General features: G+C 38.2%; 52 protein-coding genes and 1 other RNA gene. 52 read left to right on the forward strand and 1 reads right to left on the reverse strand.

Annotation, left to right across the window (positions count from 1 at the left end; translation table 11 throughout):
• Positions 1-440: 440 nt before the first annotated feature.
• The 4 genes from EO120_RS01660 to pyrR all read left to right on the forward strand — a co-directional run bounded on the left by EO120_RS01660 (position 441) and on the right by pyrR (position 2,790).
• The gene (locus tag EO120_RS01660; RefSeq protein WP_005386021.1) at positions 441-605 is read left to right on the forward strand and encodes a DUF362 domain-containing protein; all 165 of its coding nucleotides are present in this window, start codon (positions 441-443) and stop codon (positions 603-605) included.
• 143 nt (positions 606-748) lie between these two features.
• On the forward strand, positions 749-1,186 hold the full coding sequence (gene lspA / locus EO120_RS01665; RefSeq protein WP_127133777.1) for a signal peptidase II: 438 nt from the start codon (positions 749-751) through the stop codon (positions 1,184-1,186).
• Between the two features lie 66 nt (positions 1,187-1,252).
• On the forward strand, positions 1,253-2,170 hold the full coding sequence (locus tag EO120_RS01670) for an RluA family pseudouridine synthase (RefSeq protein ID WP_127133778.1): 918 nt from the start codon (positions 1,253-1,255) through the stop codon (positions 2,168-2,170).
• Between the two features lie 98 nt (positions 2,171-2,268).
• Positions 2,269-2,790 (forward strand): bifunctional pyr operon transcriptional regulator/uracil phosphoribosyltransferase PyrR, encoded by a 522-nt coding sequence (gene pyrR / locus EO120_RS01675; RefSeq protein ID WP_127133779.1) that lies wholly within the window; start codon positions 2,269-2,271, stop codon positions 2,788-2,790.
• Between the two features lie 142 nt (positions 2,791-2,932).
• Here pyrR and EO120_RS01680 read toward each other — a convergent pair whose 3' ends face one another.
• The gene (locus EO120_RS01680) at positions 2,933-4,135 is read right to left on the reverse strand and encodes a tRNA(Met) cytidine acetate ligase (protein ID WP_127133780.1); all 1,203 of its coding nucleotides are present in this window, start codon (positions 4,133-4,135) and stop codon (positions 2,933-2,935) included.
• Positions 4,136-4,345: 210 nt separating this feature from the next.
• Between EO120_RS01680 and EO120_RS01685 the strand changes: the two genes are divergently transcribed.
• From EO120_RS01685 to folE, 48 genes are all read left to right on the forward strand, one after another.
• On the forward strand, positions 4,346-4,909 hold the full coding sequence (locus EO120_RS01685; RefSeq protein WP_127133781.1) for a hypothetical protein: 564 nt from the start codon (positions 4,346-4,348) through the stop codon (positions 4,907-4,909).
• A 3-nt stretch (positions 4,910-4,912) separates the two neighbouring features.
• On the forward strand, positions 4,913-6,118 hold the full coding sequence (locus EO120_RS01690; protein WP_127133782.1) for an acetate/propionate family kinase: 1,206 nt from the start codon (positions 4,913-4,915) through the stop codon (positions 6,116-6,118).
• 266 nt (positions 6,119-6,384) lie between these two features.
• Positions 6,385-6,987 (forward strand): hypothetical protein, encoded by a 603-nt coding sequence (locus EO120_RS01695; RefSeq protein ID WP_127133783.1) that lies wholly within the window; start codon positions 6,385-6,387, stop codon positions 6,985-6,987.
• Positions 6,988-6,989: 2 nt separating this feature from the next.
• On the forward strand, positions 6,990-7,556 hold the full coding sequence (locus tag EO120_RS01700; protein WP_127133784.1) for a Maf family protein: 567 nt from the start codon (positions 6,990-6,992) through the stop codon (positions 7,554-7,556).
• A gap of 153 nt (positions 7,557-7,709) precedes the next feature.
• Positions 7,710-8,408 carry a RadC family protein gene (radC, locus tag EO120_RS01705; protein WP_127133785.1) on the forward strand — a complete coding sequence of 233 codons (699 nt, stop codon included), beginning with the start codon at positions 7,710-7,712 and terminating at the stop codon, positions 8,406-8,408.
• Between the two features lie 81 nt (positions 8,409-8,489).
• A complete protein-coding gene (gene mreB, locus EO120_RS01710) occupies positions 8,490-9,527 on the forward strand; it encodes a rod shape-determining protein (protein ID WP_127133786.1) in 1,038 nt (345 codons plus the stop codon).
• Positions 9,524-10,441, forward strand: a complete 918-nt coding sequence (mreC, locus tag EO120_RS01715; protein ID WP_127133787.1) for a rod shape-determining protein MreC — start codon at positions 9,524-9,526, stop codon at positions 10,439-10,441. Before mreB ends, mreC begins: the two co-directional genes overlap by 4 nt.
• A complete protein-coding gene (mreD, locus tag EO120_RS01720) occupies positions 10,438-10,929 on the forward strand; it encodes a rod shape-determining protein MreD (RefSeq protein ID WP_127133788.1) in 492 nt (163 codons plus the stop codon). The genes mreC and mreD overlap by 4 nt, the downstream gene beginning before the upstream one ends.
• A gap of 24 nt (positions 10,930-10,953) precedes the next feature.
• Complete coding sequence (mrdA, locus tag EO120_RS01725) at positions 10,954-12,858, forward strand: penicillin-binding protein 2 (protein WP_127133789.1); 1,905 nt, start codon at positions 10,954-10,956, stop codon at positions 12,856-12,858.
• Between the two features lie 31 nt (positions 12,859-12,889).
• The gene (locus tag EO120_RS01730; RefSeq protein WP_127133790.1) at positions 12,890-13,798 is read left to right on the forward strand and encodes a P-loop NTPase; all 909 of its coding nucleotides are present in this window, start codon (positions 12,890-12,892) and stop codon (positions 13,796-13,798) included.
• Between the two features lie 7 nt (positions 13,799-13,805).
• Positions 13,806-14,909, forward strand: a complete 1,104-nt coding sequence (gene rodA, locus EO120_RS01735) for a rod shape-determining protein RodA (protein ID WP_127133791.1) — start codon at positions 13,806-13,808, stop codon at positions 14,907-14,909.
• Between the two features lie 123 nt (positions 14,910-15,032).
• Positions 15,033-16,916, forward strand: coding sequence for a TIGR03960 family B12-binding radical SAM protein (locus EO120_RS01740; protein WP_127133792.1), 1,884 nt, complete (start codon positions 15,033-15,035; stop codon positions 16,914-16,916).
• Positions 16,888-17,580, forward strand: coding sequence for a TIGR03936 family radical SAM-associated protein (locus EO120_RS01745; protein ID WP_127133793.1), 693 nt, complete (start codon positions 16,888-16,890; stop codon positions 17,578-17,580). The genes EO120_RS01740 and EO120_RS01745 overlap by 29 nt, the downstream gene beginning before the upstream one ends.
• A gap of 118 nt (positions 17,581-17,698) precedes the next feature.
• Complete coding sequence (locus EO120_RS01750) at positions 17,699-19,126, forward strand: Rne/Rng family ribonuclease (RefSeq protein ID WP_127133794.1); 1,428 nt, start codon at positions 17,699-17,701, stop codon at positions 19,124-19,126.
• Positions 19,127-19,235: 109 nt separating this feature from the next.
• A complete protein-coding gene (locus EO120_RS01755) occupies positions 19,236-19,811 on the forward strand; it encodes a manganese efflux pump MntP (RefSeq protein WP_127133795.1) in 576 nt (191 codons plus the stop codon).
• 241 nt (positions 19,812-20,052) lie between these two features.
• Positions 20,053-20,364 (forward strand): 50S ribosomal protein L21, encoded by a 312-nt coding sequence (gene rplU, locus EO120_RS01760; protein WP_127133796.1) that lies wholly within the window; start codon positions 20,053-20,055, stop codon positions 20,362-20,364.
• Positions 20,365-20,366: 2 nt separating this feature from the next.
• On the forward strand, positions 20,367-20,681 hold the full coding sequence (locus tag EO120_RS01765) for a ribosomal-processing cysteine protease Prp (RefSeq protein WP_127133797.1): 315 nt from the start codon (positions 20,367-20,369) through the stop codon (positions 20,679-20,681).
• Between the two features lie 12 nt (positions 20,682-20,693).
• Positions 20,694-20,978 carry a 50S ribosomal protein L27 gene (gene rpmA / locus EO120_RS01770; protein ID WP_004696430.1) on the forward strand — a complete coding sequence of 95 codons (285 nt, stop codon included), beginning with the start codon at positions 20,694-20,696 and terminating at the stop codon, positions 20,976-20,978.
• 58 nt (positions 20,979-21,036) lie between these two features.
• The gene (locus EO120_RS01775; RefSeq protein ID WP_127133798.1) at positions 21,037-21,684 is read left to right on the forward strand and encodes an ABC transporter ATP-binding protein; all 648 of its coding nucleotides are present in this window, start codon (positions 21,037-21,039) and stop codon (positions 21,682-21,684) included.
• On the forward strand, positions 21,684-22,448 hold the full coding sequence (locus tag EO120_RS01780) for an ABC transporter permease (protein WP_127133799.1): 765 nt from the start codon (positions 21,684-21,686) through the stop codon (positions 22,446-22,448). The genes EO120_RS01775 and EO120_RS01780 overlap by 1 nt, the downstream gene beginning before the upstream one ends.
• 177 nt (positions 22,449-22,625) lie before the next feature.
• The gene (locus tag EO120_RS01785; RefSeq protein WP_127133800.1) at positions 22,626-23,636 is read left to right on the forward strand and encodes a FecCD family ABC transporter permease; all 1,011 of its coding nucleotides are present in this window, start codon (positions 22,626-22,628) and stop codon (positions 23,634-23,636) included.
• 1 nt (position 23,637) lies between these two features.
• Complete coding sequence (locus tag EO120_RS01790; RefSeq protein WP_127133801.1) at positions 23,638-24,636, forward strand: FecCD family ABC transporter permease; 999 nt, start codon at positions 23,638-23,640, stop codon at positions 24,634-24,636.
• Positions 24,637-24,647: 11 nt separating this feature from the next.
• Positions 24,648-25,457 (forward strand): ABC transporter ATP-binding protein, encoded by an 810-nt coding sequence (locus EO120_RS01795; RefSeq protein WP_127133802.1) that lies wholly within the window; start codon positions 24,648-24,650, stop codon positions 25,455-25,457.
• A gap of 1 nt (position 25,458) precedes the next feature.
• On the forward strand, positions 25,459-26,547 hold the full coding sequence (locus EO120_RS01800; protein ID WP_127133803.1) for an ABC transporter substrate-binding protein: 1,089 nt from the start codon (positions 25,459-25,461) through the stop codon (positions 26,545-26,547).
• A 219-nt stretch (positions 26,548-26,766) separates the two neighbouring features.
• Positions 26,767-28,185, forward strand: coding sequence for a [FeFe] hydrogenase H-cluster radical SAM maturase HydG (gene hydG, locus EO120_RS01805; RefSeq protein WP_127133804.1), 1,419 nt, complete (start codon positions 26,767-26,769; stop codon positions 28,183-28,185).
• 230 nt (positions 28,186-28,415) lie between these two features.
• Entirely contained in the window at positions 28,416-30,395 is a 1,980-nt protein-coding gene (gene recJ, locus EO120_RS01810; protein WP_127133805.1) for a single-stranded-DNA-specific exonuclease RecJ, read from the forward strand.
• Positions 30,396-30,506: 111 nt separating this feature from the next.
• Positions 30,507-32,747 (forward strand): RelA/SpoT family protein, encoded by a 2,241-nt coding sequence (locus EO120_RS01815; RefSeq protein WP_127133806.1) that lies wholly within the window; start codon positions 30,507-30,509, stop codon positions 32,745-32,747.
• Positions 32,747-33,388 (forward strand): MBL fold metallo-hydrolase, encoded by a 642-nt coding sequence (locus EO120_RS01820; protein ID WP_127133807.1) that lies wholly within the window; start codon positions 32,747-32,749, stop codon positions 33,386-33,388. Before EO120_RS01815 ends, EO120_RS01820 begins: the two co-directional genes overlap by 1 nt.
• 52 nt (positions 33,389-33,440) lie before the next feature.
• Positions 33,441-33,929 (forward strand): Fur family transcriptional regulator, encoded by a 489-nt coding sequence (locus EO120_RS01825; protein WP_127133808.1) that lies wholly within the window; start codon positions 33,441-33,443, stop codon positions 33,927-33,929.
• Positions 33,922-35,349, forward strand: coding sequence for a coproporphyrinogen dehydrogenase HemZ (hemZ, locus tag EO120_RS01830; protein ID WP_127133809.1), 1,428 nt, complete (start codon positions 33,922-33,924; stop codon positions 35,347-35,349). Before EO120_RS01825 ends, hemZ begins: the two co-directional genes overlap by 8 nt.
• Positions 35,349-36,620: a histidine--tRNA ligase gene (gene hisS / locus EO120_RS01835; protein WP_127133810.1), complete on the forward strand. Its 1,272-nt coding sequence runs from the start codon at positions 35,349-35,351 to the stop codon at positions 36,618-36,620. Before hemZ ends, hisS begins: the two co-directional genes overlap by 1 nt.
• Before the next feature lie 8 nt (positions 36,621-36,628).
• Positions 36,629-38,425, forward strand: a complete 1,797-nt coding sequence (gene aspS, locus EO120_RS01840; protein WP_127133811.1) for an aspartate--tRNA ligase — start codon at positions 36,629-36,631, stop codon at positions 38,423-38,425.
• 101 nt (positions 38,426-38,526) lie between these two features.
• A non-coding RNA gene (gene ssrS, locus EO120_RS01845) (6S RNA) lies at positions 38,527-38,698 on the forward strand.
• Between the two features lie 193 nt (positions 38,699-38,891).
• Positions 38,892-40,196 carry a replication-associated recombination protein A gene (locus tag EO120_RS01850; protein WP_127133880.1) on the forward strand — a complete coding sequence of 435 codons (1,305 nt, stop codon included), beginning with the start codon at positions 38,892-38,894 and terminating at the stop codon, positions 40,194-40,196.
• Positions 40,197-40,273: 77 nt separating this feature from the next.
• On the forward strand, positions 40,274-43,066 hold the full coding sequence (locus EO120_RS01855; protein ID WP_127133812.1) for an FtsK/SpoIIIE family DNA translocase: 2,793 nt from the start codon (positions 40,274-40,276) through the stop codon (positions 43,064-43,066).
• Between the two features lie 12 nt (positions 43,067-43,078).
• The gene (locus EO120_RS01860; RefSeq protein WP_127133813.1) at positions 43,079-43,531 is read left to right on the forward strand and encodes a helix-turn-helix domain-containing protein; all 453 of its coding nucleotides are present in this window, start codon (positions 43,079-43,081) and stop codon (positions 43,529-43,531) included.
• A gap of 135 nt (positions 43,532-43,666) precedes the next feature.
• Entirely contained in the window at positions 43,667-45,514 is a 1,848-nt protein-coding gene (locus tag EO120_RS01865) for a YgiQ family radical SAM protein (protein WP_127133814.1), read from the forward strand.
• Positions 45,514-46,551: an ABC transporter substrate-binding protein gene (locus tag EO120_RS01870; RefSeq protein ID WP_127133815.1), complete on the forward strand. Its 1,038-nt coding sequence runs from the start codon at positions 45,514-45,516 to the stop codon at positions 46,549-46,551. Before EO120_RS01865 ends, EO120_RS01870 begins: the two co-directional genes overlap by 1 nt.
• Positions 46,552-46,681: 130 nt before the next feature.
• Positions 46,682-48,031 carry a 30S ribosomal protein S12 methylthiotransferase RimO gene (gene rimO, locus EO120_RS01875; protein WP_127133816.1) on the forward strand — a complete coding sequence of 450 codons (1,350 nt, stop codon included), beginning with the start codon at positions 46,682-46,684 and terminating at the stop codon, positions 48,029-48,031.
• Between the two features lie 18 nt (positions 48,032-48,049).
• Positions 48,050-49,297, forward strand: a complete 1,248-nt coding sequence (locus tag EO120_RS01880) for a competence/damage-inducible protein A (protein WP_127133817.1) — start codon at positions 48,050-48,052, stop codon at positions 49,295-49,297.
• A 1-nt stretch (position 49,298) separates the two neighbouring features.
• Positions 49,299-50,339 (forward strand): recombinase RecA, encoded by a 1,041-nt coding sequence (recA, locus tag EO120_RS01885; protein WP_127133818.1) that lies wholly within the window; start codon positions 49,299-49,301, stop codon positions 50,337-50,339.
• A gap of 44 nt (positions 50,340-50,383) precedes the next feature.
• Positions 50,384-50,863, forward strand: coding sequence for a regulatory protein RecX (locus EO120_RS01890; protein WP_241234847.1), 480 nt, complete (start codon positions 50,384-50,386; stop codon positions 50,861-50,863).
• A 217-nt stretch (positions 50,864-51,080) separates the two neighbouring features.
• Entirely contained in the window at positions 51,081-52,625 is a 1,545-nt protein-coding gene (gene rny, locus EO120_RS01895) for a ribonuclease Y (protein ID WP_277282045.1), read from the forward strand.
• Positions 52,626-52,968: 343 nt separating this feature from the next.
• A complete protein-coding gene (dnaG, locus tag EO120_RS01900; RefSeq protein ID WP_127133819.1) occupies positions 52,969-54,726 on the forward strand; it encodes a DNA primase in 1,758 nt (585 codons plus the stop codon).
• A 20-nt stretch (positions 54,727-54,746) separates the two neighbouring features.
• Complete coding sequence (gene rpoD, locus EO120_RS01905) at positions 54,747-55,904, forward strand: RNA polymerase sigma factor RpoD (RefSeq protein WP_127133820.1); 1,158 nt, start codon at positions 54,747-54,749, stop codon at positions 55,902-55,904.
• A gap of 187 nt (positions 55,905-56,091) precedes the next feature.
• A complete protein-coding gene (queD, locus tag EO120_RS01910; RefSeq protein ID WP_127133821.1) occupies positions 56,092-56,430 on the forward strand; it encodes a 6-carboxytetrahydropterin synthase QueD in 339 nt (112 codons plus the stop codon).
• Entirely contained in the window at positions 56,417-57,067 is a 651-nt protein-coding gene (locus tag EO120_RS01915) for a radical SAM protein (protein ID WP_241234848.1), read from the forward strand. Before queD ends, EO120_RS01915 begins: the two co-directional genes overlap by 14 nt.
• A 1-nt stretch (position 57,068) precedes the next feature.
• The gene (gene folE, locus EO120_RS01920; RefSeq protein ID WP_127133823.1) at positions 57,069-57,632 is read left to right on the forward strand and encodes a GTP cyclohydrolase I FolE; all 564 of its coding nucleotides are present in this window, start codon (positions 57,069-57,071) and stop codon (positions 57,630-57,632) included.
• The last annotated feature ends 39 nt before the right edge of the window (positions 57,633-57,671 follow it).

Consider the following 57,671-nt stretch of genomic DNA (forward strand, 5'->3'; position numbering starts at 1 on the left):
TGGAATGAGCTACATATGTCTACAAATTTTCCAACTTATTGGGATTAGTCACACACACTTTTTGTCCTATAACCCTTATTTTATTAAAAGTATAAGTAGTAGAGGAGGTCATAGCTTGTTGTAATATGATAACCAATATTGATAATAAAAGCACTAGTGGAATAATGAGAATTGGATATAAATGATAAATTAAGAATTCTCATTTAATATTATATAAATCTAAAATATTAAATGAAAAGAAATATCAAGAAATGCAGATAGAATCGATATATTATACTGATAGTGGAATTGAAATATGCTAAAATAGGATTAGAGTTTCTATCAGTTTCATTTGACATTATTTTTTAGATGTGTGATAATGAGAACAGAAGTTGAGGCGTATGTCTCTTTTAAATGATAATGAAAAGTTTTCTTTTTAATATTTCCTATGGAGGTTTATTATGAGAGTTATTGCTGATGGTTGCATTAAATGTGGTTCTTGCGCATCTGTTTGCCCAGTTTCTGCTATTTCTGAAGGCGAAACTAAATACGAAATCAACGATACTTGCATTGACTGCGGTTCTTGCGAATCCGTTTGCCCAGTGTCTGTAATCTCCGCTGAATAATCTAGCAAACCTTTAAAGCCAGTAAACCTTGTGTTTACTGGCTTTTTTGTGTAGACTATAAAGAGGCTATATTGGCATGGAATCTATATAGCTCATATGTGGATGGAATATAATTTTTATAAATTATAATGGGAGATAGAACTTTGTTTTACGCTATAGTCATTATTTGGTTAGTTTTAGATCAGTGGACTAAATATTATGTGATGAATCATTTTATGCTTGGTGAATCTGTACCAGTTATACAAGATGTGTTTCATCTAACCTATATTATTAATCGAGGTGCTGCATTTGGCATGCTTGCTAATCAGCGATGGGTTTTTCTTGCTGTAGCAGTTTTATTACTCGTTGTGTATGCTATATATAGAAAAAAAGTTAATAATGGACCTTTGTCATTGCGTATGGGGACTGCTTTATTAATTTCTGGTGCTGTTGGTAATGGTATTGATAGGTATGTATTGCATGGCGTAGTAGATTTTTTTGATATTAGAGTGTGGCCTATTTTTAACGTTGCCGATATTGGTATTTGTGTAGGGGTCGCTTGTATTGTGTACTATCTACTAACATCCGATAAAGACTTATAATTGTGCTAAAGGAAAAGTAACAATTGTTTCAGAAAACTTATACGGTGTCATATAAAGGAGACATGTATGAATGAATATATAGTAACTGATGAGCATGAAAATCAGCGTTTAGATGTATTTTTAGCATCTCAAATGAAGGGGTCTCGCAGTTATATACAGAATTTAATCAAATCTGGTCATGTAACAGTAAATGGTAAATTGGGAAAAGCGAATGCAAAGCTTTCACAAGGGAGCGCTATTTTAGTAGAGGTACCAGAACCAGAATCTGTTGAGGTATTGCCAGAGGATATCCCTGTAGAATATTTATATGAGGACCATGATATTATCATCATTAATAAACCTCGTGGTATGGTGGTGCACCCTGCAGTAGGAAATTATTCGGGTACTTTGGTTAATGCACTGTTGTATCATTGTAAGGATTTATCTGGTATTAATGGTGAAATTAGGCCAGGTATTGTACATCGTTTAGATAAAGATACGTCAGGTGTGATGATGGCTGCTAAAAATGATGCTGCTCATGTGGGATTGGCAGAACAGGTGAAAGAGCATTCTGCAAAGCGTAAGTATTTAGCTATTGTGCAAGGGAATATTGTAGAAGAGAAGGGCATTATCAAAGCACCTATCGGTCGTCATCCTAAAGAGCGTATGAAAATGGCTGTAGTGTTTGAAAATAGCAAGGATGCAGTGACTCATTTTAGCGTACTTGAAAGATATGGTTATCATACTCTTGTAGAATGTACATTGGAGACAGGGCGCACTCACCAAATTCGCGTTCATTTTGCTCATATCGGTCATCCTGTTGTGAATGATCCGTTTTATGGATATCGTCGCATGGATTTTCCTATCGAAGGGCAAGCACTTCATTCATATACATTAGATGTAGTGCATCCTATTACAAATGAGCCTATGCATTTTGAGGCGCCAATTCCTAAAGATTTTCAAAATTGTATTACTTTTGCTAAAGAATATCGGCGAGGTAAATAATTTATTCTATTATAGTTGGCTTAAGACATTATACAAGGAATGTGAGCGTATTAATTGGTATAGTCTTATATTATGATGCTATAGGGGAGGGTGATACTATGGAGACGAAGCGTATTTTACTGGATGCAGATGCTATTACACGTGCTATACGTCGTATTAGCCATGAAATATTAGAACGTAATAAGGGTCTTTCTAATGCTGTCATTGTGGGGATTGAGCGCCGCGGTGTTATACTAGCTAAGCGCTTACAACAGGAGATAGAGCGCATTGAGGGGGTCTGTATTGATTGTAAATCATTAAATGTGGCTATGTATCGTGATGATCGAGATACGCGCCCAAAGGAGGGCGAACCCTGTGATATCGATACTACAGAAAAAACTATTATTCTCGTAGACGATGTATTGTATACAGGGCGTACTATACGGGCTGCTTTAAATGCATTGATGACAGCTGGACGACCTAAATCTATACAATTAGCTGTATTAGTCGACCGCGGCCATCGTGAATTACCTATTCGCGCTGACTATGTAGGTAAGAATATTCCTACATCACATTTGGAAAAAGTGCGTGTTCGCGTTACTGAATTGGATGATATAGATAGTGTTACGATTGAACAATAATAACTATTAAAAGGAAGAATAAGACTTAGAATATATCTAAATTTAATAATAGTAATTGTTTTAGTAGCATATTAATGATTAAAACTATTCTAAGACTCGATATATAAAAAGCTAGAAACACTTAGTAGGTGCTTCTAGCTTTTTATATATTAATGTATTGTGGCGAATAAGTGTAATCTATACGCCCTGTACGGTATGATTCGGATTTGAACGTATAAGCTTGTAAATCGGTAGCTAATTCATCTAAGCGTAGTAAATCCTTTCCTAGGGATGAAACTATGGATGGTGCTTTAGCCCATTTTTGTATTAACGGAATCGAAAGTGTTGCAGCTTTTAACCATTGTCGGCCTCTGTTATTAAAGGCGAGGAGTCGTGCATATTGTGGACCTTCTATATGTGCATGGCGCTGTAGTTCTTTCGTAATATGCAATGCACCATAGGCTGCCATACGCTGTATTCTTGCATAGGTGTATCGTTTTGTTTTGATATTTTCTTTCACATCAGACCATGATGGTTCAGCAGTCATAGTATGCCATCTATGCTCGATGCCTTCTGTAAAATCAGCGAGAGTAGATAAATCTTGAATAGATAATAAACGATGAATACCTAATAGTAGATTTTCATATCTTTCGTAGTCTGTATATTTGCCCTGACTTATTATTTCGTTTATGTCAGCGGATATAGCTCTTGGCACATACTCGGAAATACGCTGCCCTTGTTGTAATGCGTGGCGCAAGGCAGTGCCTGATGGGAGTGCTGCTGTTTGTAATAGGGCATCGTGATGATTGGAAGTACGATGGATGGGAATCCATTGAATTTCTGGATAATGACGTGATGCGCTACGTAGATATTCTAAAGCTAAAATAGCGTTAGGTGAATTGGATAAAGTAGAGCCATTTGGTATTACAGAATTTAATATTTGCCGTAAGGCAGAGCCATAGGACGCGCCTTTTTGTAGTTCTTTGCGAATAAGAATTTGACATTCCAAGGAATTCATTAAGGCTGCTGCTTGTTTTAATAAGGGGGAATCATCTACTTCCGTGCCAAAGGAGATGGCATTAATATGTAATGCTTTCATCAAACGAATAGCACCAGTGCTGAAAATTTCTGCACTACCTAATGAGTAGATGATGGGTAACTCGATGACCACGTCAACACCGCTTAATATGGCCCAGCGAGATCGATCGAATTTACTGAAATACGCCGGCTCACCACGTTGTACAAAAGAACCACTCATAATAGCAATGCGAATGGAATCTGGGTGCATAGTATTAAGTTGTTCTAGTTGGTATGCATGCCCTTTGTGAAAGGGGTTGTACTCTGATATAATGCCGATTGTGTTCATATATAGTCCTTTCTCTATGTGTTAATTATATACTAGAATATAAATTTTATGTAATTATAAATTGTTCGTTCGGAATCGTGGGGGATGTAAATTTAGATTATGAATTGAATGAGAATTTATATTTTCTATAAATTATTATGAAAATACTAGAATGGAAGTCTTCAGAATGGTATAATTAACTGTAATTCTGATTTGACAAGAGGTGATTTGATGAAAGTACAAGTAAAACGTAGTCTAATAACAGTCCTCTTAGGTGCCTCATTATTAATGATGGCTGGATGTGGAACGCAAAATGTTATGGATACCTATAGTTTTGGTAATCAAGTCATTCATTCTGGTAAGTCTGAGATTACCATTGCATTACCTTATGAAATGGGGAAATCTCCACAATCTGAAAGTAATGATGGATACCCGATGGATTTATATGGGTCTAACTCGGCTCACATTATGATTCAAGTACAGGCATTACAGGCTTTGCCGAATAAGCCGCTGCCAACTGTAGATGATTATGTGAAAGGTAGAGAATCAGAATTTGCTAGCCTTGCTGCTACTATTACAACAGAGCAGATTGATTTAAATGGTGTGCCAGCTACAAAAATTATGGGCACATTCCCAGGTCAAAACAGACAAAATAGCATTTCTCAATATGTCTTTATTAATGAAGGGGTATTGTGGAATATAACCTACGTGTATCCAACAGATGATCAAGTAGGTGCTGATATCAGCAAAGAGATTCAAAATAAGATTTACGTTACGCAAAAGAAAGAGGGTTAATCGATGAACGTATTAGTAGTTAACTGCGGTAGTTCTTCCTTGAAATATCAATTACTTGATATGACAAATGAAACTGAATTGGCGAAAGGTTTATTTGAAAAGATTGGTGATCAAGATGCTATCTTTACTCATAAACGTCCTAACGCAGACAAATTGGAACGCGTTGAACCAATTTTGAACCACAAAGAAGCATTGCGCATTTTGCTTGACATTTTGGTAGATGCTGAATTTGGTGTAATTTCTTCTATGGATGAAATCGATGCAGTTGGTCACCGTGTAGTACATGGTGGTGAAAAATTTGCTGACTCCGTATTGATTACTCCAGCAGTTATGGAAGCATTGGAAGAATGTGCTTCTCTTGCACCTTTGCATAACCCACCAAATATTCAAGGTATCGAAGCGTGTGAAGCTATTATGCCAAATGTACCGCAAGTTGCTGTGTTTGATACTGCATTCCATCAAACAATGCCTAAAGAAGCTTATATGTATGCGCTTCCATATTCTTACTACGAAGATTATGGTATTCGTCGTTATGGTTTTCATGGTACATCTCACAAATATGTAGCACAACGTTGTGCAGAATTGATGGGCAAACACATGTCCGATCTTCGTATCATTACTTGTCACTTAGGTAATGGTTCTTCTGTGGCAGCTATTAAAGGTGGCCGCTCCATTGATACTACTATGGGTTTCACTCCATTATCCGGTTTGATTATGGGGACTCGTTCTGGTGATATTGACCCTGCTATCGTTCCTTTCTTGATGGACAAAACAGGCATGTCTTATGAAGAAGTTGATAAAATTATGAACAAGGAGTCCGGTGTACTAGGTATTTCTGGTGTATCTAATGACTTCCGCGTAATCGAAGAAGCTGCTTCTAATGGTAATAAACGTGCTCAATTGGCATTGAATATGTTCCATTACAAAGTTCGTCGTGTAATCGGTGCATTTGCAGCCGTTATGGGCGGTGTTGATGCTATCATCTTTACTGCAGGTATCGGTGAAAACGGTATCGGTAATCGCGATGCTATTTGCAATGGTTTAGAATACCTTGGCACTCGTATTGATGCAGAACGTAACAATGTTCGCGGTAAAGAACAAGAAATTAGTGTTGAAGGATCTAAAGTAAAAATCTTCGTAATTCCTACAAACGAAGAAATTATGATTGCTCGTGATACAAAACGTATTACTGGTGCATTGAAAAAATAATACATAGCACTCATTGTGTTGATATATTTAAGGTGTTATCACCTAGATTAATGTATAAAACCCCGTTTATATGAAAATATAAACGGGGTTTTTAATAAGAGCTATAATTAATGCCAAACATCCTAACATTTGACAAAGAGTTTTTTAGAAATAAAAGCATGAGTACATCGAAAACGATGTATAATCGTTTGTAAAACATGTAGTTTTTCAGTTACGAATCTTATATAATAAAAATATGCAGAGTCTTAATTGGAAAGGGGTTTTTTATGAATATCGTGTATAGCGAAACATCAAAGCGTACTCGTAGTGCGGAAATATTGGTCCTTATATTTGTTCTTCTTATTTTGGCTGCGGTAGCTTTCACAAGCTATAGAAGCTATTCTGTAGGACATATATTGGTGGCGGAATACTTTATTGAATTAGTAGCTCTTATAGTGATTGTAAAACAAGCTGTGAGTCGATATACATATATTTTGACGGATTCGGAACTCATCATTGAAGAAAACTCCTTTTTTAGAAAGCGTATTTTCACTGTAACTTATGAGAATATTGATGGTGTGTATAAATTCAATCGAGATATTTTGACAAATTTACGCTATCGCTACAAGTACCGCAAATGTTCTACCTCAGATGATCGCCCTATTTGGTTCCTTGTATTTTCTATTATAAAAGGTACGAAGGTGACTTATGGACGGGTTATGCTGAAAGCAGATGATGCATTTTATGAAACATTAGAGTCATTTGTACCTAATCGTATTCGTGTACCCGAAGCAGATGTAGTATTTTATGCTACTATTCGTGCAGATGCGGTGAAACATGGGAAAGATGTAAATGAATACTACCAAAGCTTGATTGAACCTAAGGAGTAATAATGAGTGGATTATATTTAGCTAGTCAATCACCACGTCGTCATGAATTACTTGAGCAAGTGGGAATTAATCATATTGTAGTGAGCAGTTCTTACGAGGAACACAATGTGGTAGATGTTAATCCTATTGACATGGTAAAAGCTCAAGCTTTAGGTAAAGCGCGACATGCCTGTGGAGTACCTGAAGGAGCCATTGTATTAGGAGCAGATACTATTGTTGTTCTCGATGGGGCGGTGCTAGGCAAGCCGAAAAATCAAGAGGATGCAGTTCGTATGTTGAGACAGTTATCGGGGCGACAGCATTCTGTGATTACTGGTGTGGCCTTATTGATTAAAGGTCAAGAAATTGTATTCCATAGTGAAACAAAGGTGTATTTTAAAGATTTAGCGGATTTTGAAATTCTCTCTTATGTAGAGTCTAAGGAGCCTTTGGATAAAGCTGGAGCTTATGGTATTCAAGGTAAAGGCGCTTTGTGGGTAGATAAAATAGAAGGGTCTTATACGAATGTAGTAGGATTACCGGTAGAACAAGTTTATGAGGAATTGTGCAAAGTATTAGGTGCTAAATAGAGTCATATGCATCATATGATAGAATAATATTCTATACATATTGGTAAGACTTGGTTTATTACATGATAGTTACATGGGTGTTTTGAAGTATAATCTGTAGAACTAGTAGACAAACTGTATATGTAAAATTTCATTGTGTAATGGAGGCTATATATGCAAGTTAGAACTGTTAGTGTTAAAGATATGTTACCATTTCAACGGCCGCGAGAAAAATTTCTTGTCGCTGGTCCAGCGTGCATGGCTGTAGAGGAATTATTAGCTATTTTGCTGCGTACAGGTCTTAAAGGTCAGTCAGCTATTGACTTGGCTAAGACTATTATTGATTCTTTCCCTGATGGAGTATATGGATTAAACCGTATGACCGTGGGAAATTTAATTAAAATTAAAGGTATTGGGCGTGATAAGGCGGTCACTATTTGTGCTGCTATTGAATTAGGTCGTCGATTAGGGGAATTAAAAATTAAATCTACCTATGAAGATTTTTCACAACCTTATGTGATTGCTCAGTATGTTATGGAACGATTGCGTCATGAAACAGAAGAGCATGTATGGGCGGCTATGCTTACATCTCGTAATACCTTGATTCAGATGGAAACCATATCAAAGGGTGGTTTAGCAGCTAGTTTAGTAGAGCAGCGTGCGGTATTCCGCAAAGCCATTGCGTGTAATGCAGCAGCCATTATTTTGATACATAATCATCCGTCTGGGGATAGTCGTCCTAGTGATGAAGATATTAAACTAACAAAATTATTTGTCAGTGCTGGTCAATTTATGGGGATACCTGTGTTGGATCATATTGTTATTGGTGATGGTGAATTTACTAGCTTAAGTGAAATTGGTAAGCTCAATTAGTAAGTTAAGGTGGAAAGATACACATAAATTTAGTGAAATATGGTAAAATGGAATGATGATGTAATGAAGGAGATTAGCAGTATGAAGTCCATTTTACCGTCTTTTGGAAGAGATGTCAGTATTGATATAGGTACATCGATGACTCGTGTTATGGGCGGCACTCGAGAGTCGATGATGAGTGAGCCATCTATTGTGGCTACAGATACAAAATTAGAAAAGATCGTTGCTGTTGGGGATGATGCGGCCCGTATTGTGCGTCGTATGCCTGATATGTGGCGGTCTTTGTCGCCCTTACAAGATGGGTTTATCGTTGATTATCGAGTTATGCACACTATGCTTAATTATTTTTTGCATAAAGTTTCGAATGCATTGCGTAGATCTCGCGTGTTAGTAGGTGTTCCTTGTGGTATGACTGATGTAGCACAACGGGCTATGATGGATGCTGTGATTCAGGCGGGGGCGAGAGAAGTATTTCTTATTGAAAGACCTGTAGCAGCAGCTATCGGATGTGGTCTACCCATTTTTGCTCCCCGAGGATCTATGGTTATTGATATGGGTGCTGGCACGGTAGATATGGGTATTATATCTTTAGGTGGTATTGTACATAGCAAAACAATACGATTTGGTGGTACTGATATCGACAAAGCATTGATGCAATATATTAATGAATGCTTTGGACTTCTTGTATCTGAGCAGACTGTAGAAGATATTAAACATACTGTAGGTACAACGGTTTTACCTGTAGAGGAGCAAGAGTTTTCTTTCACTGGCCGCGATATGACTAGCGGTATTGTTCGTCGTTCTGTGATTCATCAATCCGAAGTATATCAAGTGATTAGTACCGCCATAGAGGGGTTTCTTGATGCGGTGAATCAAATGATTCGTAATACAGAACCTGAATTGGTGGCTGATATTATGCAGCACGGTATTGTATTAACTGGTGGCAGTGCACGCTTGGTGGGGATGGCTGAGCGAATTAGTAGTGAAATTGGCGTTCCTGTAACCATGGCTGATGAACCAGAATTGATGGTAGTGAAAGGTTTATATGGCAGCGCAAAACACATTGTTGAGTTATCTCGATTTATTGTAAATACAAAGGATAGAAAGGGTAGAGCATGATTCATTCAGACCGTAAATTGATTGTTTTTGTGGCCGTTAGTTGTATGATTCTCGCTCTTTTAGGATTTGCATGGAAGCAAAGAACAAGTATTCCTTTCGTTACAGTGACTTTAGAAGAGCTTACAACACCATTTGTTTATGGTTCGGCTCGTGTGCTCAATAATATAACTACTGGAATCGGTGTTATTGATACAGCGGTTATAGGGGCTTTTACAGATAGTGAAAAAGATAACACCATAGCTACATTGGAACAGAAATTAGCCAATCAAGATGAAGTGGTGGCAGAAAACATTCGGTTTCGCCAATTATTAAATTATAAGGAATCCCATCCGGAATTTACTATGACTGTAGCAGGGGTTATAACAAAAGATTATGGTACCTGGACAAATACTTTTACTATCGATAGAGGTGAAGTGGATGGTATTGAGCCTAATATGGCAGTTGTGGTGCCTAGCGGTGTAGTTGGATTCATTACTGATGTATATCCTCATTCAGCACGGGTACAAACCTTTCTTGATCCTCGCAGTGCTATAGGCGTTATTATACAACGTCCAGAATCTAGATTAGCTGGTGTTGTAAAAGGTGATGGCAATAGACCTAATGAGCCTATTATGGTAAATATTGCTCGTGATGGTGATGTATTGGTGGGAGATAAACTCATTACTTCTGGTTATGGTGGTATTTATCCAAAAGGTCTATTGGTAGGAAATGTGACAAATATTGAAAATGACAAAGAGGGTTTTGTAAAAAATGCGACTATAAAACCAACCGTTGATTTTCATCGATTAGAAGAAGTATTTATTATTACTAGTTCTACTGTACAAAGTCCAGAAAAAGCACCATTAGAACCTAGATTAGTGCCGCAAACGCAGCGAGATCAAGTGCAAGGTGTGAAAGGGGCTGTAGCGCCATGAGACGAGTAACCATCTTTTTCATGTGTTGTTTACTATTCTCTATACAAGCTCAAGTATTACCTGCTTTATTCCATACCAATTGGCTGCCAAATGCAATTCTCACTACCATTGTAACTATTACCTTATTTAAAGGTCATCAGACTGGACTTATCAGTGCTGTTATTGGTGGTGGCATACAGGATATTTTAATATCTAATTTTTTTGGACTGCACATCTTTCCTTATGTATTGATTATTTATGCGTTGTCTATAGTGCAACATCGTATGTATGAGGAACGGTGGTATTGGACCTGTATATTGGTGGCCATTGCAACTGTTCTAGATGGTTTGATTCGTATTGTTATGATTTCGGCTAGTGGAGGAGACATATCTTTCTTTGCATATTTATGGTACATGGTATTGCCAACCGTGTTTTGGAATGCCTTCATAGGTGCTGTTATCCATAATATTATGAAATATACACAAGAGCGAGAGGATTATATTTGGTAATCCATTGATGATGGGAGTTATAACGTGCTTGAAAGTTTATATAAGCGAAAAAAAACGAGTCGCTTTGATGTGCTCTTTTATATAGTAACGGGGATTTTCATCATTCTTGGTCTTCGTTTATTTGCCATGCAAGTGTTAGAAGGCGGTTATTATCAATCTAAAGCAGAAGGTAATCGTCTTCGTATGGTACCGATGACTGCTGCTCGTGGTATTATGTATGACCGAAACGGACAAATTTTGGTAGGCTCAAGACCAGCATATACGATTTCTATTATGCCTACTGGTAAGCCTTTAGATGAACAGGAATTGGACAAGTTAGCAGAGCTTATCCATAAAAAGCCAGAAGAAATTCAAAAAAAAGTGAATGATCATAAACATGGCTATGAACCTATTAGAATTGCTACGGATATTTCCATGGATGTGGTCACAAATGTGGAAGAACATCGACATGAGTTGCCTGGTGTATCTATTGATGTAGAGCCACTTAGATTTTATCCTTATGAAACGATGGCTTCCCAGTTATTTGGCTATGTTGGGGAAGTTAGCGAAGAAGAATTAGATGAAATTAAAGATAAAGATCCTAGCTCGCCCATTAACAGTGGTACAATTTTAGGCCGTGCAGGACTAGAAAAATTATACGATGCGGTGTTGCGTGGCACTGATGGGGGAAAACAGTTAGAAGTAGATGCTACAGGTCGGCCTGTAGCAGAGGTGGATCGCAAGAATACTATTCCAGGTTCTAATATTCATTTAACCATTGATGTGAGTATTCAAAAAGCCGCTGAAGAAGCAGTAGACAAACAATTAAATCAGTTACAGGCTCAAGGCACACCGGCTACAGGCGCTGCCGTAGTAGCATTGGACCCTAATACAGGGGCCGTATTGGCCATGGTTAGTGCACCTGAATTTAATCCAAATTGGTTTGCTCGTGGCATTACAACGAAGCAATGGGAACAATTAAATAATGACAAGGCGCACCCTTTTGAAAATAAGGTAATTGCCGGCGAATACCCACCAGGTTCACCTTTTAAAATCGTTACTGGTGCAGCCGCATTAGATTTAAAAAAAGTTACACCAGATGAGATGATTTTCGATAGTGGGAAACATTGGCTCATCGATAAGCGCAATGCAGAAGGAGAAGCATTAGGGTGGCTTAATTTCAATCGTGCTTTGGCTAAATCAGATAATGTATATTTTTATGAACTAGGCAATCGATTAGGCATTGAAAATATCGATACTTATGCACGGTATTTTGGATTAGGTGAAAAAACTGGTATTAACCTTGTAGGAGAGGCAGCGGGCAATGTAGCAAGCCCTGAATATAAGAAAAAGGTATTTGATCAAGAGTGGTACTTAGGGGAAACTTTTGATGCTGCTATTGGGCAATCATTCCATTTGGTAACGCCATTGCAAATGGCGGTTCTCCTTAGCCAGGTCGCTAATGGTGGTATTCGTTATGAACCATATGTAGTGAGTCGCGTGGATCATGCAGACGGGACACCAGCTGAAATTTTTGGACCTAAAAAGTTAGGTGTATTGCCAATTCCCAAAAATGTGATGGATCTTATTCGTGAAGGTTTACGAGATGTTACTAGTGAGGGTGGTACAGCTGGCGAAGTGTTTAAAGGATTTCCTATAGCTGTTGCAGGTAAAACAGGGACTGCTGAAAATGCACATGGCCGAGATCACGGCTGGTTTGTTGCCTATGCTCCATATGATAATCCACGCATTGTGGTAGTAGCCATTGTAGAGCAAGGTGGTTTTGGTGCTGGTTCAGCAGGTCCTATTGTTCGAGATATATTAGCAGCTTATTTTAATGTGCCACAGCGAGATGTATCTAAACAAGATAATACAACTAATACATCGAAAACTGGACAAGGTGGATTTGCCCGTTTACAAAGCAATGATACTACACCTACTAGACGATAAATACATATAATTTTGGAAGGAATGGAATAATATGGGGGATATAATTGGTCTTGTCTCTGGAAAAGGAGGCGTAGGCAAAACAACAATCACTGCATGCCTAGGGGGTGTGCTTAGTGAACAAGGTTACCGAGTACTTCTCTGTGATGGTGATTTTGGCCTTCGTGATTTAGATTTAGTGCTAGGGAAAGAAGACGAAGTCCTTTTTGATGCATTGGATGCCATGGCTGATAAAGACTTAACAGAGGAAGCTATCGTAGAAGTACGTGAATATCTACATCTTTTACCTGCTAATCAACAGATAAGATGGGAAGAGATGGGGCGAAAAAAATACCGTAAATTTGTCAAACAGTTGGCAGAACGCTATGATTATGTTCTTGTTGATTCACCAGCAGGTATAGGTCGTGGTTTAGAGTCTATTATGGAGTTAGTAGAACGGGTGTTAATTATTACCCAGCCATTATGGGTATCCTTGCGGAATGCAGCACGAACTATTCAATTCTGTCGAGATTATGGACATCGAGACTATGCTGTGGTGTTTAATTCCCTGCATCCTGCAGCGGCTGATTTGAATCTCTATGATATGCTCGATGCATTAGGTGCTGAATATGTAGGTGCTATCTTGCCTTATGAAACCTCTATTGTAGAAAGCACACAACAAGGTACGCTTATAAATGCTATGTCCAAACAATATAAAGAACTTTTACAACCTGTGGTAGACTATATTACGACTGGTGATGCATGGGATGAGCAAGATGTGCTAGAACGCTATACAGAGTTAACAACACCTACATCAAAGGAAATTCCTGTTATGTCTACGTTAGCACAGCCTAAAACAACTATAGCAGATGATACAGCACTTACCTTTACAAATCGCTGGTCTACACAACAACGAGTTATAGATGGGAAGCAAAGTATGTGGCGCCGTAAACGGATGAAGTAGGTGTTCTATGGAATTACGAAATTGGCGTCGTTGGGATTGGACTATTATTCTTAGTACACTTTTGTTAGTGTTTTTTGGTATCGTTGCGATAGGTAGTGCAACTCATATTAACCAAACTGGATTTCACTTTTCCACATTGGTGGTAAAGCAATTAATCTTCTTTGTTCTTAATGTACTGGTTGTAATAGGTTTACAATTTTTTGATTATCATAAATTAAAAAATTGGGCAAACGGTATTTACATTATTACAATCTTAATGCTCTTAGCCGTTATTTTTGTTGGTACATCGGCATTGGGGGCACAGCGTTGGATTCAATTGGGCCCTATAACGATACAGCCATCAGAATTTTCGAAACTATTGATGATTATTTGTATGGCTAAAATGTTATCCTCACGGTATGAGCAATTGAATAGCTTCAAGTCTTTATTTATACCTGCTATATATGTAGGCTTTCCTATTCTACTTGTATTTATGCAACCGGATTTGGGGACGTCCTTGGTATACATTGCTATATTTATTGGCATGGTGTTTGTATCTGGTATTCACATGCGCTTAGTTCGAATTATGGGGACTGTAGGGACTTTATTGATGCCTTTTGCATGGTTTATTTTGAAAGATTACCAAAAACAGCGGATTCTTGTATTTATCAATCCTGATATTGATCCCTTTGGTTCTGGTTATCATATTATTCAGTCTAAAATCGCTATTGGCTCTGGCACAATATTGGGGAAAGGTTTATTTAATGGAACACAGAGTCAATTAAATTTCTTGCCAGAAAATCATACAGACTTTATCTTTTCTGTTATCGGTGAAGAGCTAGGATTTATTGGTTGTAGTATCGTTTTGATGCTTTTGTTTTTACTTATTTATCGCAGTATATCGGTGGCTTATACTTGTAATGATAAATTTGGTATGCTCCTCGCTGTGGGCATTGGCAGTATGCTTGCCTTTGAGGTGCTTGTCAACGTTGGCATGACCATGGGGATTATGCCTGTTACAGGAATTCCATTGCCCTTTATTAGTTATGGTGTTAGTGCATTGACAACGAACATGATTAGCATCGGTATTCTACTAAATATATCTAATCAACGTACAAAATATATGTTTTAATGATTTTGTTAGTGAAAGTATCGTGTATTACCCTGTTATGGTGAACTATGATTAGGGGAATATAGTGGTACTTTCACTATATATTTATAAATGAAAGAAGTCTTTCTAAAGGACGGAGGCATTATGATTCAATTGGACACAGCTTGGTTGCAACATGTGCAAAAACCGGCTCGTTATACAGGGGGCGAATGGAACAGTATCGTTAAAGAACACAATACTGTTGATGTGACCATGGCCCTTGGTTTTCCTGATGTATACGAAGTGGCGATGAGCCATTTAGGGATTAAAATTTTATATGGTTTAATGAACCGTCGCGATGATGTAGCAGCGGAACGAGTATTTGCGCCATGGCATGATATGGAAGAAGAAATGCGTAAACGCAATATTCCGCTGTTTTCTCTAGAAACTAAAACGCCTATTAAGGATTTTGATATTTTAGGATTTACCTTGCAATATGAAATGAGCTTTACCAATATTTTAAACATGCTCGACTTAGCAGGTATTCCTATGTATGCAAAAGATAGAAATATGGATTTTCCTCTCCTTGTAGCTGGTGGACCCTGTGCTTTTAACGTAGAGCCTATTGCTGATTTCTTTGATATCGTATCCCTCGGGGAGTCCGAAGAATGGGGCGATGAATTCGTAGATCTTTTTAAAGCAGAAAAAGCAAAAGGCTTCCCTGGTGGCAAAGAGGCATTCCTTCGTAAGGTAGCTCAAATTCCAGGCACTTATTGCCCTGCTTTATATGATGTAGCTTATACTGATACAGGTGATTTTAAATCCATTACACCACGCTTTGATGATGTGCCAGCGACTATAGAAAAACGCATCGTAGAAGACGTAGAAAATGTATACTTTCCTACAAAACCAGTAGTTCCATTTCTTGATATCGTTCATGACCGTGCTGTATTGGAATTGTTTCGCGGTTGTACCAGAGGATGCCGTTTCTGCCAAGCAGGCATGCTATATCGACCTGTGCGAGAGCGAACTCCAGAGCGGTTACTACAAATTGCCAAGGAAACCATTGCTAATACAGGGTATAATGAAATCTCTTTAATGAGTTTAAGTTCTGCAGACTATTCTAAATTACCAGAATTAGTAGATTTGCTCATGGAAGAATTTAAAGATAAACAAGTTAGTGTTAGCTTGCCGTCCTTGCGTATCGATAGCTTTTCTATTGATATTGCTAAAAAGGTGCAACAAGTGCGTAAAAGCGGATTAACCTTTGCGCCAGAAGCCGGGTCACAACGGATGAGGGATGTAATTAATAAAGGCGTTAGTGAAGAAGATTTGTTAGCGGCTTGTACAAATGCATTTAAATCTGGTTGGAATACGGTGAAACTATATTTTATGATGGGTTTGCCTACCGAAACTGATGAGGATTTAGCTGGTATTGCCGATTTAGCATACAAAGTGCTTGATTTACATCGTGATATTACAGGTAAGAGAAATGGTTCTGTAACGGTAAGTGTATCATTCTTTGTGCCTAAAACACACTCTCCTTACCAATGGTATGGACAACAAGATGTGGAAGAAATACATCGTAAACAACGATATTTAAAATCTCTCATCAATAACCGCAATATTTCTTATCATTATCATGATGGTTATACTGGCTATATGGAAGCCGCTTTTGCTCGCGGGGATCGTCGTTTATCAGCAGTTCTTGTAGAAGCTTGGAAATTAGGCTGTAAATTTGATGGTTGGACAGAATATTTCAATTATGAAACATGGCTTACAGCTTTTGAAAATTGCGACTTAGATCCAGCTTATTTTGCACGTCGCACACGCGATTTTGATGAGCCGTTGCCGTGGGATCATTTGGACTCTACAGTGAGCAAAGCGTTCTTAAAACGAGAATGGGAACAAGCAGTAGAAGCTAATCTCACAGGAGATTGTCGCCGTGCACCATGTAAGGGATGTAATGTATGCCCAGAGTTAAATACGGCAATTGTTGATTATAAGGAGGGTGGCAGAGTTGAAAAAGTTACGTTTGGCCTTAAATAAAGGGGAAAAATTACGGTTCTTGTCACACCTTGATTATGCACAAGCGGTAGAACGTATGATTCGCCGCGCTGATATTCGCATGGCCTATTCTGAAGGATTTAATCCACACATGAAAATCAGTTTTTCATCTGCTCTAGCCTTAGGTGTTACGGCAGCTGCAGAATATATTGATATGGATGTATTAGAAGAAGATTCTTTAGAATCCATTATGGAACGACTAAATCGCGTAGCACCACCTGGATTAGAGGTATTAGATGGTAAAGAAATGCCTGACAAAGTAAAGAAAATGATGGCTATTTGTAATTATGCTATCTATGAAGTAACTGGGCCTACGACCGCTGATGTAGAATGGTCGGAATTGTTGAAAACTTTTAACGAAGCTTCGGAAATTTCTTATGAAAAGATAACACCTAAGAAAACTCGTATTATCGATGTTAAAGAATTTGTGAAAGAGTCGATTACTGCTCATGTAGATGATGGCAAAGTAACATTGGTGATGGGCATTGGTATTTACCCACAAGGTACTATTAAGCCTAGTGAAGTGTGGAATCTAGGTAAAGATTCCTATAATTGGCCCATCACTAGCGATTATGAAATTCACCGCCGCGCTATTATGGTTGAAAATGAAGAAGGTCGTTTTACACCATTAGAGATTAATTACTAATATTCACCTTTATCAATTACTAGTATCCACGTAGTATATTGATAGTAGTGAAGTGAGCGATATAGATTGAAATAGATAGTAATATTATGTTTCTATGTACATGTTGAAAGGAGGGCCCGTGAATAAGATCTTAGTAAATGTGATGCGGGAAGAAATCCGCATGGCTGTCTTGGACGAACAAGATCGATTAGTGGACTTCGTTCTAGAGCGAACAGATGATACACATATTGCAAACCATATGTTTAAGGGGACTGTTAAAAATGTGGTACCTGGTATGCAAGCCGTATTCGTTGACATTGGGGGCGCACAAAACGCTTATTTAAATCTACAACAAGGAAAACAGTTAAAAATACTTCGCAATGTGTCGGTAGGACAACAAATTCTAGTACAAGTCATCAAAGAAGAGATGCTTGGCAAAGGTGCTCGCGTGACCGCCGATGTGAGTTTAGCTGGACGATTTATGGTGTTATTGCCATATTCTGAGGGAATGCATATTTCTAAGAAAATTACTGATGATGCCATTCGTCAACGTTTACAAGAACAAGCGGCTCCTTATGTGCGGGAAGGAGCAGGATTTATTATCCGCACTGCTGCTGCAAAGGCTACAGAAGAAGAAATCAGCAAGGATATGGAATATTTATGGCGCACTTGGCAACATGTGACAAAGCGTTTTAAAGTGGCAAAAAGTGGTACAGATTTGTATAGTGATGCGGATTTTTGGTTCCGTCTCGTTAGGGATTATGCACATCGCAATGTGAACGAAATTATTGTTGACTCTAAACATGGTATGGCTCGATTAGAAGATTTATTAGGTTCTGGACAAGCAGCGTCAAATATACAACTAACCTTACATGATAAGAGCACACCAATTTTTAAAGCGAACCATATTGAACCTCAATTAGAAGAGCTCATTTCCAGAGATGTAAATTTGCCATCAGGCGGATCTATTCGCATAGACCATACAGAGGCACTTACCGTATTCGATGTTAATTCAGCGCACTATACGGGGCATTCTGATAAGGCGGAGGACCTTGCTTTCACAGTGAATAAAGAAGCAGCCTATGAAATTTGTCGTCAATTACGATTGCGAGATATTGGTGGAATTATCATTGTTGATTTTATCGACATGAAGGTAAAAGAACATCAACAAGAATTATTGGCTTTACTCGCTCAATTGGCTAAGCAAGACAAAATGAAAACGGTTGTGTGTGGTATCAGCTCATTAGGTCTTGTGGAAATGACTAGAAAACGAGCTCGTCAAGGATTGCAAACATTGATGTTTGATACATGTCCTCAGTGTGGCGGTACAGGATATATGTTGTCTGGTCGCACTGTATATATGCAAATTGTACGACGCATTCGAGAGCTATTTAAATCTGGTCGCATTAAATCGAATTTAGAAATCGAAGTGCATCCAGAGGTGGCGCATTATTTAACAAAATCCGTTTTAGATGATTTAGGGCAGTCCATAGGGCGAACTATTTCCATTTCTGTTAATGAACAAATGAGTCGAGAGGGATACTCATTGATAGCTATGTCGGAGTAAGCCTGCTGCATAAGGCTTACTCTGTTTTCTTGATGGGAATCCTAGTATAGTATGATAAAATTTATTCCAATATAGTATAAGTACATAGTTTGTTATATAGGTGAGTATCGTGTCGATTATAGAAATTATATTAATTAGTATAGGTCTTGCTATGGATGCATTTGGTGTATCTATCGGTAAAGGGTTAACCATGCCGAACGGTAGTAATGGTAAAAAAATTGTATTAGCTGCCTTGTTTGGGGTGTTTCAGTTTGTTATGCCGCTTATTGGTTGGGCCATAGGTCGACAATTTATCGATATTATTGCAGAATTTGATCACTGGATTATTTTTGTCCTCTTAGGATACCTTGGTATTTCCATGATTCGTGAAAGTTACAATGATGAAAGCGATGAAGAAGTAGAGAATAATAATTTAGGTTTTGGGGAAATGATGCTTCTGTCTGTAGCAACAAGCCTCGATGCAATGGCGGTAGGATTAACTTTTGCTTTTATGGATATCAATGTATGGTTTGCATCTGGTATGATTGGTATCATTACATTTCTTATATCCCTTATCGGTATTTATATGGGGCGTTTTATGGGCCAATTTGTTGGGCGTTATGCCGAACTCATCGGTGGTGCTGTGTTAATTCTAATCGGCACGAAAATACTAATGCAACACCTAGGTATCATGGGGGAATTGTAATTCTTATGAAAATAATATTTGTTTCTATATATAGGCGGGCTGATGTTTGATCCACCTAGATGTGCTAAATCAAGACGTTTTTGTGGAATCTCGTTGACATCGCAGGTAAAACAAGGTATACTATATCAGTATTAGTTCGGTTTGCTGAACTTTGCAATCCGCATGAATCAGGTTTAAACGCCCCGCCAGTATGGGGTGGGGATACCGTATTCAGCGAGTTCGATAACAAGGAGGTGTTCTCATGTACGCAATTATTAAAACTGGTGGTAAACAATATCGCGTTGCTGAAGGCGATGTAATTACTATCGAAAAATTGGAAGCAGCTGCTAACGAAGCCGTTACATTCGAAGAAGTTTTGACTGTAGTGAATGATGGTGATGTTAAAGTTGGCGCTCCTCTTGTAAACGGTGCAAAAGTTACAGGTACTGTTCTTGAACATGGTAAAGGTAAAAAGATTTTAGTTTTCAAATACAAAGCTAAATCTAACTACCGCCGTCGTCAAGGTCATCGTCAACCGTTCACAAAAGTTCGTATTGAATCTATCCAAGCATAATTATGGTTTCCATTGAAATCCAGAGAAATGGTACAAACCAAATTGTGGGGGTTCATTTTTCTGGTCATGCAGGATATGATGAACATGGCTATGATATAGTATGTGCTGCAGTATCTGTACTGTCTGCTACAACTATATTAGGACTTACTCAAATTGCGCAGCAAGAAGGTGAGTTTTCTAACGCAGAAGGCCGATGTGATATGGTCCTCTCTGGTACTATTACTCAGAGTAGTCAGGATTTGTTAAAGACTATGCTTCTTGGACTAGAAGAGATTAGCAAACAATATCCCAAGTTTGTCCAAATACACGAAATATAGGAGGTGAACTTCATGTTTACTTTTGATTTGCAATTGTTCGCACATAAAAAAGGTGTGTCCAGTACTCGTAATGGTCGTGATAGTGAATCTAAACGTCTTGGTGTTAAATGCCATGATGGTTCCATCGTAAAAAGCGGTAATATTATCGTTCGTCAACGTGGTACTCACTTCCACCCTGGTACTAACGTAGGTATCGGTAAAGATGATACTTTATTTGCACTTGTACCTGGTAAAGTAGCATTTGAACGTGCTGGTCGTTATAACCGTAAAGTTAGCGTTTACCCTGTAGAGGCGTAACTTTTCTTATTAATCCCTAGTGGTTTCCACTAGGGATTTTTGTGTATAGGAGGTAGAAATGTTAACACTGAGTAATATATCCTATCAAGTGGGGAGTAAATCTATCCTTCATGATATATCACTTACAGTTAATGCAGGTGATTATATCACTATAGTGGGCCCTTCAGGGAGTGGCAAGAGTACATTGCTGAAATTGTGCAGTGATTTGATTAGCCCTACAGAAGGGTGTATTTTATTTAATGGTCAATTCGTAACAGATATTGCACCAGAAATATATAGACAAGCGGTAGGGTATTGCTTTCAACGACCTTATTTATTTGCTAAAACGGTGCGTCGCAATATTTATTTTCCTTATGATATTCGTAATTTGCAGCCTAATGAAATGCGAATTAAAGAACTGTTTGATTTGTTAGAAATGCCGTTATCCTATATGGATAGAAGAAATGATGAATTGTCAGGTGGCGAAATGCAACGTATTTGTTTGATACGTAGTTTATTGTTTCCACCGAAACTACTCTTACTTGATGAAGTAACATCTGCCTTAGATCCTCGTAATACTGAAATTGTTGAATCTGTTATTGAACGATTACATACATCTGGGATTACTATTTTGTCCATTACTCATAATGAAGCGCAAAGCTTACGATGCGCGAACCGACGCATTACTATGGTGAATGGTAGTATTGATAAAGAGGAGATTTTATAATGCAAACATTTCATGCTATTTCCTTTGAATCACTTTTGCTTGCATCAGCTCTAGTACTCATTAGTATTTTCGTATCGTATCGACAAGAATTAAAACTAGAAAAAGAAATATTTATCAGTGCTCTTCGCGCCACCATTCAATTATTTGTAGTAGGTTATATTTTAGAGTATATTTTTGGCAGTGAAAGTGTTGTTTTCACATTAGGTTTATTAGGTGTTATGGCTTATAATGCATCCTATAATGCGGCAAAACGTGGTAAAGGGGTACCTAATGGGTTGTGGATTTCTTGCTTCGCTATTACTGTAGGTGCTTTCATTACCTTGAGCATTCTTATAGCTTCTGGCATTTTAGAGTTTACTGCATATCAAATGATTCCTGTTGGCGGTATGGTCATTAGTGGTGCCATGGTAGCACTTGGTTTATGTTATCGTCAAATGTTGTCGAATTTTGATTTACGTCGTCAAGAAATAGAAATTAAATTAGCTCTTGGGGCCACCCCTAAACAGGCATCTAAAGCTATTATTCGAGATGTGGTGAAAACAGGTTTACAGCCAACTATAGATTCTGCCAAAACTTTGGGAATTGTGTCATTACCGGGTATGATGACGGGACTTATATTGGCAGGTATGCCACCAGTAGAAGCTGTAAAATACCAAGTTATGGTTACCTTCATGTCTTTATCTACCATATCTATTTCCTGTTTTATTGGCTGTTATTTAGCATATAAAGAATTTTATAATAAACGAAATCAACTCATTAAATAAGCGATGGAATCCTATCAAGGGCATGATTATAAGACTTTTATTATAATCATGCCTTTTGCGTTTGCTGTTGTAGAGGTAATACGAATAGAATGCAACTCATTGTCAGAAAACATTGCCAATAATGATATTCATTGTTATTATAAGAAAGGTAAATTGTTATTTGATAAAGGAGTTGCTATGAGAAACAATTCTCGATTGTCATACCTGACTAAAACTGGTATGGGCGTATTAGCGCTTATTGTATTAGGGGTAGCTGCACTGGCGTCACTCTATATTGGGGTACGATATATTAGTGTGCATGAAATAATGTATTCCATTATTAATTATAATCCATCTAATGTAAATGAAATGGTTGTCCAATCACTTCGTGTGCCGCGTATGTTGGCAGCAATTATCGTAGGGGTTAGTTTTGCTATATCTGGTGCATTAATGCAAGGTGTTACTAATAATCCTATGGCTAGTCCGTCTGTTTTAGGAATTACCTCTGGGGCTAGCTTTGGTCTTGCTATAGGTATGATTTTATTTCCACAATTATCATTAAATGGTAGCATTATTTTTTCCTTTTTAGGTTCTGCATTAGCAACTATTTGTATTTTAGCATTGGCTAAACGCGTTGGTGGCAAGGCGACTCCTGTATATCTTGCCTTGGCAGGGACGGCTATTAGTGCAGTATTTACAGCAGTCACTCATATGTTGGTCGTATTTTTCCAAGTAGCTCAAGAATTAAGTTTTTGGACTGCTGGAGGTATTAGTGGTGTACGGATGGAGCAAATTATTCTAGCACTACCTTGGACTATTGTAGGGGTACTCATTGCTATGTATATATCTAAATCTGTTACACTACTTAGTTTTGGTGAAGAGGTGGCCATTGGTCTTGGTAGTAACTTAGGTCGTGTACGTGCGTTAGCTGGGGTGACTGTGTTAATCTTGAGTGGCTCTGCCGTAGCCTTGGCGGGTCCTATAGGATTTATTGGACTTGTCATTCCTCATATTACGAGAAAATTAGTGGGCGTTGACTATCGATTTGTCATTCCTTTCTCTGGCTTGTTTGGTGCTGTTCTCGTTATGCTAGCAGATATATTAGCTCGTGTTGTAAATCCTCCTTTTGAAACACCATTAGGGGCTATTACGGCAATCGTAGGTGTTCCGTTCTTTATCTATTTAGCAAATAGAAAGGGAGGTAAATAATATGAAACAACGCTTTTACACATACCTCCTAATACTAAGTATTATTTTACTTATATGTATGTATGGACATTTACACACCGGTTTTAGTGATATGTCTACAGCTGATTTGCTCCGCATCCTCTTAGGTGGTGGTTCAGATGTAGAGAATTTAACAGTATTTGATTTCCGTTTAGTAAGAACTATTTTAGCTGTATTTATCGGTATTGGGCTTGCTTTGTCTGGGGCTATATTCCAAACTATTTCTCGCAATGAATTAGCCAGTCCCAGTTTGCTTGGTGTCAATGCTGGTGCAGGGCTCGGCGTAGTGTTGCTCGTTTTCTATACTGGGTCTACCACGTCTTTGGGAATTTGGACATTGCCATTGGTGGCTGTTATTGGTGCTACTGTTGCAGCATTGCTTATTTATTTTTTGTCTTATAGAGGTTCTGCTACGATATCTCCATATCGATTGATTTTAACAGGTATTTCCATGAGTGCTGGTTTTCATGCCATTCAGATAGTATTAGTAACTCGTTTAGATCCCAATAAATTTTACCTTGTTAATACATGGACTATCGGAACTATTTCCGGTAATAGCTGGTCTCATGTATGGTTATTGGTGCCAATCGTTATTGTATTAGGTTTATTCCTATATGCTAGGTATATGGAATTAAACTTATTAGCATTGGCGGATGAAACGGCTATTGGCTTAGGTGTAAAAATTAATCGCACTCGTTTTCTCTATCTTATCGTAGCCGTATTATTAGCTGCTTTTTGTGTTGCTGTTGGTGGTAGCATTGGCTTTGTAGGGTTGATTTCGCCTCATATTGCACGTCGATTAATTGGTGCGGATCATTCTTATTTCTTGCCATTAACGGCTCTTATTGGTGCTATTTTAGTAGTTGGATCTGACTGGATTGGTCGCGCTATTATTGCTCCAGATGAAATCTTATTAGGTATTATCATCTCTCTTATTGGGGCACCATATTTTTTATACATATTGGCTAAAACGAAATTGTAGAGGTAATATAGATGCAATTAGAAGTTAAAAATTTAACTGCCGGTTACGGTGATACAAAAATTATAGAAAATTTGAATCTTACCATTCCAGAAGGTAAGGTGACGGCTCTTATTGGTGCTAATGGTTGTGGTAAATCAACATTGCTAAAGACTATATGTCGTATCATTCCATTTATGGGCGGAGAAGTGTTGCTTGATGGTAAACGTATTGATTCTTATGATACGCGTCAGTTAGCGAAACAGATGGCTATTTTGCCACAAAATCCAACAGCACCGGGTGAATTGACAGTTCGTGAACTCGTCATGTATGGTCGTGCTCCGCATCAAGGCAAATTATTTGCTCGCTCTACAAAAGAAGATAAAGAGATAGTTGAGTGGGCATTGAAAGAAACGGACTTGTTAGAATTTGCTGATCGTGGTATTAATAATATGTCTGGTGGTCAACGTCAACGTGCTTGGATTGCTATGGCGATTGCACAAAATACAGATATTTTATTCCTCGATGAACCGACTAGCTTTCTCGATGTATCTCATCAAATGGATGTGCTTCATTTAGTAGAACATTTAAATAAAAAATATAATAAAACTATTATTATGGTTATTCATGAATTAAATGAAGCGGCTCGTTTTGCTGATTATCTTGTGGCCATGAAAAAGGGATGCATCATGTATGAAGGTACGCCACATGAAATTTTTCACAATGATATGTTAATGGATGTATTTGGTATTGATTCTCATATTATGAATGACCCGAGAACCAATCGCCCGTTTTGTATTCCCTATTCTGTGAAAGCTATAAACCATGATGTGGGTGAGGTGTAATATGAATCGTACACTAATAGCGTTAGCTTTGGGCATCATTACTGCACTAGGCCTAACAGGGTGCGGCGTACAGCAACAGGCTGTGACACATGATGAAATTATGAGCCAATTGCCAGATAAAACAAAAGCTTCACTAGAACGTTCTAATGACCCTAAAGAGATTGATAAAGAGTTTAGGAAACGTTTTGAAGCTACTCAAAAAACAGCGCATAACATCGTTCAACAAGACGGTGATACCATTATGGTAAAACATCAGTTGGGTACTACGGTGATGCCAAAAGAACATAAACGTATCGTTGTTATTCGCGCTGAGGATCCTATGATTGCCTTAGATGAGCCATTTATTGCGGCTAGTTATAATGATAAAAGTTATCTTTATAAAGACTTGGTAGCACGTAATGTACAACATATCAGTATTAATGATGAAACAAAAGCCATTAATTATGAACAAGTACAAGCGTTGAAACCAGATTTAATTATCATGCGTGATTCTTATGGTCAAGGTGCTTATGATGCATTGAGCAAAATTGCACCGACCATTACGGTCAATGTCAATAAAGAAGAAGTGGCTCTCCTTAGCATCGCCTATGCCTTGGGAGTACCTGAAAAAGGGGAAATGCGTTTAAAAGCTTATTATGACCATGCTAAGCAAATAAGAATAGCGTTAGCGGATCGTATGAATAGTGAAACAACAGCAGTATTGCGTATATTAAATAAAGAAATTCGTCTTTACTCTTATTTGCGCAGCGATATGACATCATTTATGGCAGAATTATTGAATATTAAACCGGCAGATATGGTATTGGAAAGTGAATTAAATGCTTCTAATCATGCTATATCCTTAGAACGATTACCTGACCTCGATGCAGGGTATCTCGTAGTTACTGCTGGTTATGGTTCTACATCATCTAATAACTCTAATATTGCCATGGAACGCTTAACGAATATGGAAAAGGATGATTTGTGGAAAAATCTTACTGCCGTAAAAGAAAAACATGTACTTCTTGTAGATAGCTCCTTGTGGTTAGCTCATGGCATTATAGCTAAAGAGTTAGCTATGGACGATTTATATAATGCGTGGGGAAAATAGAATTAACAATCTCTCTGTAGACCTGTTCTATAGGGAGATTGTTTTTTGTGCAAATATAAAATGTTAAAATAGCAAATGACTTCCCATAACTGCAGGGGAATTCCCATGACTTTTAGTAGGAATAGTGGTATACTAAATTTTATAAAACATATTACCATCTATTGGTATTACATATATTCACCGCCAAAGGGCGGTGGTTAAAGAATTGAGGTAAGTACTATGTATGATGTAACATCTTCTAAGGCAGAGGAATTTATTTCTCATAATGAGATTTTAGAAACTCTTGCCTATGCAGAGGCAAACAAAGAAAATAGAGAGTTGCTAGATGAAATTTTAGCAAAAGCGGCTACTTTCAAAGGACTAAATCATAGAGAAGCAGCGGTATTGCTAGAATGTCCATTGCCAGAATATAAGGAAAAACTATTTGCCTTAGCGAAAGAAATTAAAAAAGCTATTTATGGAGATCGTATTGTATTATTCGCTCCATTATATTTGTCTAATTACTGTATTAATGGATGTGTCTATTGTCCGTACCACTCTAAGAATCGCGACATTAAACGCAAAAAATTGACACAGGACCAAATTCGTGAAGAAGTTATTGCATTAGAAGCAATGGGACATAAACGTATCGTTATCGAATCTGGTGAAGATCCGTTGAATAATCCTTTGGAGTACATTCTTGAATCTATTAAAACCATTTATAGCATTAAAAACAAGAATGGCGAGATTCGTCGTGTTAATGTTAATATTGCGGCATGTTCCGTAGAGGATTACAAAAAATTACACGAAGCGGGAATTGGAACCTATACATTATTTCAAGAAACATACAATAAAGAGAACTATGAAGCGCTCCATCCAACAGGTCCTAAGAGCGATTATGCGTACCATACAGAAGCGATGGATCGTGCTATGCAAGGTGGTATCGATGACGTAGGCATCGGTGTATTGTATGGGCTGGAGCATTATAAATATGATTTTGTAGGGCTATTGATGCATGCAGAACATTTAGAAGCCGTATATGGCGTAGGTCCTCATACTATTAGCGTACCTCGTATTTGTCCTGCTGATGATATAGATGTAGACGATTTCAGTAATGCTGTGCCTGATGATGTGTTTGAAAAAATTGTGGCGCTCATTCGCGTATCTGCGCCCTATGCAGGTATGATTATGTCTACTCGTGAAACTCAGGAAATGCGTGAACGTGGTTTGGCATTGGGTATCTCTCAAATTAGTGGTGGTTCTCGTACAAGCGTAGGTGGATATAAAGAAGAGGAAAAGCCAGAGGACAATTCAGCACAATTTGATCGTAGTGATACACGTACATTAGATGAAATTGTAGATTGGTTATTAGATTTAGGCTATGTACCGAGTTTCTGTACTGCATGTTACCGTGCAGGTCGAACAGGTGATAGATTTATGGCATTAGCTAAATCAGGGCAAATTCATAACTGCTGTCAACCAAATGCGTTAATGACATTGAATGAGTATATTATGGATTACGGCAATGAAAAGACAAAAGCTCATGGTGCAAAGGTCATTGAAAATCAATTAGAAAACATTAAAAATGATCTCGTTAAAGAGCGGGCTCGCAAATATATTTCTCAAATGGAAAATGGGGAACGGGACTTCCGATTTTAATTTAAAAGCATCTCTTATATGATAATGATAATAAGAGATGCTTTTTTGTTGAGAAAAATATATTGAAAGATTATAAATTAAATAGAACAAGTGCTTTATTAATAAGGTTGTGTAGTGTATAATAAAGTGAATTGATAATGATAATGATTAGGAAGAGTTAGATGATATTGATTATAAACTAACTCATAGAAAATTTAGAAGTATAGATAAATATAATAACTGAGGTTTTCATGATTAAGAAAAAAAGATGGCGTATTGAGCCATCCCATAGCGAACAAGAAAGTGTCTTAATCCGTGAGCTCGGCGTAAATCCCATTGTAGCTAAATTGATGGTTAATCGTCATATCGATATAGAAGAGGGGCGACGTTTTCTTGAAGGTTCTTTACAGGATTTGTTAGACCCCTTTACATTAAAAGATATGGACAAAGCAGTGAATCTTGTACAAAATGCTGTAGGAGAACAACAACCTATCGTAGTCTACGGTGATTATGATGTGGATGGCATTACGGCTACATCGTTAATGTATCGCTTCCTAACAAAAATAGGTGCTAATGTATCATATTATATACCTGAACGTCAGAGTGAAGGGTATGGTCTCAATTTAGAAGCCTTAGAGCATCTTATTGAACAAGGAACATCATTAATCATTACGGTTGACTGTGGTATTAGCTCATATGATATCGTGAATGCTGTAAAAGAGCGTGTAGACATAATTATTACAGATCATCATACTGCACCTGAATATATTCCGCCAGCAAAGGCCGTAATCAATCACAAGCAAAAAGATTGCCCATATAAAGATAAAAATTTGTCCGGTGTAGGGGTTGCTTTTAAATTGTGTCAAGCTATATATCTTCGACAATGTGGTGAATGGTACTTAGATGATTTAGATATTGTCGCCTTAGGTACCGTGGCGGATGTAGTGCCACTAGTAGGGGAAAACCGAATCATCGTACAAGCAGGTTTAAAAAAGATGAATGAGCAACCTAATTTAGGAATTCACAAGCTTATCGATGTATCTGGACTTAGGGACAAGACCATTACTGCAGGTCATATTGGATTTACATTGGCTCCCCGATTAAATGCAGCCGGTCGCGTCACACACGCTACGCGTGCTGTAGAGTTACTTATTAGTAGAGATAGTGATGAGGCTGAGGCGATTGCAGCAGAATTACAAGAAACGAATATGGAACGTCAGGAAATCGAACGGACTATTCATGAACAAGCTCGACAACAGGTGGCTAGCCAAGGACATTTGGCGGACTATGTGACCATAGTAGCCGACGAAGCTTGGCATCCAGGTGTTATCGGTATCGTAGCATCTCGTTTAGTGGAAGAGTTTTATAAACCTACGTTAGTGATTAGTATTCGTGATGGTATAGGCAAAGGTTCGTGTCGTAGTATTGATGGGGTTAATATCTATGATGCATTGAAATCTTGCGAAGATATGCTAATTCAATTCGGAGGACATTCGGCTGCTGCTGGATTTAGCATCGATGCTAATCGTATAGATGAACTACGTAGAAGAATGACAGACTATTGTAAAGCAACTGTATCCGACGATGAATATACGCCGGTTGTCTCCGTAGATGCTGCATTGTTGGCAGATGACATTGATATAGATATTATTGACCGCATATCTGCGCTAGAACCGTATGGTATGGGAAATAGTACACCAATCTTTGCCATTATGGATGTAACAGTTCAAGATATCATGCTTATGGGGCAATTGAAAAATCACTGCAAGATTGTATTGGAAACGGCTAGTGGGACTCTAGATGCTATCGCGTGGAATCGACCAGAATTATTCCGAAATATATTTCAAGGAATGAATGTGAAAGTTGCTTTCACATTACAAAAAAATGAATGGCAAGGATTTGTATCACCACAATTGATGATTCAAGATATAGAGCCTATTGTAGATGAGCAAATTCGTCTTACTACGGAGGGGCTGCGCGCTATTTATAGTATTGTTCGTCAATCGTTGCGTGGTGGATTACGGTCCATGTATTATGTAGAACAAGATATATTGCGTCATAAACCAATTGATCAAAATGGCAGCTCTGCATTAATGGCTATCGACGTATTTAAAGAGCTAGGTATTATTAGTGAAGAAGTTAATGATATTGGTCAAAATATGTTACGGTGGAATGTTATCGATGGTCAATTAGATTTGACTACATCAGTTACATTTTTAACATATAGCTAATAAATGTGTGTTATTCGTCTTGCATATTAGCTTGCTATGAACCGAATTATATCTTTTGATATAGAATCAAAATAGAAGCACATTATACAAATATAATAGGGAGGTGATACCATGACGACTGTAAACGAAGTAGGCAAAGCTTTAGTTGAACAATCAGGGTTTAACCGAGATAAAGCGCTAAAGGAATTTATGGATTATATTCATACTTATTTGCATGATGAAGAATGCGACCTTGTTATGAAGGCTTTCAACATTGCTGAAAAAGCCCATGAAGGGCAGTTTAGAGCCTCTGGTGAACCGTATATTATGCATCCTTTAGCGGTGGCAGAAATTCTTGCACATTTGCAAATTGACCATATTACATTGATGGCAGCATTGCTTCATGATGTGGTGGAAGATACGGAATATACAAAAGAAGATATTGAGGAATTATTTGGTTCTGAAGTGGCGTTTCTTGTGGATGGCGTTACGAAATTAAATCAATTTCAATATGAAACTAAAGAAGATCGGCAGATGGAAAATTATCGCAAGATGATTTTAGCTATGGCCAAAGATGTACGCGTAGTGGTTATCAAATTAGGTGATCGTTTACACAATATGAGAACCTTGAAACATATGCGTAGTGATAAACAAAAACGCATTGCTAAAGAAACGCTAGAAATCTTTGCACCATTGGCTCATCGACTTGGTATTTTCAATGTGAAATGGGAGCTAGAGGATTTATCGTTTCGTTATTTAGAGCCAGACAAGTACTACGATTTAGTAGACCAAATGAAGCAAAAACGACAGGCCCGTGAGGATATCATCAATGATACGATGAAGCAATTGACGAAGGCCCTTGAGGAGGCTCATGTTAAGGCTGATATCAAAGGACGACCGAAGCATTTTTATAGCATTTATAAAAAAATGAAAAAAGATAATCGAGATTTGTCTCAAATTTATGATTTGCTTGCTGTTCGAGTTATCGTTGATTCTGTGCCTGATTGTTATGCGGTCCTCGGTATTGCTCATAGTTTATGGAAACCGTTACCATATCGCTTTAAAGATTATATTTCTATGCCGAAATCAAATATGTATCAATCTTTGCATACAACCGTTATTGGTACTATGGGGCAGCCTGTAGAAATCCAAATCCGTACATGGGAAATGCATCGCATTTCAGAATATGGTGTAGCTGCTCACTGGCGTTATAAAGAAGGTAACAAGCATGGGGACAAAGATTTTGACCAAAAGGTAGCATGGCTTCGACAAGTTCTTGAATGGCAGGATACGAGCAATCCTACAGAACTAGTAAATGCATTGAAGTTAGATGTGTTTTCAGGGGAAGTTTTCGTATTTACGCCTAAAGGAGATGTCGTAAAATTACCGATTGGTTCGGTACCGCTTGATTTTGCATACCGCGTACATACTGATGTAGGTCATCGTTGTGTAGGTGCTAAAGTAAATGGCAAAATCGTACCGCTTGATTACACCTTACAAAATGGAGATATTGTTGATATTATTACGTCTAAAAATGGAAAACCATCTTTAGACTGGCTAAATATCGTAGGTTCTTCTGAATCGAAGAGCAAAATCCGCAATTGGTTTAAACGAGAAAATAAAGAAGAAAATATTGAAAAAGGCTTGGAAGCCCTCGAAAAAGAAGCGAAGCGTCTCAATTATAATTGGAAAGAATTGTGTGCAGATGATCGCATTTCGCAAGTTACCAAAATGCTTAATAGTGGCACTAATGAGGAATTATTTGCTGCCTGTGGCTATGGGGGGATTCCTGTTAGCACCGTACTGCTTCGATTAGTAGAGCTATATAAAAAATCGAAAGATTTGGATGATTCTAAAAAGACTACAGAACAAATCATAGAAAAGCTAAAAGTGCAAGGTGCTAAAAAATCTAAAAATGGCACAGGCGTTCTTGTAAAAGGTGAAGCTGGCGTAATGGTGCGGATGGCTAAATGTTGTAATCCTGTACCTGGTGATGATATTATCGGCTATATTACGAGAGGCCGTGGCGTTTCTATACATCGTAGCGATTGTTCTAGTATGGGGCATAGTCCAGAGGATTTGGAACGTATGATAGAAGTATCCTGGGATGAATCTTCTGGCGAATCATTCCATGTAGGTATTGATATTCAAGCTTATGATCGATCGGGCATTCTCATGGAAGTAATGGCGGTGTTGTCAGAATTGAAAATCACCATTACCAATATGAATGCTAAGGTTATTGAAGATACAAAAAATGTAAATATAAATGTTGTGGTGGAAATCAGAGATATATCGCAGCTAGATTTTGTTATGACGAAATTGCGCCGTATTAGAGAAGTTTATACTGTGCAACGCAGTAAAGGAGGTGCGTAGTGGAAACATCAAAATTAGTACTTATGCGTATGCCATTAGGCCCATTAGGAACGAATTGCTATGTCATAGGTGATAAAGTCGTGGGCGAAGCACTCATTATAGACCCTGCTACAGCCGAAGTATTAAAAGCCTTGAAAAAACATGATTTACAACCAAAGGCTATATTGCTTACTCACGGTCATGGAGATCATATTGGCGGGGTCCAAGATATTGTGAATCAATATGATGTGCCTATTTATATTCATCGCAATGACGTGCCTTATTTATCAGACCCTGAACTAAATCTTAGTGCCTATAGTAATCCTACACAGATTACGGTGACGGGTACCATTAAAGAGGTGGTGTCTGGTGATCATATTATATGTGGTACTATTGACTTGACAGTGTATGAAACACCGGGTCATACGCCAGGCGGTGTATGTTATTACACGCCAGGTTTAGTGTTTGCAGGTGATACATTATTTAATCAATCCATTGGCCGTACCGATTTTATAAATGGTGATTATGATACATTATTGGAATCCATAAAAAACCAATTATATACATTACCAGACGAGACCATGGTGTATCCTGGACATGGTCCAGAAACACAAATTGGATTTGAAAAAGAATATAATCCATTTGTGGTAGGTAATTTATAGGATTTGTGATAGAACGAAATCCTTAGATGTATTTAGTAAGAAAGGGAATACTATGAATACAACATTAGAAACATTAAAAGAGCGTATTAAAGATAAAAAATATAAATTAACTACACAACGTCAAACTATTTTACAAGCTTTTATTACTGCAGAAGAAAACCATTTAAGTGCAGAAGATGTGTATATACTCGTTAAAGAAGTAGCACCTGATATCGGTTTGGCTACCATTTACCGCACATTAGATTTGTTCACTGAATTAGATTTGTTAAAACGCCTTGATTTTGGTGACGGTCGGAATCGTTATGAGTTAAATGATGAAGAATTTGCTCATTTCCATCATCATTTGATTTGTGTAAAATGTGGAAAAGTATCTGAATTTGAAGATGATATGTTGGAAACATTGGAATCTATTATTGCGAAAAAATTAAATTTCCGCACTGTGGATCACCAATTAAAAGTGTATGGTTACTGTAGCGATTGCCAGCAACATATGACGCCAGCAGAACTTGAGAAATTGGATAAAATGACTCATCATGCTTAATGGATATCATTATAAAGGGCCATTGCCACTCGGTTCGGTAGTGGCCCATAATTGTGGCGCAGCGGGGCTTTTTTCCGATGCAGTAAATCCTGATGTAGTGCTAGATGCCGTAGAGAATGGCGATTCTTATGTACTTTCAGTTCGCGTTGATGGCATAGAACGTACATTTACAGGGGCTATTACGTCCTTAGGACGTCGTCATATAGGGCAAGCATTGCTCGTATTCCTCAGAGAACTACAAGGATTACCATCCTATAATGAATGGGGGACTATGGTGGGCGTGCGGCCTACGAAATTGTTACACAAATACATAGATACATATGGATCTGTAGAGGAAGCAACTCGTCACATTAGGGACGAGTTTTCTGTATCTATGGAAAAACTTGATACCTTGGCTGCAATCGGTGTTTATCAACGACCTTTTGTTGAGGTTGGTGATGATCGTGATGTGAGTATTTATTGTGGAATCCCTTTTTGTGAAACCCGCTGTGTGTATTGTTCTTTTCCTTATGGACTGTATCAACAATACCCCCAGCAAGACTTATTTATTAATACATTGATGATGGATATAGATGATATGGTTAGCTTGTGTGAAAGCTACGGTCTTAATGTAAAAACATTATATATGGGTGGTGGTACGCCTACCATCTTAGATAATGATAGTTTTGACACAGTGTTACGTGGATTATCTCGCATAGTTCCAAAAGGTCGTGAGTTTACTGTAGAAGCAGGCCGACCCGATTCAGTGACAAAAGAAAAAATTAAATCCATGGAGTCTTGTCATGTGAATCGAATCAGTATTAATCCTCAAACTATGGATGATATTATTTTGCGCGCCATTGGTAGGGGCCATACGGTACAAGATATTGATGATATGTATCGCTATGTCAGAAAATATACAAAATTAGCGGTTAATATGGATTTTATTGCTGGATTGCCTCATCAACAGATGATTCATATGGTAGATAATATGGATTACATTTGTCAGAATTTACCTGAAAATGTTACAATTCATACGTTAGCAATTAAACGGGGGAGTCCTTTATATGATTTACAGATGCAAGAACATGTACCGAATGAGTCTCTTGTAAGAGACATGGTACAATATGCAAAGGAGCGATTAGAAGTAGCTGGGTATGTACCATATTACTTATATCGCCAACAGTATATGAAAGGTCAATTAGAAAATATAGGATACACCTTACCCGGTAAAGCCTGCGAATATAATATTAATATAATGGAAGAGCGCCAAACGATTATGTCTATCGGGCCAGGTAGTTCATCAAAATGGATGCGTGCACCATTATTTAGACAGAAGAAACAACACATGCCGAAAGATGTAGACGTGTATAATGCAACGATACAGTCTTTACTAAACAAACGGCATGCATTATGTGACTCATTTTGGGAGGTTCAGTGATGGCGATTAGAAAACCAAGAGGTACACAAGATTTTTTGCCAGAACAAATCGTAAACTGGCATTTTATTGAAGGTCGTATGCGTGATATTTGTAAAGCCTATGGCTTTAATGAAATCCGTACACCTGTATTTGAAGATACTAAATTATTTCTTCGTGGTATTGGTGAAACTACGGATGTAGTATCAAAAGAAATGTATACATTCTCCACCGGCGATGATAAGGAGCAAAGTTATACATTGCGACCAGAAAATACAGCATCTGCAGTACGCGCTTATTTAGAAAATAAAGTATATGGCAAAGAAGCGTTAACGAAATGGTATTACATGGGCTCCATGTTCCGCCACGATAAACCACAAGCCGGTCGCTATCGTGAATTCCATCAATTTGGAGCGGAAGTATTAGGTTCTCAATCGCCTGTAGTAGATAGTGAAGTTGTTTGTATGGTAGTGCAATTATTAAAAGATTTCGGTCTTACAGAGCTTAACGTAGAGGTGAACTCTGTAGGATGTCCTACATGCCGCCCTGCATATCGACAAAAACTAATCGAGTTCTTTGAGCCTAAAAAAGAACAGTTGTGCTCTGATTGCCAAGAGCGTTTATACAAAAATCCATTGCGCATTTTAGATTGCAAAAATGAAACATGTAAAGCATTGTCCGTAGGGGCTCCTGAAATTCATGAACATCTTTGCGAAGAATGTCACGATCATTTTGAAGAATTAAAATCATTGCTCAATGCAGCGAATATTCAATATAATTTGAACCCTCGTTTGGTACGCGGCTTAGATTACTATACAAAGACTGCCTTTGAAGTACAATATACACCATTAGGTGCTCAAAGTGCTGTAGCCGGTGGTGGTCGTTATGATGGTCTCGTAGAGGAACTCGATGGTCCACACACACCTGCTATTGGCTTTGCTATGGGGATGGAACGTTTGTTGTTGGCTTTAGAAAAACAAAATCTTTTGCCTGAATCTGTTATTGAACCATCTGTATTTGTGGTGGCCCTCGGCGATGCGGCGAAGGTGGAAGCTTTCAAAATTTGTCAAACCCTTAGAAATGACTACGTTACCGTAGAAATGGATGGACAAGGGAAAAGCATGAAGGCACAATTAAAATATGCTAACAAAATTAATGCGAAATATGTTATCATATTGGGTGATGATGAATTAGCAAATAAACAAGCTATTATTCGTTTTATGGAAACAAGTGAACAAGAAACAGTAGCGTTAGAATCTGTTTCTGAACGTATAACTTCGTTGGTGAAAGGATGACAATTAGAATGGAAACAATGCAAGGCTTGCACCGTACACACGGTTGTGGCACTATTTCTGAAGCAGAAATAGGTAAAGAGGTAGTATTATGTGGTTGGGTAGAACGTCGTCGTGACCATGGTGGTTTGATTTTCTTGGATTTACGCGATCGTTCTGGCGTAGTTCAAGTTGTAGCGTCCCCAGATCACAATGTGGAATCGTTCCACAAAGCAGAAGATGTACGTAATGAATACGTTCTTTGCGTGCGCGGTAAAATTACAAAACGCGATGAATCTGCTGTAAATCCTAACTTGCCTACAGGGGCTTATGAAATGTATTGTGAAGAACTTCGCGTGTTAAATACGGCGAAAACCCCTCCATTCTACATTCAAGATGATATCGATGTAGATGAAAATATTCGTTTAAAATATCGTTATCTCGATTTACGTCGCCCAGAAATGCAACGCAATTTGATTTTGCGTCACAAAGTGACAAAAGCAATGCGCGATTTCTTTGATAGTCGCGATTTCTTGGAAATTGAAACTCCAATGCTTACTAAATCTACACCAGAAGGGGCTCGCGATTACCTCGTTCCATCTCGTGTAAATGCTGGTACATTCTATGCACTGCCACAATCTCCACAAATTTTTAAACAAATTTTGATGGTTGCAGGCTATGAAAAATATTTCCAAATTGTCCGTTGCTTCCGAGATGAAGATTTGCGCGCCGATCGTCAACCTGAGTTCACTCAATTGGACTTGGAAATGAGCTTTGTAGACGAAGAAGATATGTACGCATTATTGGAGCAAATGATTGCTGATGTATTCAAAGCTGCATTAGGTAAAGATATCCCTTTGCCAATGCCTCGCATTACTTGGGACGAAGCAATGGATAAATATGGTTCTGATAAACCAGATCTTCGTTTCGGTATGGAATTTACCGATGTTACAGATCTTGTAAAAGATACTGAATTTAAAGTATTCCGATCTGTTATTGACAATGGTGGCGTTGTCAAAGGCATCGTTGTGCCTGGCGATGCAGGCATTCCTCGTCGTGAATTAGACGATTTAGTAGAATATGTAAATCGTTATGGTGCAAAAGGTTTGGCTTGGGCTTGCTTCAATGAAGATGGATCCATCAAATCTCAAATTATGAAATTCTTAGGCGAAGATACGATTAAAAATATAGGCGCTAAAATGGATGCAAAACCTGGTGATCTTGTATTGATGATTGCTGATAAACCTGCTGTTGTGGCACGTGCTCTCGGTGAATTGCGCCTTGAAATGGCTCGTCGTATGAACATGATTGACCAAGATAAATTAGCTTTTACATGGGTTACTGATTTCCCTATGTTCGAATACAATGAAGATGAAAAACGCTATGTTGCGATGCACCATCCGTTCACTATGCCACGTCGTGAAGACCTTGATAAATTACAATCCGACCCTGGTAGCGTAAAAGCTATCGCTTATGATATGGTATTGAATGGTGTCGAAATTGGTGGCGGTTCTTTGCGGATTTATCAATCTGACGTACAAGAAAAAGTATTTGCTGCTATTGGTTTATCAGAGGAAGAGGCAAAATCTAAGTTTGGTTTTATGCTTGATGCATTCCAATACGGTGCACCACCTCATGCAGGCTGTGCATTTGGTTTGGATCGTCTTGTTATGTTGATGGCAAAACGCCAATCTATTCGCGACGTAATTGCATTCCCTAAAACACAATCTGCATCTGATGTTATGAGCCAAGCTCCATCAGAAGTAGAACCTAAACAATTAAAAGAATTACATATTAAAACAGATGTAGAAAAAGAAAAACTCGTTTAATCTAAAGTGGTGTATACCACAAATAGTCCGCAAGAATTTGCATTTTCATAAATGTCAAGTCTTGAAAATAACGAATCTTTTTGATACTATTTATGTATAAGATATCCCTGCCATGTGCGTGTGATATCGCAGTTTTGAGCCAACACTTTTACTTCGGGAGTCCGGTCTCTCGTCTGAACGTTACGCCCTTTGGGGACAACTGCAGGATGAGGAGGACACCCACCTGCCAACGCAGGATCAAAACGCGGTACATTACGGCATGGTGGGGCTTTTTATATAGAAAAACCTGAAGCTTTGGTATGTGTATACCAAGGTTTTCTTTTGTTTGAAATAGTTATTTATCATTATGTATCTATTAAATCGATATTATTGGGAGATAGGTCGTTGATTTCATGTGCTAATAGTAGTCTAATGGTTTAGTGGATAGTAATATCTATTGGTAGCATAGCGTTTTGGAGGTGATATGATGGATAGTTTATTTGATGCTTTACCTACAAATCGATACGAACCTCTACCGGTCCGTATGCGGCCGACTCAACTAGATCATTTTTTTGGTCAAGAAAAAGCAGTAGGAAAGGGAACCTTTTTGCGTGCCATGGTAGAGAAGGATACTGTACCATCTATGTTATTCTATGGTCCTTGTGGCATCGGAAAAACCACATTAGCTGGCATTATTGCAAAGGTTAGTAATAGTTATTTTGTCAATCTCAATGCTACCAATGCAGGCATCGGTGAATTGCGCAATATTATAGAAGATGCACGTAAACGCGTTCGGTCTTTACAACAACGAACTATTTTATTCCTCGATGAAATTCATCGTTTTAACAAAAGTCAACAAGATGTACTGCTACCTTGTGTAGAAGATGGCACCATTATTTTGATTGGGGCTACTACAGAAAACCCATTTTTTGAAGTAAATCGCCCATTGTTATCACGGCTTCGATTGATTACATTAGAAGCGTTAACGCCAAAGGCAATTGGACAAATCTTAACTCGCGCTTTAACAGATTGTGAAATCGGCTTGGGTGATAGGGAACTCACTATGTCTGATGAGGTAAAAGAAGATATAGGGATCTTTGTAAATGGTGATGGGCGAATGGCTCTCAATATTTTAGAGCAAGCAGCCGCTATGGTGCCTGATAAAGGGACTATCACACTAGAGGTTATGGAAAAAGTAGTAGGTCGTCGCATTTACACATACGATAAAAAAGGCGATAGTCATTATGACACTATATCTGCTTTTATTAAAAGCATGCGCGGTTCTGATGTACAAGCTACTCTTCATTATTTAGCGCGTATGATTGAGGCTGGTGAAGATCCTAACTTTATTGCGCGCCGTATCGTCATTTGTGCCGCCGAAGATGTAGGTTTAGCCGATCCGCAAGCGCTCATATTAGCCAATGCAGCAGCACAGGCAGCCCATATGGTTGGTTTCCCTGAAGCTCGTATTATTTTGTCGGAAGCTGCTTGTTATGTAGCTTTAGCCCCTAAAAGTAATTCTGCTTATGTCGGCATTGACGCTGCTATATCTGATGTGCGTCACAAAGAGTGCGGTGCGATACCGGAGCATTTACGAGATAGCCATTATAGTGGAGCTACTAAGCTTGGGTATGGGCTGACTTATAAATACGTCCATAACTATCCTAATGGATATGTAGAGCAACAATATTTGCCAGACTCATTAAGAGGGGTTACCTATTACGAAGGAATTCGTAGAGGTCGAGAAGCGACCTTGTTAGAGAATTGGGAACAACATAGAAATGGTAAATAGACCCCCTCTTTATGGTATAATATAATGATAAGTTAATTGCAGTATTTAGTTTTTATAGTAAGGGGTATTATTGAGTTATGGCAGAAGAAAAAAAGACTTCTTCCCGAGGTCGCAAACCGCGTAAAAAGCGTGCCACACCGGTTCCTCAAAAAGAGGGGTTCTCCCTTCGCAATGAGGTAAAAGGTCTTATTATTATCGGCTTTGCCATTTTAGCATTATTAGGGTATTTTGGTTTAGACCTAGGTATCGTCGGGGATATTTTAACGGGCATATTCCGCTATGGATTTGGCTTTGGGGGCTTTATTCCATGCTTAGCGTTATTATGGTTAGGATGGCGCTTATTATATAGCGGTTTATTTATGTCTGTTACAAAACGTGGTGTTGTTGTTACAATCTTCTATGCTTTGTTGATAACATTGGTGCCCTTGTGGCGTGTACCTGTAGGAGCCGAATTAGATACTACACGATTAGCTGGCGAAGGTGGTGTAGTTGGCGGTATGTTAGCCACCTTTTTTCGGTCCTTATTTGGTGAAATTGGTGCTATTTTAGTAGTTGTTGTATTAATGCTCTGCTGTGGTATTATCATTACTCGTCTATCGTTACGCAGTGGGTTACGTAAGGCAGCAGACAAAACACAAGTAGGCTTCGATATGGCTAGAGAAGTGGCTGCCGAAAAGGTAGCTGTAGCAAAAGAGGTTATCGAAGATTGGGCGGAACAGCGCAAAGAAGCAGCGCAACGTAAAGCTTACGACCGTGAAAAAGATATGCGTTTTTCTAATGCTGCAGAAGAAGCTGTGGAAACTTTAGTGGACCGTGGCATCATCGATGATAGTGATGAATTTAAAGTTACCCCTATAGATACAAGAAGGCCATCATCATTTAAAGAGTTAGCTGAAATCGAAGGGCGTAATCGTGCAGCGGAACAATTAGCCAATCGCTCCATGACATCAGGTGATGCTGATATAACCGATGAGAAATTTAATGTTGGTGATAATACTAACGCTAATGCTAAATCTCGTTGGATATTAGACGATTCTGATGATATATATGAAGAAGATGATTCTAATTCTTTCGATAATTCTTCAAGTGATGTAAATAAAGATTTTGATGAACACCTTGTTGATATAGAAAGCGTGGAATCTGATAACTCTGTGTCACTATCTGGAGATATAAATCATTCAAATATTAGCAGTACAGATCATACAATGGACAATTCTAAATCTTATTCCTATCGTCCACTAGCTATGGAAAATATCGAAACAGATCATGTGGCTCGTCTTAATGCTGTACCTGGTACTGGATCCGCAGCTAGTAATGAAAGCTCCGGTACAGGTTTAACAGGTATGGGAATTAATGTTCCATCCTTGGCTAGTACTGCAGAAGATACGGCGCAAGTAGCGGTATCTAAAGAGGGACAAATTCATCGAACTTATGATAGACCATATCACTTCCCAAGCTTAGACCTTTTAGCGAAAGGGGAGGAGGGAAGCAATAATAACGAAGAAGTGGCGTATAATGCGATGCGCCTTGAAGAAGTATTAGCTAGTTTTGGTATTTCTGCAAAGGTTGTGAATGCTACACAAGGTCCTACAGTAACGCGTTATGAAATTGAACCAGCTCAAGGTGTTAAGGTAAGCCGCATCGTTAATTTAACAGATGATATCGCTCTTAACTTAGCAGCCCAACATATTCGTATGGAAGCACCGATACCAGGTAAATCTGCTATCGGTATCGAAGTGCCAAATACAAAAACATCGGCGGTACATCTTAGGGATGTCCTTGATTGTAATGATTTTAAAGAGGCTCGTGGCGGTATTCCCGTTGGTCTTGGCAAAGATATTGCAGGTAAACCTGTCATCACAGATCTTGCTAAAATGCCTCATTTATTAGTGGCTGGTACAACTGGGTCTGGGAAATCTGTATGTGTGAATACATTGATTTCCAGTATTCTTTTTAGTCGGAAACCAGAAGAGGTAAAACTATTACTTATTGACCCTAAAATGGTTGAATTATCTATTTACAATGGTATCCCACATTTGATGGCACCTGTTGTGACAGATATGAAAAAAGCCGCTGCCGTATTGCGTTGGGCGGTGCGTGAAATGGAAGCTCGTTACAAAGCCTTTGCTGCATCGGGCAAGCGAGATATTAAAAGCTATAATGAAGCTCATCCTAAAGAGGCTATGCCTCTTATCGTCCTCATTATCGACGAATTGGCAGACCTTATGATGACGGCACCAGATGATATTGAGGAATCCATTAGTCGTTTAGCACAGATGGCACGGGCAGCTGGTATCCACATGGTATTGGCTACACAACGTCCGTCTGTTAACGTTATTACTGGTTCTATTAAAGCGAACGTACCGAGCCGTATTTCTTTTGCGGTAGGTTCTCAAATTGATTCCCGTACTATTCTTGATATGGCAGGTGCTGAAAAACTTCTCGGTAAAGGTGATATGCTATTTGCTCCAATTGGAGCCAATAAGCCGATTCGTGTGCAAGGTGCTTTTATCTCTGATGATGAAGTAGAACATCTCGTTGAATTTGTAAAAAAACAACGAGAACCTGAATATGATGATACGGTAACTGCAGAAGCTGATAAAGATACAGAGAAAGAGGAAACTGGCGAAGATAATGGTGAATGGGATGAACTCTTAGAAAGAGCTGTTAATCTTGTTATGGAATCGAATCAAGCTTCTGTATCAATGTTACAACGTCGTTTCCGTATTGGGTATACTCGGGCAGGACGCTTGATTGATACTATGGAGGATTTAAAAATCGTCGGTCCTAATGTGGGCAGTAAAGCACGAGAAATTTTAATGACTCCAGAACAGGTGAAATTGCGCTATTTCCCTGATTCAGAGGAGTAGAAGGGAGGACCTGTGGCTGCACTAGGCGAAGAATTGCGAAGGGAACGGGTCCGTAGGAACCTTACCTTCAAAGATGTAGAACAAGTACTACATATTAAAACGACTTATTTAGAAGCTATCGAAGATGGCAATTTTTCCGTTATTCCTGGTCGCGTATATGCTAAGGGGTTTATTCGTAATTATGGCAACTATTTAGGTCTTGATGGGGATAGATTGGTCAAAGAATATCAATGTGTTGTGGGGGAAGTCGATACTTTCACAGTACGACCTATTATGAGACAAAAAAAAGAATCCATCATTGGTGACGTGCAATCGGAATATTTAGAACATCGTACGGCTAAACCGCGTATGTCTTTAGAAACTCGGCAAGTAAAGAGGCAGCGTTCCATTGAACAAGAACGCATTATCTTAGCAGTCATTGCCGTATGTATGAGTATATTTTTAATTTGGTTATTTCTATTTTAATTAGTTTATTAGTTAATTTTATTTATGAGAACAGTATTAGACAATTGTTCGTTAATCCTTCATTGTAGCCATGTGTGCGTTATTTGATGAGGGATCTGTTATATCTTGATTTACATCTACAAGGACGGTTTGTTAATGAATACATTTTTAGTGACTGAACGGTCAGATATGGAGAAACGGGGCTGGACCGAGCTTGACTTTGTCCTTATCAGTGGTGATGCTTATGTGGATCATCCATCCTTTGCAGCTGCTGTTATTGGCCGATATTTAGAGTCTAAGGGGTATCGTGTAGGCATTATTGACCAACCGGATTGGAATGATGTAAATGCATTTAAAAAGCTAGGCAAACCTCGATTAGCATCTTTAGTAACTGCTGGTAATCTAGATTCTATGCTTAATAAATTTACAGCAGCCAAAAAAGTTCGGCGGGAAGATGACTACTCTCCTGGAGGTGAGTCTGGTCATCGGCCAGATCGTGCTACTCTTGTATATGCCAATCGAATGAAGGAAGCGTATCGTGATGTACCTCTTATTATTGGTGGTATTGAAGCATCGTTGAGAAGATTTGGACATTACGATTACTGGTCGGATACGGTACGTCGATCGATTTTGGTGGATTCAAAGGCAGATGTGCTCATTTACGGAATGGGAGAATTACAAATTATAGAATTAGCTGACGCTCTTGATGCAGGTCGATTTGAAAGTGCCTTGCCAGATATCCGAGGTATTTGCTACATGTCTAAGGATTTACCTGATGCTCCTCATGTTGTCTGTCCTTCTTATGAAAAAATCAAGGTCGATAAGCTCGCATTTGCCGATGCATTTCGTATTCAATATGATGAGCAAGACCCACATTATGGGAAAATCGTTGTACAGCAACATGGGGACCGATACATGGTGCAAAATACACCAGCATTACCACTTACACAAGAGGAAATGGATGGTGTGTATAATTTGCCTTATACTCGCACGTGGCATCCTAAATATGATGTTAAGGGTGGAGTTCCTGCCCTTAGTGAAGTGCAATTTAGTCTTGTTAGTCAGCGTGGGTGTTTTGGTAGTTGTTCATTCTGTGCTATTACAAATCATCAAGGGCGTATTATTCAAAATCGTAGTCATGAATCATTGATTAGAGAAGCTGAAGTGATGATTAAAATGGATAATTTTAAAGGGTATATCCATGATGTGGGAGGTCCAACGGCAAACTTTCGCCATTTAGCTTGCGACAAACAAGCAAAATATGGCGCATGTAAAGGTAAAACTTGTGCGGCCCCTGTGCCATGTGAAAATCTAAATACCGATCATAGCGATTATGTATCCTTGCTGCGTAAATTACGCAAGTTGAAAGGTGTTAAAAAGGTTTTTGTTCGCTCTGGTTTACGGTACGACTATGTATTAGCTGATAATAATAAAGCCTTTGTGAAGGAATTATGTGAGCATCATGTGAGCGGTCAGTTAAAGATAGCACCAGAACACATTTCTAATCGTGTTACAACTATGATGGGAAAAGCTGGTAAAGAAGCATTTCTCACTTTTAAAAAATGGTTTGAAGACGCTAATCACCAATTAGGTAAAAAGCAATACTTAGTACCATATTTTATGAGTTCTCATCCAGGGTGTACTTTAGATGATGCTATCGAATTAGCGGAGTTTTTACGAGATCAACATATGTATCCTGAACAGGTGCAGGATTTTATTCCTACACCGGGCAGCTTATCAACATGTATGTATTATACAGGTATTAATCCATTAGATGGTACATCGGTGTACGTTGCTAAAAAAGGGCGAGATAAAGCTAAGCAGCGTGCCCTTATGCAGTATAAAAATATTGAGAATTATGACCTTGTAAAAGAAGCTCTCATTGAAGGTAATCGTCGAGATTTAATTGGTTTTGGTCCGAAATGTTTAATTCCACCGCGCCCTATTGGAAGGGCAAAAGTAGGTAGACGAGCTGTATCGAGTCCTAAAAGGAGATATAGATAATGAAACGCTGGATGGCATTTAGTGTATTATCGCTTTTTATTATCGCTATGCTAAGCTATGGCATTTTTTATTATCACGAAGAGCAAGTAGAGCGAGCAAAAGTGCCTATTAAAGGGGAAATTACGGTTTATACCGATTTGCCTAATAATTTGACAACTCTCTTAGCGGATAAGTATTTAGAAGAGCGTAATGTAAAAGTTACTATATTGCCTCTTACAGAGGAACAGATGACACAACGTGTTAACTCTAGTTTAGCTGATACATCAGGTGATATAGTACTTACATCGGAAGATAATCTCGTTATGGGGGCACAAAAAGATAAATTTTTGCCCGTTGTAAATGAGCGTATTGATGAAGTATTAGATACGTTAAAAGACGTTAACGGATATTGGGTAGGCTTATGGTATGATCCAGTGGTATTCGTACAGCATGACAGTTTTTATAATGAAATGGGCCGTTATATTACCACTTGGAACTCCTTACAAAAACCAGGTGATTGGCGAGTTGTAATGACAGATTTTGTAGCGTCTCAAAATGCAGCTAATTTGCTTTACAATATGGTGGAATATAAAGGTGAGCCAGAGGCATTATCTTATTTGCTCGCATTAAAACCACATATAATGCAACATGCTAAATTTTTATCTACACCGATTCGTTTGACAGCACTAGGTGAATCAGATATTGGAATTGGAAATTTATCTGATGCACAGCAATATGTGCGTCATTCGTACCCTGTTAAAATTATTTACCCTGGTGATGGTACGTCATATTATGTAACGGGTGCGGCTGTTCAAAAAAATTCTAAACATAAAACTGAAAGCATCGAATTTATTACATGGTTATTATCCGCAGATACGGCTAAATATATGAAGGATAATAATTTTGCCTATATATTCACGAATCCAGAGGTGGTAGAACCATTAGATTCTCTTGGTCGCAGCCTCGTGCTATGGCCTATTAATGGCGGTTATACATTAGAGGGTAAACAATTGCTATTAAATCATTGGGTGAGCCAAGTTCGTTTTCGCCGAGAATAATAGGTTTCTACCGAGATAGATATATTGTAAAATTTAGATATCATATATGCGCGCCCTGTAAGCAGAGGAATTACATGATAATTAATGAATATGATTTTAGTTATAGAGGTAAAAATAGAAAGGAAATAGAATGTCCAAATTGCTAGGATATATTAGCCTAGGTTGTGCTAAAAATTTGGTAGACACAGAGGTTATGCTCGGTCTATTAAAGGATAATGGATATGCCATTACCGAAAATTTAAGTGAAGCTGATTTAATCGTTATTAATACATGTACTTTTATAGAAAAGGCGAAAGTTGAGTCTATTAATACGATTCTAGAGGCTGCTCAATACAAAGACATTGGTCGTTGCAAAGGTCTTATCGTAGCAGGATGCTTGAGCCAACAATATCAAGATGAGTTATTTACAGAAATTCCAGAAATTGATGCCCTCATCGGTACTGGTGCATGGGATCAAATTATGGTCGCTGTAGATGCTATCGAACATGGTAATCGCAGCTGTATCATGGAAAACATTACGAATATCTATGATGAAAGAATGCCTCGTATTCAAACGACACCTCGTTATAGTGCATATGTAAAAATTGCAGAAGGATGTAATAATGGATGTACATTTTGCATCATTCCTAAGGTGCGCGGCGCTTTTAGAAGTCGTACCATTGAATCTATTAAAACAGAAGTAGAGCGCTTAGCTACATCTGGTGTTAAAGAAATCGTTCTTATTGCCCAAGATACAACGAGTTATGGCATCGACTTAAATGATGGTAAGCCATTACTCACTACATTGCTCAAGGAATTGACTACTGTGGAGGGCATCGAATGGATTCGCATGCTCTACTTATATCCAACTTTCTTTAGCGGTGAGTTATTAGATATCATCGTTAATGAACCGAAATTATGTAAATATGTAGATATTCCATTGCAACATGTGAATAATGATATTTTAAAACAAATGAATCGTCGTGATTCTCGTGAAGATATCGAACGCTTGCTGAAAACAATTAGAAATGCGCCAACCCATGTTACATTGCGCACATCTATTATCGTAGGATTTCCTGGGGAAACAGATGAACAATTTGCGGAACTTTGTGAATTTGTAAAAGATATAAAATTTGATAATATGGGGGTATTTACATACTCTCAAGAAGAGGGGACTGTCGCAGGGGCTCGTGAGGATCAAGTGCCAGAAGAGGTAAAAGAAGAGCGCTACCATACATTGATGTCTATTCAGGCGGCTATTTCAGAAGAAAATAATCGTGAATTAGAAGGGTCTATTGACTATGCTATGGTAGAAGAACTAGAAGAAGGGGATCACAATACTGTGCTTGCTAAAGGTCGATTAAAATCCCAAGCCCCAGATGTAGATGGTAGTATGTATATCGAAGACTGTGGCAATCGGTTAAAACCTGGTGATATCATTAAGGTTCAAGTAAATCAAGGATTTGCTTATGATGTAGTGGCTACCATTGTAGAGGACTAATGGTACAGGAGGTATACGATGATTGTAGAATTAATCTCTACGGGTTCTGAATTACTTCTAGGTGATACGATAAATACAAATGTATCTTGGCTTGCCAAGGAATTAAATAAACTAGGATATACTGTTGCTTATCAGACTGTGGTGGGTGATAATTACGAGCGCATGGCGGAGGTATTTTCCAAGGCTGCATCGCGGGCTGATATTGTTATTTCTACTGGTGGACTAGGACCTACACAAGGTGATATTACACGACAAGTGCTAGCTAATGCTATTGATAAAGATATTGTCTTTAATGAGTTGGCTATGGAGGAAGTAAAACGTTTTTTTAAACGTGTTAATCGCCCTATGCCTGATGCTAGTCGCCGTGAAGCACTGTTGCCAGAAGGATCAGAGGTATTGCACAATCCTGTAGGTGTTGCTCCAGGTGTGGTGACTGTAGCCGATGATATTACATTCGTTTTATTACCAGGGCCTCCTGGTGAAATGAAAGGTATGTTTACTGAAAGTTTAGTGCCTTATTTACAAAATCGATTTGGAGTGCAAGGAGTTGTAACCTCCTATCGATATGGTGTGTATGATATTCGAGAAATCGATTTAGAAGAACGATTAATGGATCTTATCAAATCCCAATCGAATCCAACTATTGCATTACTTATTAAAAAAGGGTATATCGAAGTACGCATTACTGCAAAAGCCAATACTCGAGAAGAAGCTGATATTTTGTTGCAACCATGGGATACTATAATTCGTAAACGATTAGGTGCGCAGATAGGTCGAGATTTGACTATATCTATGGAGGATACATTAGGGGCTACTTTAAAAGAGGTAAAAGGGTCCATTAGTACTGCTGAATCTTGTACAGCTGGTTTAGTGGGCAAATTGTTAACTAATGTGAGTGGTAGTAGTGATTATTATAGGGGTGGCATTATATCTTATAGTGATGATATAAAACATCGAATGTTAGGTATATCTCAGGATATGCTTGATACCTACGGCGCTGTTAGTGAGCAGGTAGCAAAAGCTATGGCAGAAGGCGCTCGTAAGGTTATTAATACTACCTATGCTGTATCTACTACAGGTATTGCTGGCCCTGGTGGTGGTAGTGTAGAAAAACCTGTAGGCCTTGTATGGTTTGGTATTGCAGGACCAAAAGGCACGGTGGCACATAAAGCTAATTTAATTGGCAATCGAGAAGGTATTAGACAGAGTGCAGCAGAGTTGGCACTATATTATATGAATCTATATATTCAAGAAACGAGGATGTAAAATGGCTCAAGATGGTAGACAAACAGCGTTAGATAACGCGTTAAAACAAATTGAAAAAGATTTTGGTAAAGGTGCCATCATGCGCCTTGGTGAAGCCGCAGATCGTATGAATGTGGCTGTAATTTCTTCTGGGTCCCTTGCTATAGACTTGGCTGTTGGTGTAGGGGGATTCCCTCGTGGCCGTGTAATTGAAATTTACGGACCAGAATCTTCTGGTAAAACTACCGTAGCATTACATGCTGTAGCGGAAGCACAAAAACAAGGCGGCATTGCTGCTTTCATCGATGCAGAACACGCTATGGATCCTGTATATGCCCGTAATTTAGGTGTAGATATTAATAATCTATTAATTTCTCAACCAGATAATGGTGAACAAGCATTAGAAATCACTGAAGCTCTTGTTCGCAGTGGTGCTGTAGATATTGTCGTCGTTGATTCCGTTGCAGCATTGGTACCAAAAGCGGAAATTGAAGGTGAAATGGGCGATGCTCAAGTAGGCCTTCATGCTCGTTTGATGAGTAAAGCTTTGCGTAAATTGACAGGGACTATTAATAAAACCAATACAGTAGTTATTTTTATTAATCAATTACGTGAAAAAGTGGGCGTCATGTTTGGTAATCCTGAAACGACAACTGGTGGTCGTGCGCTTAAATTCTATTCCTCCGTACGTCTTGATGTACGTAAAGGAGAATTGATTAAATTGAATAATGAAAATGTAGGTGCTCGCACTAAAGTAAAAATTGTTAAAAATAAAGTGGCTCCACCATTTAAAACGGCTGAATTCGATTTGATGTATGGCAAGGGGATTTCCAAAGAAGGCACCCTCATTGATATCGGTACTAATATGGAAATTATCAAGAAATCTGGTGCATGGTATTCCTATAATGGGGATCGTATGGGTCAAGGTAAAGAAGCAGCTAAACAGTTTTTACACGATAACCCACAAGTATCTGAAGAAATTGAACGCATCATTCGCGACACATTGGCAGCTGAGCCAGAAGCATTAGATGTAGTAGGCGAAGAAGTATTTGAAGAAGAATAAGAAAAGGGCTACATGGTAGCCCTTTTTTGTCAGTTGAGGTTAGTATGAGTAATAATTTAGTGCGTGAATCTAGTAGCACTATGTTTTCTGAAGAGGAAAAACATAAGGCCTTAGAGCAAGCGTATCGATTTTTGGCACAACGCTTCTTGAGCGCTTTTGAACTGCGACAAAAGATGAAACGTAAACAAATCGATAATGATCTTATTGATTATGTGGAGGAGCGACTTATCTACTATGATTACATTAACGATGAGCGTTTATCGCATCAAGTGTTACGATATTTAATGGAGGAACAGAAGTACGGCACTTTTATGATTAAACAAAAAATGAAGTTGCGCGGCTTAGATGTGCCATTAGATATTAATAGTTACGATGAACTAAGTGCTGGATTTCGTGTAACTGAGAAGAAATATGGTGCTACATTAGGAAAGATTTCTAAACTGAAGGTTATGAATTTTTTGAAGAATAGAGGCTTTTCTATGAGTACTATATCGCAAATTTGCCGCGAATTTTATAGTGACTAAAACTTCGTAAATATATATTCAAATAGAATAGAAATACATTTATGTATCTCGTTTTAGCTAGTTTTAAAGGTCTATACAAACCCCGCCCGTTCTTGACAGAACGGGCGTTCAAGTCTAAAATTAATATAGCCAAACTAAACATTTTTTTAGTAGGTCTTTTCATTTGGTATATAAATCAGGAACAATGGGTGTGGTACCCGTACTAGAATCTTAGGAGGTGAGAGTGATTTTAGAATATAGTCTAATTGCAGTGGTAATGGTACTGATTGGACTAGGGGTAGGCTATTTTTTACGAAAAAATATTGCTGAAGGAAAACTGAATCAAGCTGAGCAAGAAGCTGCACGTATCGTCGCAAATGGTGAACGTATGGCTGAGTCTAAAAAGAAAGAAGCTTTATTAGAAGCAAAAGAAGAAATTCATAAGCTTCGTTCCGATGTGGATCGAGAAAATAAAGAACGTCGTTCTGAATTACAACGTTTAGAGCGCCGTATTCTTCAAAAAGAAGAATCTTTAGATAAAAAATTAGACAATATTGAGCACAAAGAGGAAGCTTTACATCGCAAAGAAGCTGACTTAGTCCAAAACCAAGCAAAGGTTGAGGCTTTGTATGATAAGCAAATGGCAGAATTGGAACGTATTTCTGGGATGACTTTTGATGAGGCTCGGAATATTTTGCTTACAAATGTGGAACAAGAGATTCGTCATGAAACAGCTATTATGGTTAAAGAAATGGAACAGCAAGCGAAAGACGATGCAGAGAAAAAAGCAAAGGAGATTATTTCCAGTGCTATTCAACGTTGTGCTGCTGACCATGTGGCAGAAACAACTGTTTCTGTTGTGGCTTTACCTAATGACGAAATGAAAGGTCGTATTATCGGTCGTGAGGGTCGAAATATTCGTGCTCTTGAAACATTGACTGGTATTGATCTTATTATTGATGATACACCAGAAGCAGTTATTTTATCTGGTTTTGATCCTATTCGACGTGAAGTAGCGCGTATCGCTTTGGAAAAATTAATCGTCGATGGGCGTATCCATCCAGCTCGAATTGAAGAGATGGTGGCAAAAGCGCGTAAAGAGGTAGACCAAACGATTAAAGAAGCTGGCGAACAAGCAACTTTTGAAGCTGATGTTCATGGCTTACATCCTGAAATTGTAAAAATTTTAGGTCGTTTGAAATACCGTACTAGTTATGGTCAAAATGTGTTAAAACATTCTATTGAAGTATCCCACTTGGCAGGCTTAATGGCAGCGGAACTTGGTTGTGACGTAACATTGGCTAAACGAGGTGGTTTAATCCATGATATTGGTAAGGCGTTAGATCGTGAAATCGAAGGGTCTCACGTTGAAATCGGCGTTGATGTAGCACGTAAATATCGTGAAAGTGCGGCTGTAATCAATTGTATTGGTGCTCATCATGGTGATGAAGAATTCCAAACTGTTGAAGCTGTTCTTGTCGCCGCCGCTGATGCCATTTCGGCAGCTCGTCCAGGAGCCCGCAGAGAAACGTTAGAAAATTATTTGAAACGTTTAGCAAAATTAGAAGAAATTGCTGAATCTTTTGACGGCGTTGAAAAATGTTTTGCTATTCAAGCAGGTCGCGAAATTCGAGTTGTTGTAAAACCGGATAAGATTGATGAAGCTGAATCTACATTGCTTGTTCGAGATATTGTAAAACGCATTGAATCTGAATTAGAATACCCAGGTCAAATCAAGGTTGTTATCATTCGTGAAACACGCGTTGTAGATTACGCAAAATAAGCGTATTGTATAATATAAATAATAGGCTGCAATTTATTGCAGCCTATTATTATCGTTAGTTAATAGTATGTTCTAGTAAACACATGTAACTATTAGTGGACTATTCATATGCATATAGTTATATATAAATTTATTTGCAATTAATGGAAAATCATTATTTATATATTGATTATCCACAAAAAGGATTTTACAGAGTTTTATCGAATATAGAATTATAGAAGAGCGTTTATTAGCATTTTATTGTTGGAATATGAATATCTTTAATATTAGAAATGCTATAGGTTGTACTCGTTAATTCATCTATAGTTGTATAGTCGATAAAAACGTAAGGAGGTGTTATGATATGAGCCGATATTTTGATAATGAGTTAATCGAACGAATAAAGGATGCCAATGATATCGTATCTATCGTATCAGAACACGTAGCGTTAAAGAAAAAGGGCAAAAATTATTGGGGTTGCTGTCCTTTTCATAATGAAAAAACACCGTCCTTTAGCGTAGCTCCAGAAAAAGGTTTTTATTACTGCTTTGGTTGTCATGCATCAGGGAATTCAATTAAATTCCTCATGGAAATAGAAGGTATTAGCTTTGTAGAGGCCTTAGAAAAACTTGCCAATCGCGCTAATATTCCCTTGCCAGAGGCGAAATTGTCTCCAGCGGTGCGAGCTCGTGAAGAACATCGTAAAAAATTATATGAAGCATCCGAACTGGCAGCTAAATTTTTCCACAATTGTTTGCTCCAAACATCTATGGGCAAGGTAGGCCTTGAATATTTGAAAAAACGAGGTCTCACGGATGAAACCATTAATAATTTTAGATTAGGATTTGCCCCTGATGGGTGGGATCGATTATACAAGGCATTCAAAGAACGTGGTATAGAAGAATCAATCCTTATAGAATTGAATTTGGTTCGGAAAAATGATAAAGGTGGAGTGTATGATTTTTTCCGCAATCGAATTATGTTTCCTATTATGGATGGAAAGGGGCGGGTCGTTGGTTTTGGCGGTCGCGTCATGGATGACAGTACACCGAAATATTTAAATTCGCCGGAATCGCAAATTTTTGAAAAAGGTAAAATTCTATTTGCTTTTGACAAGGCGTACAAGTCCATACGAGAGTCGAAACAAGCTATCCTTGTAGAAGGTTATATGGATGTCATTTCTGCCCATAATAAAGGGATTACCAATGTAGTGGCATCTTTGGGAACTGCTTATACGCAAGACCATGGACATATTTTAATGCGTCAAGCAGAGGAAATCATCCTTGCTTATGATATGGATGGTGCCGGACGTCAAGCTGCAACTAGGGCTATTGAGCTATTGCAAAATACGGACTTTAAGGTCCGTGTTTTAGCTATGCCAGATGGAAAAGACCCTGATGATTATATTAGGAATCATGGGCCAGAAGCATTTAGAAAACTCGTTGATAGTGCGGTGAAGCCTTTTGACTATTTGCTTAGTGAATCATTAATTAAATATGATATCAATGAATCGGAAGGCAAACAGGCGGTTATGGAAGCAGTATTTCCATTTATCGCCAATATTCATAATCAAACAGTTCGCGATGATGCATTAAAAGCGTTAGCATTGCCATTATGGCTCGACAACAGTACTATCTACAGATATTTTAGAAGTTACATCAGAAAAGGGAATATAGAATTAGTTAGCGAATCACAATCTGTTCCGAAAACAATTGTATCAGGCGATGAAGATCATTTAATGGCCCTTGCCATTAATGATAACAAGGTATTACAAGATATTGTTAATTATTTGCCTTTAGAGGACTTTCAAAATATTCAATATCGGGGTATAATAGAAAAGATATACACCTTATTTATCACATCAGGTCAAATGCAAGGCGAGTCTATTGGCGAGGTGCTAACACCTGAAGAATATGAAATTTATACGAGACTTATGATGCTTGATGTGAAAGAGGCAGTGCCTGTACTTATCCGCAAGATACGACTTCATTCGTTGCGAGAACAATATAAAATGCATTCAATTATGGCGGATCAGTTAAAACGTGCAGGAGATTCGACATTTATTAGCGAATTACATAAGTGTCAGGAAATACAAAGTCTAATTAGAGAATGGTCTAAGTAGTAGTAATAAAGGAGAGCGTTGTGGCTAAGAAAGTACAAAAAAGTCAAATAGAGGAGATTGTGGAACAACTTCTTGAAAAAGGCCGAAAAAACGGTGTGTTGACACAATCGGAAATTTCAGATGCTCTTCATGAGCAAGCTGAACTAACTGCAGAGCAATTAGACGATATTTATACGACCTTTGGTAAACTCAATATCGATGTAGTGGCTGATTTAGATGTAACTGTTGAGGATGATCTTGATTCAGACGATACAGATGATGAGGATGAGTCTTCAGAAAAAAATATATCCATCGATCTTAGCATTGACGCTGGTGTCAATATTGATGATCCAGTTCGTATGTATTTGAAAGAAATCGGTCGTGTACCATTACTTTCAGCAGATGAGGAAATCGTATTAGCAAAACAAATTGAAGCTGGTGCTAAAGAGGATGCTACATATAAAGAAATTCAGCTTAGTAAAAAGGCTAAGAAGAAATTGGTAGATGCGAATTTGCGCCTTGTTGTAAGTATTGCTAAACGCTATGTTGGTAGAGGCATGCTTTTCTTGGATTTGATTCAAGAAGGTAATTTAGGTCTTATTAAAGCAGTAGATAAATTTGATTATACAAAAGGTTATAAATTTTCTACTTATGCAACATGGTGGATTCGCCAAGCTATTACGCGTGCTATTGCGGACCAAGCGAGAACTATTCGTATCCCTGTTCATATGGTGGAAACAATCAATAAATTGATTCGTATTTCTCGTCAATTGTTACAAGATAAAGGGCGAGAACCATTGCCAGAAGAAATTGCGGAAGGCATGGGGATTACTGTAGAACGTGTTCGGGAAATTCAAAAAATTGCACAAGAGCCTGTATCTTTGGAAACGCCAATCGGTGAAGAGGAAGATTCCCATTTGGGGGACTTCATCGAAGATCAAGATGCGATTGCTCCAGATGATGCGGCAAGCTACATCTTGTTGCAAGAACAAATCGAGGACGTATTTACATGTTTGACAGATCGAGAACAGCAAGTTCTCATTTTGCGTTTCGGTTTAAAAGACGGTAAACCTCGTACATTGGAAGAGGTAGGTCAATATTTCAATGTAACACGGGAACGTATCCGCCAAATCGAAGGTAAAGCGTTAACGAAATTACGCAATCGTGGGAAACGCGATAAAATTAAAGATTTCTTATAAGATATTTAATCCAGTCCTCTATACCTGTTGTGGAGATACTCCATAGTTTGCTGTAGAGAACTGGATTTTTTGTTCGTCTTAGATGTATCATAGATGATACAGTACTTTCATAGAAAACTGATAAAATATTAGCTAATATAATAGTACAATATATGATGATATAGTATTAAAGGATATGGGAGATTATATGTATACAGTAACAAAGCGCCTAGAAATTAGTGCATCTCATCAATTAACATTAGATTACCCTAGCAAATGTCAACATTTACACGGACATAATTGGATTGTCACTGTTCACGCGCGTAGTGAAACATTAGATCATAATGGGATGGTTATTGATTTCACTATCATTAAAGAAAAAATTCACGGTCGCCTTGATCACCAACATATCAATGATGTAATGGGTGATATCAATCCTACGGCAGAAAATATGGCAAAATGGATTGCAGACCAACTAGGGCCTAAATGTTTCAAGGTGGAAGTGCAAGAATCGGAAGGAAATGTGGCTATCTATGAACGTAGTTGAACTATTCAGCTCTATTGATGGAGAAGGTCGCCGACAAGGTTTATTAACTACATTTTTACGACTTCATGATTGCAATATTCGTTGCTCCTATTGTGATACTTTGTACAGTTATGGACCTAATAGTACTTTTGAAAATATCAATGTACAAGATGTTGCAAACCGAATTGAAGAATTAGGCAATTATCGTATTACCATTACTGGAGGCGAACCACTGTTGCAAGAAGTAGAAGTAATTGAGCTCATTGATGAATTGGCAAAGCGCAATGAAAACTACGATATAAATATTGAAACGAATGGGACTATTGTGCCTAGCTTTCATAGGCCTAATACATGGTTTACTTATGACTATAAAACGCCGTCATCATTGGCAGAGGAATATGTTGATGTAGATATATTTAAAGTGGCTACTGAACGAGATATTATAAAGTTTGTAGTTGGCTCTTTAGAGGATTTAGATGCTATGCGTCGCGTTATCGTTACATATCCTACGAAGGGGCAAATTTATGTATCTCCAGTATGGGGGCGTATAGAAGGCTCTACTATTATTGATTATATGCAAGCATACAATTTACAAGACGTTCGGTTCCAATTGCAAATTCATAAATTTATTTGGGACCCTAATGCGAAAGGAGTGTAATATGGATACCGAAAAAATTGAAAGTTTAGTATACCAATTGCTAGAAGCATTAGGTGAAGACCCTAATCGTGAAGGTCTGGTAGAAACGCCGAAACGGGTAGCTCAAATGATGTCTGAAATATACGAAGGTATCCAATATACAAATCAAGATATTGCGAATATGTTTGGAAAAACCTTTGCGGTAGATACGAACCAAATGGTAGTAGTGAAAGATATTACTTGTTTTTCACATTGTGAGCATCATATGGCCTTAATGTATGATATGAGTGTTTCTGTTGGGTATATTCCAAAAGGGCAAGTGATTGGCTTGTCCAAAATTCCTCGCATTGCTGAAATGTGTTGTAAACGACTGCAATTACAAGAGAAAATTGGTGAAGATATTGCTGAGGTTATTTCCTTGGCTACTGGGTCTAATGATGTTATCGTACATATTACAGCTTCTCATAGTTGTATGAGTGCGCGAGGCATTAAATCTACGGACAGTAAGACTACAACTTTAGCCACTAAAGGTGTATTTAATGATGATGCTATGATTCAACGATTTATATTAATGATGCAATCGTAATTGACGAAACCCATCGATATACAGTATAATAATTGAGCA

Origin of the sequence: Veillonella caviae (assembly GCF_003992125.1) — a bacterium.
Classification (GTDB): domain Bacteria; phylum Bacillota; class Negativicutes; order Veillonellales; family Veillonellaceae; genus Veillonella; species Veillonella caviae.

What these genes read in the sequence shown, in the direction of transcription:
- EO120_RS01660 (WP_005386021.1), top strand. Translation starts at nt 441, where the DNA reads ATGAGAGTTATTGCTGATGGTTGCATTAAATGTGGTTCTTGCGCATCT.
- EO120_RS01670 (WP_127133778.1), top strand. Translation starts at nt 1,253, where the DNA reads ATGAATGAATATATAGTAACTGATGAGCATGAAAATCAGCGTTTAGAT.
- pyrR (WP_127133779.1), top strand. Translation starts at nt 2,269, where the DNA reads ATGGAGACGAAGCGTATTTTACTGGATGCAGATGCTATTACACGTGCT.
- EO120_RS01680 (WP_127133780.1), bottom strand. Translation starts at nt 4,135, where the DNA reads ATGAACACAATCGGCATTATATCAGAGTACAACCCCTTTCACAAAGGG.
- EO120_RS01685 (WP_127133781.1), top strand. Translation starts at nt 4,346, where the DNA reads ATGAAAGTACAAGTAAAACGTAGTCTAATAACAGTCCTCTTAGGTGCC.
- EO120_RS01690 (WP_127133782.1), top strand. Translation starts at nt 4,913, where the DNA reads ATGAACGTATTAGTAGTTAACTGCGGTAGTTCTTCCTTGAAATATCAA.
- EO120_RS01695 (WP_127133783.1), top strand. Translation starts at nt 6,385, where the DNA reads ATGAATATCGTGTATAGCGAAACATCAAAGCGTACTCGTAGTGCGGAA.
- EO120_RS01700 (WP_127133784.1), top strand. Translation starts at nt 6,990, where the DNA reads ATGAGTGGATTATATTTAGCTAGTCAATCACCACGTCGTCATGAATTA.
- radC (WP_127133785.1), top strand. Translation starts at nt 7,710, where the DNA reads ATGCAAGTTAGAACTGTTAGTGTTAAAGATATGTTACCATTTCAACGG.
- mreB (WP_127133786.1), top strand. Translation starts at nt 8,490, where the DNA reads ATGAAGTCCATTTTACCGTCTTTTGGAAGAGATGTCAGTATTGATATA.
- mreC (WP_127133787.1), top strand. Translation starts at nt 9,524, where the DNA reads ATGATTCATTCAGACCGTAAATTGATTGTTTTTGTGGCCGTTAGTTGT.
- mreD (WP_127133788.1), top strand. Translation starts at nt 10,438, where the DNA reads ATGAGACGAGTAACCATCTTTTTCATGTGTTGTTTACTATTCTCTATA.
- EO120_RS01730 (WP_127133790.1), top strand. Translation starts at nt 12,890, where the DNA reads ATGGGGGATATAATTGGTCTTGTCTCTGGAAAAGGAGGCGTAGGCAAA.
- rodA (WP_127133791.1), top strand. Translation starts at nt 13,806, where the DNA reads ATGGAATTACGAAATTGGCGTCGTTGGGATTGGACTATTATTCTTAGT.
- EO120_RS01740 (WP_127133792.1), top strand. Translation starts at nt 15,033, where the DNA reads ATGATTCAATTGGACACAGCTTGGTTGCAACATGTGCAAAAACCGGCT.
- rplU (WP_127133796.1), top strand. Translation starts at nt 20,053, where the DNA reads ATGTACGCAATTATTAAAACTGGTGGTAAACAATATCGCGTTGCTGAA.
- EO120_RS01765 (WP_127133797.1), top strand. Translation starts at nt 20,367, where the DNA reads ATGGTTTCCATTGAAATCCAGAGAAATGGTACAAACCAAATTGTGGGG.
- rpmA (WP_004696430.1), top strand. Translation starts at nt 20,694, where the DNA reads ATGTTTACTTTTGATTTGCAATTGTTCGCACATAAAAAAGGTGTGTCC.
- EO120_RS01775 (WP_127133798.1), top strand. Translation starts at nt 21,037, where the DNA reads ATGTTAACACTGAGTAATATATCCTATCAAGTGGGGAGTAAATCTATC.
- EO120_RS01780 (WP_127133799.1), top strand. Translation starts at nt 21,684, where the DNA reads ATGCAAACATTTCATGCTATTTCCTTTGAATCACTTTTGCTTGCATCA.
- EO120_RS01785 (WP_127133800.1), top strand. Translation starts at nt 22,626, where the DNA reads ATGAGAAACAATTCTCGATTGTCATACCTGACTAAAACTGGTATGGGC.
- EO120_RS01790 (WP_127133801.1), top strand. Translation starts at nt 23,638, where the DNA reads ATGAAACAACGCTTTTACACATACCTCCTAATACTAAGTATTATTTTA.
- EO120_RS01795 (WP_127133802.1), top strand. Translation starts at nt 24,648, where the DNA reads ATGCAATTAGAAGTTAAAAATTTAACTGCCGGTTACGGTGATACAAAA.
- EO120_RS01800 (WP_127133803.1), top strand. Translation starts at nt 25,459, where the DNA reads ATGAATCGTACACTAATAGCGTTAGCTTTGGGCATCATTACTGCACTA.
- hydG (WP_127133804.1), top strand. Translation starts at nt 26,767, where the DNA reads ATGTATGATGTAACATCTTCTAAGGCAGAGGAATTTATTTCTCATAAT.
- recJ (WP_127133805.1), top strand. Translation starts at nt 28,416, where the DNA reads ATGATTAAGAAAAAAAGATGGCGTATTGAGCCATCCCATAGCGAACAA.
- EO120_RS01815 (WP_127133806.1), top strand. Translation starts at nt 30,507, where the DNA reads ATGACGACTGTAAACGAAGTAGGCAAAGCTTTAGTTGAACAATCAGGG.
- EO120_RS01825 (WP_127133808.1), top strand. Translation starts at nt 33,441, where the DNA reads ATGAATACAACATTAGAAACATTAAAAGAGCGTATTAAAGATAAAAAA.
- hemZ (WP_127133809.1), top strand. Translation starts at nt 33,922, where the DNA reads ATGCTTAATGGATATCATTATAAAGGGCCATTGCCACTCGGTTCGGTA.
- hisS (WP_127133810.1), top strand. Translation starts at nt 35,349, where the DNA reads ATGGCGATTAGAAAACCAAGAGGTACACAAGATTTTTTGCCAGAACAA.
- aspS (WP_127133811.1), top strand. Translation starts at nt 36,629, where the DNA reads ATGGAAACAATGCAAGGCTTGCACCGTACACACGGTTGTGGCACTATT.
- EO120_RS01850 (WP_127133880.1), top strand. Translation starts at nt 38,892, where the DNA reads ATGGATAGTTTATTTGATGCTTTACCTACAAATCGATACGAACCTCTA.
- EO120_RS01855 (WP_127133812.1), top strand. Translation starts at nt 40,274, where the DNA reads ATGGCAGAAGAAAAAAAGACTTCTTCCCGAGGTCGCAAACCGCGTAAA.
- EO120_RS01865 (WP_127133814.1), top strand. Translation starts at nt 43,667, where the DNA reads ATGAATACATTTTTAGTGACTGAACGGTCAGATATGGAGAAACGGGGC.
- EO120_RS01870 (WP_127133815.1), top strand. Translation starts at nt 45,514, where the DNA reads ATGAAACGCTGGATGGCATTTAGTGTATTATCGCTTTTTATTATCGCT.
- rimO (WP_127133816.1), top strand. Translation starts at nt 46,682, where the DNA reads ATGTCCAAATTGCTAGGATATATTAGCCTAGGTTGTGCTAAAAATTTG.
- EO120_RS01880 (WP_127133817.1), top strand. Translation starts at nt 48,050, where the DNA reads ATGATTGTAGAATTAATCTCTACGGGTTCTGAATTACTTCTAGGTGAT.
- recA (WP_127133818.1), top strand. Translation starts at nt 49,299, where the DNA reads ATGGCTCAAGATGGTAGACAAACAGCGTTAGATAACGCGTTAAAACAA.
- EO120_RS01890 (WP_241234847.1), top strand. Translation starts at nt 50,384, where the DNA reads ATGAGTAATAATTTAGTGCGTGAATCTAGTAGCACTATGTTTTCTGAA.
- dnaG (WP_127133819.1), top strand. Translation starts at nt 52,969, where the DNA reads ATGAGCCGATATTTTGATAATGAGTTAATCGAACGAATAAAGGATGCC.
- queD (WP_127133821.1), top strand. Translation starts at nt 56,092, where the DNA reads ATGTATACAGTAACAAAGCGCCTAGAAATTAGTGCATCTCATCAATTA.
- EO120_RS01915 (WP_241234848.1), top strand. Translation starts at nt 56,417, where the DNA reads ATGAACGTAGTTGAACTATTCAGCTCTATTGATGGAGAAGGTCGCCGA.
- folE (WP_127133823.1), top strand. Translation starts at nt 57,069, where the DNA reads ATGGATACCGAAAAAATTGAAAGTTTAGTATACCAATTGCTAGAAGCA.